The sequence below is a fragment of the Desulfosediminicola sp. genome (genome assembly GCF_048381775.1).
Classification (GTDB): domain Bacteria; phylum Desulfobacterota; class Desulfobulbia; order Desulfobulbales; family Desulfocapsaceae; genus Desulfopila; species Desulfopila ganghwensis.
In genome coordinates, this window is the sequence record NZ_JBLXGE010000017.1 from 1 (window position 1) to 56,692 (window position 56,692).

57 protein-coding genes (1 of these 57 cut by a window edge) are annotated in these 56,692 nt (G+C 49.0%); 36 read left to right on the forward strand and 21 right to left on the reverse strand.

Annotated elements, in window-relative coordinates; genetic code table 11:
• Positions 1-222: 222 nt before the first annotated feature.
• On the reverse strand, positions 223-1,710 hold the full coding sequence (locus ACN5NT_RS21430) for an SLC13 family permease (protein WP_136799934.1): 1,488 nt from the start codon (positions 1,708-1,710) through the stop codon (positions 223-225).
• A gap of 692 nt (positions 1,711-2,402) precedes the next feature.
• Between ACN5NT_RS21430 and ACN5NT_RS21435 the strand changes: the two genes are divergently transcribed.
• The 7 genes from ACN5NT_RS21435 (at position 2,403) to ACN5NT_RS21465 (ending at position 9,931) form a co-directional block, all read left to right on the forward strand.
• Positions 2,403-3,620: a response regulator gene (locus tag ACN5NT_RS21435; protein WP_419176843.1), complete on the forward strand. Its 1,218-nt coding sequence runs from the start codon at positions 2,403-2,405 to the stop codon at positions 3,618-3,620.
• Between the two features lie 70 nt (positions 3,621-3,690).
• Complete coding sequence (locus ACN5NT_RS21440) at positions 3,691-4,131, forward strand: response regulator (RefSeq protein ID WP_136799932.1); 441 nt, start codon at positions 3,691-3,693, stop codon at positions 4,129-4,131.
• A gap of 229 nt (positions 4,132-4,360) precedes the next feature.
• Positions 4,361-5,752 (forward strand): sigma-54 interaction domain-containing protein, encoded by a 1,392-nt coding sequence (locus ACN5NT_RS21445; RefSeq protein ID WP_419176844.1) that lies wholly within the window; start codon positions 4,361-4,363, stop codon positions 5,750-5,752.
• A 10-nt stretch (positions 5,753-5,762) separates the two neighbouring features.
• Positions 5,763-6,122: a hypothetical protein gene (locus ACN5NT_RS21450; protein WP_419176845.1), complete on the forward strand. Its 360-nt coding sequence runs from the start codon at positions 5,763-5,765 to the stop codon at positions 6,120-6,122.
• Entirely contained in the window at positions 6,119-7,849 is a 1,731-nt protein-coding gene (locus tag ACN5NT_RS21455; protein WP_136799929.1) for a sensor histidine kinase, read from the forward strand. Before ACN5NT_RS21450 ends, ACN5NT_RS21455 begins: the two co-directional genes overlap by 4 nt.
• Positions 7,830-8,216 (forward strand): response regulator transcription factor, encoded by a 387-nt coding sequence (locus ACN5NT_RS21460; protein ID WP_419176846.1) that lies wholly within the window; start codon positions 7,830-7,832, stop codon positions 8,214-8,216. Before ACN5NT_RS21455 ends, ACN5NT_RS21460 begins: the two co-directional genes overlap by 20 nt.
• 500 nt (positions 8,217-8,716) lie before the next feature.
• Positions 8,717-9,931, forward strand: coding sequence for an outer membrane protein transport protein (locus ACN5NT_RS21465; RefSeq protein ID WP_419176847.1), 1,215 nt, complete (start codon positions 8,717-8,719; stop codon positions 9,929-9,931).
• Positions 9,932-10,013: 82 nt separating this feature from the next.
• On the opposite strand, the gene ACN5NT_RS21470 is transcribed toward ACN5NT_RS21465, so the two are convergent.
• Entirely contained in the window at positions 10,014-10,625 is a 612-nt protein-coding gene (locus ACN5NT_RS21470; protein ID WP_419176848.1) for a DUF6515 family protein, read from the reverse strand.
• A 571-nt stretch (positions 10,626-11,196) separates the two neighbouring features.
• Between ACN5NT_RS21470 and ACN5NT_RS21475 the strand changes: the two genes are divergently transcribed.
• Positions 11,197-11,649, forward strand: coding sequence for a universal stress protein (locus ACN5NT_RS21475; RefSeq protein WP_419176849.1), 453 nt, complete (start codon positions 11,197-11,199; stop codon positions 11,647-11,649).
• Between the two features lie 268 nt (positions 11,650-11,917).
• On the opposite strand, the gene ACN5NT_RS21480 is transcribed toward ACN5NT_RS21475, so the two are convergent.
• From ACN5NT_RS21480 to ACN5NT_RS21495, 4 genes are all read right to left on the reverse strand, one after another.
• On the reverse strand, positions 11,918-13,333 hold the full coding sequence (locus ACN5NT_RS21480; protein WP_136798833.1) for a sigma-54-dependent transcriptional regulator: 1,416 nt from the start codon (positions 13,331-13,333) through the stop codon (positions 11,918-11,920).
• 9 nt (positions 13,334-13,342) lie between these two features.
• Complete coding sequence (locus tag ACN5NT_RS21485; protein WP_419176850.1) at positions 13,343-14,797, reverse strand: ATP-binding protein; 1,455 nt, start codon at positions 14,795-14,797, stop codon at positions 13,343-13,345.
• A gap of 554 nt (positions 14,798-15,351) precedes the next feature.
• Entirely contained in the window at positions 15,352-15,738 is a 387-nt protein-coding gene (locus ACN5NT_RS21490) for an Hsp20/alpha crystallin family protein (RefSeq protein WP_136798831.1), read from the reverse strand.
• 45 nt (positions 15,739-15,783) lie between these two features.
• A complete protein-coding gene (locus tag ACN5NT_RS21495; RefSeq protein WP_136798830.1) occupies positions 15,784-16,230 on the reverse strand; it encodes an Hsp20/alpha crystallin family protein in 447 nt (148 codons plus the stop codon).
• A 496-nt stretch (positions 16,231-16,726) separates the two neighbouring features.
• Between ACN5NT_RS21495 and ACN5NT_RS21500 the strand changes: the two genes are divergently transcribed.
• The 3 genes from ACN5NT_RS21500 to ACN5NT_RS21510 all read left to right on the forward strand — a co-directional run bounded on the left by ACN5NT_RS21500 (position 16,727) and on the right by ACN5NT_RS21510 (position 19,676).
• The gene (locus ACN5NT_RS21500; protein ID WP_419176851.1) at positions 16,727-17,419 is read left to right on the forward strand and encodes a DnaJ domain-containing protein; all 693 of its coding nucleotides are present in this window, start codon (positions 16,727-16,729) and stop codon (positions 17,417-17,419) included.
• Positions 17,420-17,702: 283 nt separating this feature from the next.
• Positions 17,703-18,473 (forward strand): acyl-CoA dehydratase activase, encoded by a 771-nt coding sequence (locus ACN5NT_RS21505; protein WP_419176852.1) that lies wholly within the window; start codon positions 17,703-17,705, stop codon positions 18,471-18,473.
• 42 nt (positions 18,474-18,515) lie between these two features.
• Entirely contained in the window at positions 18,516-19,676 is a 1,161-nt protein-coding gene (locus ACN5NT_RS21510) for a double-cubane-cluster-containing anaerobic reductase (protein WP_136798827.1), read from the forward strand.
• 81 nt (positions 19,677-19,757) lie between these two features.
• Here the strand turns inward: ACN5NT_RS21510 and ACN5NT_RS21515 are convergent, their stop codons facing one another.
• Positions 19,758-20,681, reverse strand: a complete 924-nt coding sequence (locus ACN5NT_RS21515; RefSeq protein ID WP_419176853.1) for a 4Fe-4S binding protein — start codon at positions 20,679-20,681, stop codon at positions 19,758-19,760.
• Between the two features lie 802 nt (positions 20,682-21,483).
• Between ACN5NT_RS21515 and ACN5NT_RS21520 the strand changes: the two genes are divergently transcribed.
• From ACN5NT_RS21520 to ACN5NT_RS21530, 3 genes are all read left to right on the forward strand, one after another.
• Entirely contained in the window at positions 21,484-21,810 is a 327-nt protein-coding gene (locus ACN5NT_RS21520; RefSeq protein ID WP_419176854.1) for a hypothetical protein, read from the forward strand.
• Between the two features lie 118 nt (positions 21,811-21,928).
• Complete coding sequence (locus ACN5NT_RS21525; RefSeq protein WP_136798823.1) at positions 21,929-22,159, forward strand: dissimilatory sulfite reductase D family protein; 231 nt, start codon at positions 21,929-21,931, stop codon at positions 22,157-22,159.
• Positions 22,160-22,340: 181 nt separating this feature from the next.
• A complete protein-coding gene (locus ACN5NT_RS21530; RefSeq protein ID WP_419176855.1) occupies positions 22,341-24,359 on the forward strand; it encodes a hypothetical protein in 2,019 nt (672 codons plus the stop codon).
• Positions 24,360-24,477: 118 nt separating this feature from the next.
• Here the strand turns inward: ACN5NT_RS21530 and ACN5NT_RS21535 are convergent, their stop codons facing one another.
• Together ACN5NT_RS21535 and ACN5NT_RS21540 are read right to left on the reverse strand one after the other, a co-directional pair.
• A complete protein-coding gene (locus ACN5NT_RS21535) occupies positions 24,478-25,512 on the reverse strand; it encodes a TOBE domain-containing protein (protein ID WP_136798821.1) in 1,035 nt (344 codons plus the stop codon).
• A gap of 56 nt (positions 25,513-25,568) precedes the next feature.
• Positions 25,569-26,489 (reverse strand): sulfite exporter TauE/SafE family protein, encoded by a 921-nt coding sequence (locus ACN5NT_RS21540; RefSeq protein ID WP_136798820.1) that lies wholly within the window; start codon positions 26,487-26,489, stop codon positions 25,569-25,571.
• 151 nt (positions 26,490-26,640) lie between these two features.
• Between ACN5NT_RS21540 and ACN5NT_RS21545 the strand changes: the two genes are divergently transcribed.
• Positions 26,641-27,993, forward strand: coding sequence for a radical SAM/SPASM family putative metalloenzyme maturase (locus ACN5NT_RS21545; protein ID WP_136798819.1), 1,353 nt, complete (start codon positions 26,641-26,643; stop codon positions 27,991-27,993).
• Between the two features lie 84 nt (positions 27,994-28,077).
• On the forward strand, positions 28,078-28,455 hold the full coding sequence (locus ACN5NT_RS21550) for a hypothetical protein (RefSeq protein WP_136798818.1): 378 nt from the start codon (positions 28,078-28,080) through the stop codon (positions 28,453-28,455).
• A gap of 45 nt (positions 28,456-28,500) precedes the next feature.
• Here the strand turns inward: ACN5NT_RS21550 and ACN5NT_RS21555 are convergent, their stop codons facing one another.
• Positions 28,501-28,965 (reverse strand): hypothetical protein, encoded by a 465-nt coding sequence (locus ACN5NT_RS21555; protein ID WP_136798817.1) that lies wholly within the window; start codon positions 28,963-28,965, stop codon positions 28,501-28,503.
• A 109-nt stretch (positions 28,966-29,074) separates the two neighbouring features.
• On the reverse strand, positions 29,075-29,893 hold the full coding sequence (locus ACN5NT_RS21560) for an SGNH/GDSL hydrolase family protein (protein WP_419176856.1): 819 nt from the start codon (positions 29,891-29,893) through the stop codon (positions 29,075-29,077).
• 594 nt (positions 29,894-30,487) lie between these two features.
• Here ACN5NT_RS21560 and ACN5NT_RS21565 point away from each other — a divergent pair.
• On the forward strand, positions 30,488-30,859 hold the full coding sequence (locus ACN5NT_RS21565; protein WP_136798815.1) for a DoxX family protein: 372 nt from the start codon (positions 30,488-30,490) through the stop codon (positions 30,857-30,859).
• 156 nt (positions 30,860-31,015) lie between these two features.
• On the opposite strand, the gene ACN5NT_RS21570 is transcribed toward ACN5NT_RS21565, so the two are convergent.
• Positions 31,016-31,201 carry a hypothetical protein gene (locus tag ACN5NT_RS21570; protein ID WP_136798814.1) on the reverse strand — a complete coding sequence of 62 codons (186 nt, stop codon included), beginning with the start codon at positions 31,199-31,201 and terminating at the stop codon, positions 31,016-31,018.
• A gap of 450 nt (positions 31,202-31,651) precedes the next feature.
• Between ACN5NT_RS21570 and ACN5NT_RS21575 the strand changes: the two genes are divergently transcribed.
• Complete coding sequence (locus ACN5NT_RS21575; RefSeq protein ID WP_419176897.1) at positions 31,652-31,825, forward strand: helix-turn-helix domain-containing protein; 174 nt, start codon at positions 31,652-31,654, stop codon at positions 31,823-31,825.
• A gap of 121 nt (positions 31,826-31,946) precedes the next feature.
• Here ACN5NT_RS21575 and ACN5NT_RS21580 read toward each other — a convergent pair whose 3' ends face one another.
• The 4 genes from ACN5NT_RS21580 to ACN5NT_RS21595 all read right to left on the reverse strand — a co-directional run bounded on the left by ACN5NT_RS21580 (position 31,947) and on the right by ACN5NT_RS21595 (position 35,943).
• A complete protein-coding gene (locus ACN5NT_RS21580; protein WP_419176857.1) occupies positions 31,947-33,413 on the reverse strand; it encodes a sulfotransferase in 1,467 nt (488 codons plus the stop codon).
• Positions 33,410-33,616: a hypothetical protein gene (locus ACN5NT_RS21585; protein ID WP_419176858.1), complete on the reverse strand. Its 207-nt coding sequence runs from the start codon at positions 33,614-33,616 to the stop codon at positions 33,410-33,412. Before ACN5NT_RS21585 ends, ACN5NT_RS21580 begins: the two co-directional genes overlap by 4 nt.
• Positions 33,607-34,896 carry an arylsulfotransferase family protein gene (locus tag ACN5NT_RS21590; protein ID WP_167495844.1) on the reverse strand — a complete coding sequence of 430 codons (1,290 nt, stop codon included), beginning with the start codon at positions 34,894-34,896 and terminating at the stop codon, positions 33,607-33,609. Before ACN5NT_RS21590 ends, ACN5NT_RS21585 begins: the two co-directional genes overlap by 10 nt.
• A gap of 477 nt (positions 34,897-35,373) precedes the next feature.
• On the reverse strand, positions 35,374-35,943 hold the full coding sequence (locus ACN5NT_RS21595; protein ID WP_136798809.1) for a YSC84-related protein: 570 nt from the start codon (positions 35,941-35,943) through the stop codon (positions 35,374-35,376).
• A gap of 502 nt (positions 35,944-36,445) precedes the next feature.
• Between ACN5NT_RS21595 and ACN5NT_RS21600 the strand changes: the two genes are divergently transcribed.
• The 10 genes from ACN5NT_RS21600 to ACN5NT_RS21645 all read left to right on the forward strand — a co-directional run bounded on the left by ACN5NT_RS21600 (position 36,446) and on the right by ACN5NT_RS21645 (position 46,095).
• A complete protein-coding gene (locus ACN5NT_RS21600) occupies positions 36,446-37,483 on the forward strand; it encodes a DctP family TRAP transporter solute-binding subunit (protein WP_419176859.1) in 1,038 nt (345 codons plus the stop codon).
• A gap of 110 nt (positions 37,484-37,593) precedes the next feature.
• Positions 37,594-38,100 (forward strand): TRAP transporter small permease, encoded by a 507-nt coding sequence (locus ACN5NT_RS21605; RefSeq protein WP_419176860.1) that lies wholly within the window; start codon positions 37,594-37,596, stop codon positions 38,098-38,100.
• Complete coding sequence (locus ACN5NT_RS21610) at positions 38,094-39,374, forward strand: TRAP transporter large permease (RefSeq protein ID WP_419176861.1); 1,281 nt, start codon at positions 38,094-38,096, stop codon at positions 39,372-39,374. The genes ACN5NT_RS21605 and ACN5NT_RS21610 overlap by 7 nt, the downstream gene beginning before the upstream one ends.
• Before the next feature lie 32 nt (positions 39,375-39,406).
• Positions 39,407-40,777: an FAD-binding oxidoreductase gene (locus ACN5NT_RS21615; protein WP_419176862.1), complete on the forward strand. Its 1,371-nt coding sequence runs from the start codon at positions 39,407-39,409 to the stop codon at positions 40,775-40,777.
• The gene (locus ACN5NT_RS21620) at positions 40,777-42,069 is read left to right on the forward strand and encodes a (Fe-S)-binding protein (RefSeq protein ID WP_419176863.1); all 1,293 of its coding nucleotides are present in this window, start codon (positions 40,777-40,779) and stop codon (positions 42,067-42,069) included. Before ACN5NT_RS21615 ends, ACN5NT_RS21620 begins: the two co-directional genes overlap by 1 nt.
• A 58-nt stretch (positions 42,070-42,127) precedes the next feature.
• On the forward strand, positions 42,128-42,700 hold the full coding sequence (locus tag ACN5NT_RS21625; protein ID WP_419176864.1) for a helix-turn-helix domain-containing protein: 573 nt from the start codon (positions 42,128-42,130) through the stop codon (positions 42,698-42,700).
• A 1,063-nt stretch (positions 42,701-43,763) separates the two neighbouring features.
• Positions 43,764-43,964 carry a cold-shock protein gene (locus ACN5NT_RS21630; RefSeq protein WP_136798804.1) on the forward strand — a complete coding sequence of 67 codons (201 nt, stop codon included), beginning with the start codon at positions 43,764-43,766 and terminating at the stop codon, positions 43,962-43,964.
• Between the two features lie 207 nt (positions 43,965-44,171).
• Entirely contained in the window at positions 44,172-44,945 is a 774-nt protein-coding gene (locus tag ACN5NT_RS21635) for a DUF1538 domain-containing protein (RefSeq protein WP_136798803.1), read from the forward strand.
• An 11-nt stretch (positions 44,946-44,956) separates the two neighbouring features.
• Positions 44,957-45,757, forward strand: coding sequence for a DUF1538 domain-containing protein (locus tag ACN5NT_RS21640; RefSeq protein ID WP_167495847.1), 801 nt, complete (start codon positions 44,957-44,959; stop codon positions 45,755-45,757).
• A complete protein-coding gene (locus tag ACN5NT_RS21645; RefSeq protein ID WP_136798801.1) occupies positions 45,754-46,095 on the forward strand; it encodes a P-II family nitrogen regulator in 342 nt (113 codons plus the stop codon). The genes ACN5NT_RS21640 and ACN5NT_RS21645 overlap by 4 nt, the downstream gene beginning before the upstream one ends.
• Positions 46,096-46,191: 96 nt before the next feature.
• On the opposite strand, the gene ACN5NT_RS21650 is transcribed toward ACN5NT_RS21645, so the two are convergent.
• On the reverse strand, positions 46,192-46,758 hold the full coding sequence (locus ACN5NT_RS21650; protein WP_136798800.1) for a flavodoxin family protein: 567 nt from the start codon (positions 46,756-46,758) through the stop codon (positions 46,192-46,194).
• A gap of 161 nt (positions 46,759-46,919) precedes the next feature.
• On the opposite strand from ACN5NT_RS21650, the gene ACN5NT_RS21655 reads away from it, so the two are divergent.
• Positions 46,920-47,048 (forward strand): hypothetical protein, encoded by a 129-nt coding sequence (locus tag ACN5NT_RS21655; protein WP_419176865.1) that lies wholly within the window; start codon positions 46,920-46,922, stop codon positions 47,046-47,048.
• 33 nt (positions 47,049-47,081) lie between these two features.
• Here the strand turns inward: ACN5NT_RS21655 and ACN5NT_RS21660 are convergent, their stop codons facing one another.
• From ACN5NT_RS21660 to ACN5NT_RS21675, 4 genes are read right to left on the reverse strand one after another with little or no spacing between them, the layout of a single operon-like run.
• A complete protein-coding gene (locus ACN5NT_RS21660; protein WP_419176866.1) occupies positions 47,082-48,056 on the reverse strand; it encodes a diguanylate cyclase domain-containing protein in 975 nt (324 codons plus the stop codon).
• A 4-nt stretch (positions 48,057-48,060) separates the two neighbouring features.
• Positions 48,061-49,410, reverse strand: coding sequence for a response regulator (locus ACN5NT_RS21665; protein ID WP_419176867.1), 1,350 nt, complete (start codon positions 49,408-49,410; stop codon positions 48,061-48,063).
• Positions 49,397-51,376 carry a sensor histidine kinase gene (locus ACN5NT_RS21670; RefSeq protein ID WP_419176868.1) on the reverse strand — a complete coding sequence of 660 codons (1,980 nt, stop codon included), beginning with the start codon at positions 51,374-51,376 and terminating at the stop codon, positions 49,397-49,399. Before ACN5NT_RS21670 ends, ACN5NT_RS21665 begins: the two co-directional genes overlap by 14 nt.
• A 5-nt stretch (positions 51,377-51,381) precedes the next feature.
• The gene (locus tag ACN5NT_RS21675) at positions 51,382-51,606 is read right to left on the reverse strand and encodes a hypothetical protein (protein ID WP_419176869.1); all 225 of its coding nucleotides are present in this window, start codon (positions 51,604-51,606) and stop codon (positions 51,382-51,384) included.
• Positions 51,607-52,099: 493 nt separating this feature from the next.
• Between ACN5NT_RS21675 and ACN5NT_RS21680 the strand changes: the two genes are divergently transcribed.
• The 7 genes from ACN5NT_RS21680 to ACN5NT_RS21710 all read left to right on the forward strand — a co-directional run.
• Positions 52,100-52,909: a methyltransferase domain-containing protein gene (locus ACN5NT_RS21680; protein WP_419176870.1), complete on the forward strand. Its 810-nt coding sequence runs from the start codon at positions 52,100-52,102 to the stop codon at positions 52,907-52,909.
• A gap of 183 nt (positions 52,910-53,092) precedes the next feature.
• A complete protein-coding gene (locus tag ACN5NT_RS21685; RefSeq protein ID WP_419176871.1) occupies positions 53,093-53,713 on the forward strand; it encodes an outer membrane protein in 621 nt (206 codons plus the stop codon).
• Positions 53,714-54,178: 465 nt separating this feature from the next.
• A complete protein-coding gene (locus ACN5NT_RS21690; RefSeq protein WP_419176872.1) occupies positions 54,179-54,802 on the forward strand; it encodes an outer membrane protein in 624 nt (207 codons plus the stop codon).
• A 408-nt stretch (positions 54,803-55,210) separates the two neighbouring features.
• Positions 55,211-55,699, forward strand: coding sequence for an HPP family protein (locus ACN5NT_RS21695; RefSeq protein WP_419176873.1), 489 nt, complete (start codon positions 55,211-55,213; stop codon positions 55,697-55,699).
• A gap of 40 nt (positions 55,700-55,739) precedes the next feature.
• Complete coding sequence (locus ACN5NT_RS21700; RefSeq protein WP_419176874.1) at positions 55,740-56,057, forward strand: hypothetical protein; 318 nt, start codon at positions 55,740-55,742, stop codon at positions 56,055-56,057.
• 144 nt (positions 56,058-56,201) lie between these two features.
• Positions 56,202-56,621 carry a hypothetical protein gene (locus ACN5NT_RS21705; RefSeq protein ID WP_136798790.1) on the forward strand — a complete coding sequence of 140 codons (420 nt, stop codon included), beginning with the start codon at positions 56,202-56,204 and terminating at the stop codon, positions 56,619-56,621.
• Between the two features lie 2 nt (positions 56,622-56,623).
• Positions 56,624-56,692 carry the beginning of a hypothetical protein gene (locus ACN5NT_RS21710; RefSeq protein ID WP_419176875.1) on the forward strand. The gene runs 456 nt beyond the window's last position, so 69 of the gene's 525 nt are visible here — the first part of the coding sequence; it begins with the start codon at positions 56,624-56,626; the stop codon falls past the right edge of the window.

The window sequence follows — 56,692 nt, forward strand, 5'->3', positions numbered from 1 at the left end:
GACAAAGGTTAAGATTCCGACATAGCCGACCCAGTGCATGGTCAGGTTGAGCTGGATACCTGTATCCCCGCCTGAAGCCGCCATGGCCATCGAGCTGAAACCCAGAACGGTGCCGAGGGTAACAAATAACTTAAAAAAACTCATTTTCTGCATTTAACCTCTCCTGTGGTGATGCTTTAAAACGTGTCCCGCAAGCAATCTCACCTGCGGGACGGATTTAATCTAACTAGTTGGAATTATTGTAGTCATTCCCATGAGTGGCCAGATTATGGTGACAGCCAGCCAGGTTACTGCCATGAGCAGAATTGACGCTGGTATGCCATATTTTACGAATTCTCCTGTGGTGAACTGCCTGGAGTTGTAGGCAATGGCGTTCGGTGCCGCCCCGACCAGGAGCAGAAACGGCATGCCGGCAACAACCAGGGAGGAGAAGAGTATGACTTCTCCGCTTACGCCGAGATATGGTGCAATAACAAGTGCAACAGGCAGGGAAATGGCGATTGCCGCGACGTTCATGATGAAGTTGGTCATCATCATGACGAAGAAGGCCATGCCCATAATGAATACGATTGCCGGAGCATTTTTGAACAGCTGCAACCAGTTGACGGCGAGCCATTTAGCGGCACCGGTCTCCCAGAGGCAGAAGCCGATGGACATTGCACCGGCAAAGAGCAGGATTATGTTCCAGGGCACCATTTCAAGATCATCGAGATCAAGAATATTCAGGGCAAAAAAGGCGATTGTGGATAAGAGCATAACCCCGGTTTTATCAAGCGACGCAAAGGCCGGGACAAAACTCTTGAGGGCAATAACAAGAATGGTCGCTACCACAATGAGTACGGTCGCTATTTCATTACGGCTCCAGGAGCCGAGTTCGACATACATCCGCGCCGCCCGCTCTTTGAGGCCGGGAATGCGATCTTTCTCCGGGCGGAAGAAGACCATGACAAATCCCCAGAGCAAAAACACCATCAACCAACCGATGGGGAACATGTACATGGACAGCTCGAAAAAGCTAATGTTCACACCCATGATGTCCCTGTAGAATCCTAGTGCTACAGCACCACGGGCAGCGCCGAGCAGGGTCACGATACTTCCCGCTCCGGCGACATACGCCATACCTATAAAGAGCCCCTTGCCGAATTTGGTCGGGTTGTCGTCGTCCGAGTAGAGCGCATGGATGGTCATCAGCAGCGGGAACATGGTGGCAGCCACCGCGGTGTGAGCCATCAGGTGGGTCAGTGCTGCGGTCATGACAAAACATCCCAGGTAAATCATGCTGGTTCGTTCACCAATGATGGACAACATCTTGTAAGCCAGTCTCTTGGTGAGGCCTGTCTTGGTGAAGACCATGCCAATGACTATGGAGCCAAAGATGAACAGTACTGATGGGTCCATGAAGTCGCGAAATGCCGTGGCCGGGTTACGGATCAGAAAAATAGCCTGCAGTGCGCCTATGGTAAGGCTGGTGATACCGATCGGAACAACTTCGAATACCCACCAGGTAGCAGCCAGGACAAAGATTGCCAATGCGCCTTTGGCCTCTTTACTGAGGACAAAGTGTTCTCCAAGTGGATCGATAGCATCCGGCCAGGGCGGACACCAGTAGACAAATGCAAAAAGACCAATGCCAAGCAGCATGAAGAAGAGCCGCTTAAGATCGAATGTGGAACCTCTGGCCTGCTGCTGTACCGCTGTTGCTTCACTCATAATCTTTTCCTTCAGTCCTTAAATATTGTGAGCGCCGAGGTTCGGGATGCGGGTTTCATTTACTGCACGTCTTTTAGCGAGGCGTATCCCGGCAGCGCTGTGTTTACTTTTCCCGGTTACTCATTGGTCTGTTGCAATGTGTAACGGAACACCTCAAAGCAACCGATGTGCCAGTATTGTGATAAATCGTATCGAAAGGAAATGGCGGTGGGGCTGGATCTGTTACTGACCTGTCTGGTGTGAACTCCCGGTATCGAACAGCAAGAGAGTGACAGTTGTTGTATTAAGTATCCGATTTTATGTGTATGTGATTGTGGCGTGGAGGGCTTTCAGAGCTTGTGAAAAGAGTGCCGGGAGCTGTACAAAAGAGGGTGAGGGAACCGGGAAAAATCACGTAATCGCGTGTACCGGTGACAAGCGTTCAGGGTTTGGTGAACCTGTCAGAAAGGTGTGCAGGCGTCAAATCTCTTTACAGTTTGCAAAGTAATCGGACAGGTAGTAACGCCTTTTTTGCTAAATCTCTGGAGTTGTGAGGTTGGGCTACCATGTTTATTCGGCTGATTTACGGCCGTTAGGAGGCCATAAAGGGGTCGGTGATACAAAATGGTATGAAACATGCACAAGAAACCACAGCGAGGCTTTGATTTGTGTAACGCAGGTAAAAAAACAACATTTTCATAACGAGGAACACCATGTCATCAATAGCGATCTTTCCATGCATATTTACACCGGCATCCGAGGTGGCTGAAGCCCTTGCCCGCACACATGACCTGAGAGTGTATCGTGATCAGCAATTACTCGAAGATACATCTAGATTATATGGAACAAGCCTTGATAGACTGAACGGGGCTCTTTATGGCAGAACCTCTGTTTTCAATAAATTTACTTTAGAGAGAGAAAAGCACCTCAATCAGCTCAAGAGCGTCCTGGTTGAAAAGATCGTCCAGCCCCAGGGGTATATGTTCTTTGGTTACATGACCTCCCTGATCTCTCCTCAAATCTCGCATATTTTTAAAGCGCTGATTGCAGATAACAGGCAATCACGCATCGAGGCAGCACTTGCTGCAGGGCTTTCTGAGCGCTCAGCGAAAAAACAGATCCATGACGAAGATCTGAAAGCTTTTAACTTAACCGACTTTTTGTATAAAAAAGAGGCGTTTGACAGCTCACTTTTCGATCTGGTTGTGCCGGTGGAAGGTCGCTCTGCCGATACTCTTACCGGGGTAATCTCAAGTTATTTTCAAAGAACATCCCTTCTCAGAACCGAGCAATCCGAGCAGGCTGCAGTTGATATGGCGGTGCAGGCTGAAGTAGAGCGAAAGCTTCTGGCGGCCGGCCATAAAATGAATGTCTCTGTCTCTGGTTCCAAGGCGACTCTGGGAGTGGAGAAAAGTGTTTTGAACTTTGACAGGCTGGTCAACGAATTGAACAACCTGGTTCTTGACGGGGTAGCAGCCATTACGGAAGTGCAGGTTGAAAAAAGCATTCACTACAATGATTCGATTTACCGGAGGCAGCGTTTCGATCTGCCATCAAAAGTTCTTTTCGTCGATGACGAGCGTGAGTTTGTTGAGACCATTTCTGAACGTCTGATAAGTAGGGATGTCGGCACTTACGGCGTGTTCAATGGTGACGAAGCTTTGAGTCTTCTCGAAGAGGATTGCCCGGATGTGATGGTGCTCGATTTGAAAATGCCGGGCATGAGCGGGGTTCAGGTACTTCGGGAAGCCAAGAAGGTGGCACCGGATGTCGAGGTTATCATTCTCACCGGTCATGGTTCCCAGCAGGATATGCTTGATTGCATGGAGCTTGGTGCTTTTTCGTATATGAATAAACCAGTTGATATCGCAGAGCTTTCAGCAACCATTAAGGAGGCTCACAAGAAGGCGGCATCCCATCAGCAGAGCTGATCTGCCGGCTGACAGATTCCTGGACAAGAGATATTCAGAAGAACAGAAAAATAAACAGAACGAGGTTCGCATGGTTGAGATTCAGAATACGAGAGTTTTGCTAGTCGATGACGAAGATGACTTCTTAACGACGTTGGCAAGCCGATTGGAATTACGGGATTTGAAGGTGAGTACCGCTACCAGAGGTGAAGACGCACTCGAGGTTATGAGTGGGTCAGATGTGGATGTGGTGGTGCTTGATCTATCGATGCCCGGCATGGATGGCCTGGAAACCTTGAAGCGTATCAAGAGCCAGGTTCCTGAGGCGGAGGTACTCATCCTCACCGGGCACGGTTCAATCCGTGCCGGAGTGGAGGCAATGAAGCTGGGAGCCGAGGACTTTATCGAAAAGCCTGTGGATATCAACGAACTATTGGAAAAAATAGAAGATGCAAAACAGAAGAGGGTACTGGTGCTGCAAAGCAAGTCCCGGGAGCAGATAGATAAAATCCTGAAGGCGAGACCCTGGTAGGCATGCCATGAACTGTGAACTCTTCATGGTTCATGGTCTGGACCCATTCTGGGTGCAGGTCGCAAGAAGGTCTCGATTATATGCAGTTTTGGCTGATCCGGATTTCTCATGAGCGTTGTGTTGCCGGGAAAGAACAACTGAAAATTTCAAAATGTTTGAAAATGCCAGGAAGTTGAATGGATTGGAAGGTGATTCATGGTAAATTCGGATTAAAGGAGCCACTGTAACCATGAAGGACGCATCGGTAAATTTTGAAATGCAGACAATCCTGGAGGGTATTCCGTATCCTGCCATGATTCTGGACAGGGCATTTCGCATCGTCGACATGAACCGGCGGCTCGAAGCCCTGACCGGCTATGAGGTCGACAGCGTGCAGGGTATTTTCGGTGAGTTGGTTGTGCGAAGCAACACCGGCAACTCCAGGGGGCAGCTTTACATCCGGGCTGTGGAGACCGGTAAATCGTTCGCAGTGGCAGGTGATGTCCTGAGCCGTTTCCGGACAAAAATCCCGGTTCTCTATAATATTGCACCTCTGAAAAAAGATCAGGAATGTCAGGGATTGCTGGTGATTGCCGAAGATATTTCAGCACGGAGCGGTGGGGGGGACAGCACTGCCGCAGCAATTGATACCAGTGACCTCATCGCACAAAGTTCGAAGATGCAGAAGGTGCTCGATATGATACCGCTTCTGGCTCATACTGACGCTTCTGTGTTGATTACCGGTGAGACCGGTACCGGCAAGGACAAGATTGCCGAGGTTATTCATCGTGAGTCCGAGCGGGCAGGCCAGCCTTTTATCAAGGTGAACTGTGGCGCACTGCCGACAGAATTGCTGGAGTCTGAACTGTTCGGACATGTCAAAGGTGCCTTTACCGGGGCTACAAGAAATAAGCAGGGCATGTTTAAGCTGGCAGACAGAGGAACTCTCTTTCTCACAGAGATCGGTGACATGCCTCTGTCGCTGCAGGTGAAATTATTGTCAGTACTTGATGACAGGAAGTTCATTCCGGTTGGGGGGGAGCAGAGTGTTGAGGTGAATGTCAGGATTATTGCCGCAACTCATCGCCCTTTACGGCAGCAGGTGGCCAGGGGCGAGTTTCGGGAAGATCTCTTCTACCGTCTTAATGTCCTCCATGTACACCTGCCTCCAGTAAGGGAGCGGCAACGGGATGTGGAGTTACTGCTCCATCATTTTCTGCATACGTACAACCAACGATTAAATAAGAGTATAACCGGCTTTTCCGCAGGGGTCAGCAAGCTGCTTCATAACTATAAATATCCCGGTAATATCAGGGAACTTCGCAATATTGTTGAATACTGCGTCAATGTTTGCCCGGAAGAGACGATCCGTCGGCAGCATATTCCTGTCTTTCTGTTCAATGCAGTTGAGGAGAAGCGTGAAGTTGTTACCGACGAAAATACTCTGTCCCGGGTAGAGACCTGTGCTCCGCAATCCCGGAATGACGAGATAAAGGCGGGGGAGAGTTGGGGAGCTATCGAGCGGCAGATGATTGTCGAAATGCTGACGAGGCATGGCGGCAGCAGAAAACTTGCGGCGGAGGAACTGGGGTGGGGACGCATGAAGCTCTGGCGACGGATGAAAAAGTACGAGCTGTTGTGAGAGGTGTTTGATGAAACGGAAACTTTTGATGACCATCCAGGGAAAATATGTTGCGCCGCGATTCGATCTCGCTACAGAACTGCTGGTCGCGAGCATCAGTGACGGCAAACTGGCTGGCGAGCCGAAGACCATCATCATGGATAAACCGTCCGATGAGAAGCTGTGTAAAATGATCCTCGAGGAAAAAATCACCGACGTGGTCTGCGGAGGCATCGATGAAATGCACTTTAACTTCCTGCGCTGGAAACAGATCAGTGTTGTGGATGGAGTCATCGCCGACTGGCGCAATGCCTTGAATATGCACCAGGCAGGCTTACTCAGGCAGGGGCAGATACTGTTTGATGGTACCGGTCAAGGTGACCAATCATGAGAGGAATCAATACATCGCTTGATTTTGAACGGGTGATTCCCGATTCTCTGAAACCCGGTCGATTTGTCGCTTCCAAGCGTAATTATCAAAAGCTGCGTTATGCACTTTTGGGCGCAATGGTCGTTATAGCCTTGGTGCCGGTGAGCATGGTATCGGGGCTGAGCTACTATTATTACCACAACCTGCTGGTCAAGGCAGAGTCTGAACAGTTGAACTGGCAGCTCGATGGTTCGGTCAGCGCTATGCAGCACATGGTCGACAGTCTCAGCTCAGTGGTTGAATTCGTAGCCAGGGAAGATCGCTACCAGGAACTGGTGAGCGGCCATAACCTGATGGAGGTACTCAAGAGAAAACGAGAACATTACGGATTCTTTGCCGACCTCGGGGTAATTGACAGCGTTGGCATCAAACAGGCCTATTATGGTCCCTATGACCTGGTGGGCAAGGATTATTCCAAGGAGAGCTGGTACCGGGAGGTCATGGCCAGCGGACTCCATATCAGTACTGTCTATATGGGATATCGCCAGACTCCCCATTTTGCCATCGCCGTCAGCAAGATCGACCCGAAGACGAGAAAACCATGGGTGCTCAGGGCAACCATTGATGCACTGACTCTGCAAAAGTTTGTCAATACCATCAAGACCAACGCCGCAGCAGACTTGTTCATTGTCGATGAGTCGGGGGTACTACAGACTCCATCGGTCTACTATGGTGATACCTTTCAGAGCTATCCAATGGCGATTGCGGCCGGTACCCATCATACCGTGGCGGAAAATGGCGAGGCGATTTTTGAGGCGATAGGCAAAATACCGAATACGCCCTGGTCGGTGGTTCTGGTGAAGAAGCATTTTATTCACCAGGCGGATTGGGTGGCTTTTAAAAAGCAGCTTCTGTACATCATACTCGGCAGTATCATTCTGGGTGTTTTTATTATTCAGTACCTGGTCAGCTATCTGATCAACCTTATTCGCAGCGCGGATGAAATGCAGATGTCGATGCTGAAGGAGGCGGAGCATAACGACAAGTTGGTTTCCATCGGCCGACTTGCTGCGGGCGTAGGTCATGAAATTAATAACCCACTGGCGATAATCAATGAGAAAACAGGGCTTATAGAGGATCTGCTCACCATAACGTCTGACTTCGAATATAAGGCTACCATCGAGAAAAACCTGAAAGGGATAAATACCAGTGTGAAGCGGTGTAAGGCTATCACCCACCGGCTTCTCGGTTTTGCCCGGCACGGCGAAGTGAGGGCTGAGAAATTTGAGATTAATGACCTTATTTGCGAAGTGCTCACTTTTCTGGAAAGCGCTATGCGATATAGCCGTATCAATACAAGTCTGCATTTTGGTGATGATTTACCGACGATTGAAAGCGACAGGATGCAGCTTCAACAGATATTTCTGAATATCATCAACAATGCCATAGACGCCATCGGCAAGGATGGTGGAATCACCATTACCACCAGTCAACTTGTGGGGGATATCCAAGTAACAGTGCAGGATAACGGGCCAGGCATGGAGCAGGAGGTGGTGTACCGGATTTTTGAACCCTTCTACACCACTAAGGAGCAGGGTAAGGGCACAGGGCTGGGGCTTTCCATAACCTATGGCCTGATCAAGAAACTGGGCGGTGATATTACAGTGCACTCAAATCCCGGCAAAGGTACCGCATTTACGATCACTATTCCGATAGAGGGGGAACAGCATGATAGCGAAGAACGGTAAGGTCTTGCGGATATTGATTGTAGATGATGAGGTGGAGTTTGCTCAAACCCTTGCCATGCGGCTGGAGTTGAGAAAATTTCAGATCGGGATCGCACACAGTGGGCGCGCCGCACTGGATATCATGGCTCAGGAATCATATGACCTGATGCTGCTCGATTTAAAGATACCGGATATTGGCGGGCTTGAAGTAGTAGGGATTTTAAGGGATAGAGGCACTTCCGCCAGGATTATTGTTGTTTCCGGTGACGGCCCGGCAGGAGAGGAACAGGTCAAGCTGGAGGCGCCTGTGGCCTCTTACATGGCCAAGCCGGTGGAGTTGAACGCGTTGCTGAAGAATATCAGCCTACTCTTTCCTGATGACGTATGAGTGGCGCTCTCCCCGCTTTTTGCAATGATTTTATGTCGTGATGTCAGGTGACCAGCTGGGTTGCCATGGCGACTCAACCCCGCGACACGGTTTCGATTCTGTCGATCGATTTCCGGCAACAGTTTTACTGATCTTTTCCCGCAAGCAACTCTGGTTGTGTGCCGGGCTGTCGTTGAATGATTTGAAGCATTTTACCCGATTTCGGTATTGACCGGCTAACTCCCCGTATACTTTCCTTTAGTCGTTTACTTCTCCTGCCTCCATGGTATAGTCCCTGACTTTTTGTTTTTTGGGCAAAACGATATACCCGAAACAGTCTTAATCTACTGTTTTTATTGCTACATTGTTGTTTGGCCCAAAAGGAGAGTAAGGGCGGGTTCGAAGCTCGCCAGTGGAGAGAGATATTAATTACTCGTTCTTGCGTCCAATAGTTCAGGTATGAAGCGGGACGCTCATGTCAGGGTTGATGAGAGAGCGGAAGTCGGTAAAGGGAGTTCCTAATGATAAAGAATACACATCTGTTGAAACAGTCAGTGCTCGTGGTGACAATAAGTCTGGCTTCGGGCCACGCCATGGCCGCAGGCTTTCAAATTAATGCTCAGTCAGCAACCGGCATTGGTCGCGCCTTCGCAGGTGATGCTGTAATCGCAGATAACGCCTCTGTAGTGGCCCGCAACTCTGCAGCCATGGCACTTTTTGATGAAACGTCAATGTCGCTTGGTTTTGAAACGATCACCTCCCTGATTGAAGTCAAAGATGCCAGCTATAATGGCGGTGCCATTGGAACTGTTGACGATGTCGGTGGCACCTCCATTGCCCCCAACTTTCATCTCATCGTGCCGATCGATGACAAATTTGCCGTGGGTGTCACCGCCTATTCAAATTTCGGCACCAAGACAGAATTTCCCGATTCATATGAGGCGACGGAATTCGGCGGCCTGACCGATGTGAAGAGCTATAACCTCGGTGTAGCCGGTTCCTACCGTATTAACGAGCAGTTGAGCGTAGGGGCTGGTCTTGACCTGATCTACGGTCAGGGTTCAATGAAGCGAATTTTCAGTGGAGACACACCATTCCCCGGACAAACTATTCTCGATGTGGATAAAGCGGATGGATGGGGAGTCGGTTTTAATCTTGGCACGACATATGAGCTGAATGAAAATAACCGATTTGGCCTGTCATATCGCTATAGCCCCACCATGGATACTGAAGATGACAAGGGCCAGAAAATCAGCTTGCCTCTGCCGGATATAGCGGAATTTTCCGGTTATCATAGAATCGAAGATACCAAGTTCGCGGTGCATTACAGTATCCAGTGGATTGGCTGGAGTGCATTCGATAAGATCACATTTAACGATTTGGAAGGTCCTTTTGCCCCTGCTGAGAAAGACTATGCCTGGCAGGACGGCTGGCATTTCGCCCTCGGCGGTACTTATTACCTGAACGATACCTGGACGCTTCGTGCCGGGTATATGTATGACACCGCCGCCCAGGATGAGGTTACCTCTATTTCCGTACCCGATTCAGATCGCCAATGGTTTTCCGCCGGCTTCACCTATGCCCTCAATGAAAAATCTGATATTGATTTTGGCTTTACCTACCTGTTGGGTAAGGATGTGGCCGTAACAGAAACGACAGAGCTGGGCACTTCTGTCAGCGCAACCACCCATGCGGATGCGATTTTAATGGGTTTGCAGTATAACCGTTCATTCTAAATACTTCGGTTTTACGGTTTTACGGTTAGGTGGCAAGGGGGGCATGCATTCCCTTGCCATTATTTTTGGGAGTGGTAACCCGCTAAGAAGTAAATCTGCTGTTTACCCAACCGAAAGAGCCGTTTGGCAGCCGTACATAATACCAGCCATTATTCTTGGCTCTCACTGTGAGCTTAGCCCCCCGATACCCCCTGTCCGTGACGGAAGAACCCATTGCCGGTGCTGTTCGCACGTTGAGAACAGGTGAATCGACTTTGACCATAAAGGTCTTTTTCAGGTTCTGTTTGGGAGAGGTGATCTTAATTCCCCTTGGTCTCTCAATGACCACATAGCCATTCCTGGATTTCTTATAATACACACCGTAGTAATTATAATAGACGTCCTTGCCTATTTTTACCGATTGAGCGCCGGACGGCAGTTTTTCGATAGTAATGCCAACGGGTGCGGTTACCACATTAAAACCGTTTCTGTTTTTCTGGTAGTAATAGCCATTGTGGAAATAGTAATTCTTGCCGCTATGCTTCACCACCATGTGACCTTTAGGCAGCATCTTTACATGATGCCCGGGAGCGTAACCGCTCTGGGAAGGGCCTGCTAATGCAGTTTGTGCTACGGCCACAGCGAAAACCATCAGCAATACAGCAAATGCCGCAAATTTTCTGTAATCTATATATGCTACGTGCTCTCTGTTCATCTCATATCTCTTGATGTTAACTTTTATCACTAATGTCCCGGAGTGTATCCGATAACGTATTCGGGCTGACTTGCAGAAAACACAAATCAATTCACGTGCCAGAATGGGCATTGATCTGGCTGAAACTGTTATCGTCCTGAACTATCGAATCGAACTGGCGGGGGAAAAATCTTGCAGTAAGGGCAGGCAAAAGAGTGGTGAACAGTTTTTACTCACTCATCTCTGCGATGGGTAATTTTTACACCTTATGGTGCGGCCCGACGTTTTTGAAAATTAACGATAGCGAGCCAGCAGAATTGCCCGAATGCCGATCGGTGTTTCTTCATCATCCCAATGCACCCGGTGCCCGGGAGTCCGGGCATCATCATTTGGGGAATGCCTGTATCAATGGGCTGTTCGACCATAATTCCCGGTCGACTACGTTCATTTGCTCAGCCATGATATAATTATTCTCAATAGATGGCAGGAAATATGAGAGGCATAGTTAAAGTATTGCTGTTTTTATATGCCTCTTGCGGTTTTCAGATTTTGTGGAAGCTCTAAGATTATTTCACTGTAAAGAGAGATGAATATGGAGATCCTGAAAAAGATTGTTGTACCCGTAGATTTCGAGGATAACACAGAGTATCTGGTTGATTATGCCTCTGAGTTGGCGAGAAAATTTGATGCGGAAATGTATCTTGTCCACGTCATTCCAATGGGGTACAGCCTTGGCGGGGAGATGGTCGTAAGGTACTCAGCCATTAAGGAGGATGAGTACAAAAGTTCTGTTGAAAAAATGATGGAACGGCTGGTTGCCGTAACAGGCAAGGATGGCATCCGGTGTAATGGGAAAGTGTTTGTCGGTGATCCTGCTGAAGAAATTGTGCAGTATGTCGATGATGTCGGGGCGGATATGGTGATAATCAGTACCCACGGTGCCAAAGGTCTCGAAAAGATTCTGCTGGGTAGTGTCACCTCCCGGGTGGTTAAACGTTCTAGCTGTCCGGTATTGAGCATGAATCCATATAAGATGAAGAAGTAAATACTGCTCGTATCGGTCCGATCCGGCTGGCTTGTACCGATAATGGAGTGACGAGGGTGCTGAACTGGTTTTGCCGGCAGTCCAGTCGATTCAACATGCGGTTGTCCTGCGGAGAGGTGTGTGGTGGTTGCCTTGGGAGTGTGCCAGTTCAACGAGGTGCTGGTTCAGGCTGGTTATCAGTTCATGGTCAGAACAGGCTATTACTTCTGATGTTGTGCGAAGGCGAAGCACCAGCCGTTACTCCTCTCTTCTAGTTTCTAACCCCTGACTAATTGTCTTCCTGACCACCCAACTGATACTTATCCATCTTCACATGGAGGGTTGGGCGGGATATTCCGAGCATTCTTGCGGCCTGGGAGCGGTTGCCGCCGGTGAGGTCGAGTGCTTCCCTGATGAGAGTGGAAGTGATGTGGTCGATGCAGAAGTCATGGGCCTTGGGGTGCTGACCGGAGATGAGGATCGAGCGTGCCCAGGTCTGGATGGATTCCTCATGACTCATTGCGAAGGTATCATGCTGGAGTTCGCCCTGAAAGTTGATTTCTTCAGGCTGAACCGCTGCTCCTCTATTGAAAATCAGGGTTTTCTTGAGGGTATTTGACAGCTCCCGGATATTGCCCGGCCAGTCATAATGGGTAAGCTTTTTCAGAGCATCCTGGGAGATACCGGGATTGGTAATATCCATGTTTTGGGAAAGCTTTGAGAGCAGATAATGCACCAGGGACGGGATATCATCTTTCCGCTTCCGGAGCGGCGGCAGGGTGATGGTCACCACTCCCAGACGATAATAGAGATCTTCGCGAAAGCTGCCATCACGCACAGCCTGTTCCAGGTCACGGTTGGTGGCGGCGATGATACGAACATCCACGGCAATCTGTTCTTTTCCGCCGATCCGCTCGATGCTGTTTTCCTGAAGCAGTCTCAGAAGCTTGGCCTGAATAGAGAGCGGCATATCGCCAACCTCATCAAGAAATACTGTGCCACCCTTCGCCTGCTCGATTTTACCGATCTTCCTCTGCATGGCTCCGGTGAAGGAACCCTTTTCATAGCCGAACAGTTCGGATTCGAGCAGTGTTTCTGGGATGGCCACGCAGTTGATCACGGTAAATGGTTTATCCACCCGGTGCGAATAGTTATAGATGGCACGGGAGGCGAGTTCTTTACCTGTGCCCGATTCACCACGAATAAGCACGGTGGCGCTGGTATGGGAGACTCTGCCGATGGATTTATAAACATCGAGCATCTCCTTGCCGCTGCCGATAATTGCTTCATGACCGGTATAGGTTTCCGACTCGGGGTTGACCGCAATTGGCGAAGACATGGCGCGGCCTGTATTGAGCCCTTTTTCAATCAGCTCAAGCATTTCCGGGATATCGAAAGGCTTGTAGATAAAATCGTAAGCGCCTTTCTGGATGGCACCGATGGCGGTTTCGGTGTTTTCGTGGGCGGTGATAATGATAATCGGGATTTTAGGGCGTTCGGCGTGGATTTGTTCGAATACCTCGATTCCACTCATATCGGGCAGCCGTACGTCGAGCACGATCAGCTCCGGATTGGTCGCCAGTGCCTGTTCTATACCTTCCTGACCATTGAAGGCAGAGTCGGTCTGATACCCTTCCTGCCTGAGGATTTTGGAGAAGCTGGCGTTGAGCTGGTGGTCGTCGTCGATGATAAGGATTTCTGACATGGGTCCATCCTACATGGGGAGTCTGATTCGTATCTTGGTGCCGGTATTTGTGGGAATAATTGACAACTTACCGCCATGTTCACGGGCGATGCGGTCGACAATACTCAAGCCAAGACCGGAACCTTCATCCTTGGTGGTGAAAAAAGGAGAGGTGACTTTGTCTCTAATAGATTCCGGGATGCCTGGGCCGTCGTCCCGCACTGTTATCTCAACAACGTTACCGTCGTTCGGATCATAGCCGCTTGCGGTCCGAATAACAATCCTGCCGCTGCCGACAAAGGCTTCGCAGCTGTTGGTCAAAAGTCCCAGCAGTGCTTCGCGCATTCGGTCATAATCTATCAGCACCTCGGGAAGGTCCGGCTGAAAGTCATAGGTCAGCTCGGCATTTTTGCCCTGGAGCTTAAACTCCATAAGCTTGCCAACAGATTGAATTACTTCTTTTAAATCATGCTTTTCCAATTTTATCTTCGGAGGGCGGGAAAACTCAAGAAAGCTGGTCACCACATTGTCTATCCTGTCGATTTCCTCAGAAATTACCTTCAGATCTTCTGTCTGGTCGTTGGACAGTTGTGATGAACGTGACAGTGTAAACATTCTCATTTTGATGGAGGTAAACGGGTTACGGATGGTATGGGCAACGCCTGCTGCCAGTTCTCCAACCATGGCCATTTTTTCCGCTTCGACAAGGTTTTTTCGGCTTCGGGTCAATTCATCATTGGCTTGGTCATACCCCTTTTTCATGTTGCCCAGTGATTGCTCCAACGAAGCTATTTCGTTTTGAGAGCTTGCCTGGAACGTGCTGCCGGTTTGAAGGGCCATATCGCGGATGGGGCCGAGAATTTTTTTGTAGAGCAGGAAGAAAAAGAGTGGGCAGAGAATCGTGAAAGAGATGATTGCCAGATATCCTGCTTGTTTAAACACTTCGGAACGTTCAATTTCACGAATCTCCTCTTCGATAATATCGTCCCATTGTTCGGTTCCCAGTTTGGCGCATAGGTAGAGCAGGTTAAAGTGGTGATCTCTTTGCCGCGCATGGGCTTCGGATATATTTATCGTGGCCGGATTTTCAAGATACTCTTCAACTGCGTGCAGGGTCTCTGTTTTGTAAACGATGTATTTTTCGGAAATCTCCTGCAGAATTTGTCGTTGCCAGCTACTCAGGTTCATGTTCAGAACCTGGTTGAGTTCCCGTTCAAAATCGGTCTGGAATGTTTCCAGCGAGTCGAGCCATTCCTGGTTGCCATCAACGAAGAAAAAGGTCAGGAGCCCTTTCTGGTTTGCCAGTGAAACTTCCAGTTTCTGAGAAATTTTATAAATAACCAGCTCTTTCTGGACCATTCTCTTAATGAGATTGTTGATCTCGGTGGCATGCCAGAGCATGGCGATACTGCAAATAAACATCAGCAGGCTCATGGTGCCGAATATGGTAAAGAGCCGGACCCGTAAACTGACGGAACTCAACATTGCTGTACTTCTCCTTTGTTAATCAGGTTATTGCTGACCAGGATCAGCGACCAGTGTTCACAAATACAGTGCTAAGCACAATTTGACAATAACAGAATGGCACATTGTGGCGGGTGTTTAGCGTGTGTTCCCCAAAAAGGATATTGTGCTGTTTACAGGCAGGTGGCGATAAGATGGCGAGGGAGAGCTCGGAGTGCTGACCTGAAGACTGTAAATGGCCCCGGATTAGTTATAATCTACCGGCAGGAGGGGAGAAACACCGGCCGGACAAGATTGCCTGAAAAATGTATATGGAAAGTGGTGAATAGCCGTCTGAAAAGAAAATATTCTGCAGAATTGCTTGGGGATTGAAAGCCCAGGCCAGGCAGCCCAGGTTCAACTATACGCTTGAGGGGGCTGGGAGGGAGTTTAGGTGAATCCCGTGTGGGTTGCAAAAAAAGAATGAGATCGCTCAGGGATTCGATGGCAAATACCTACAGAATGTCCTGTCAGGCATGGCAAGAAACAGCGCCCGAAAATGTGCCAAACATTCCGGGCGCCGGTATCCATAACTGTCAGGCGGAACGGATTTCTATAACCTTGGGCTTTGCTGCTTCAGCCTTAGGCAGGTAGAGTTTGAGTACACCATCCTTCAGCTCCGCATTGACTTTGGGTACGTCAATTGACTGCGGGACGGAAAATACCCTTTTGTACTCGACGCTATCGAACTCTTTCCAGATCTCTGATCCGGAGGTGTCCAGTTTCCGGACTCCACTGATCTCAAGCCTGCCATTATCAACATGCACGCTAATCTGTTCTTTGGCTACACCAGGCATATCGGCATGTAGTAGGATCTGATCGTCATTTTCAAAGATATCAACCAGCGGGGCTATTACCGGCAGCTCTTTGGTGCGTTCCGGCATGCTTTCCTCTTTCAGAATCATTTCTTTTCTATCGCTCATGACTGTCCCTCCATTGAAGTTGTAAACGCACTTATGGAAGATCTATCATTTAATGGTGATTTGCTTGAGTTTGGCAGCTTCAGCCTTTGGCAGACTCAGGGTCAGGATGCCTTCTTTCAGCACCGCTTCAACCCGCTCCGCATCAACCTCCATTGGGAGAGTGAAACTGCGGGTAAACGAGGATGTCCCACGCTCCAGTCGATGCGCTTTGTATCCTTTCGGTAATTCGGCCTTTTTTTCGCCACTGATCTCGACATAGTTTCCCTGGATGCGAAGGGTGATATCCTCCTTTAAAATGCCGGGAAGTTCAACAGCGAGCTTCAGGTGCCCTCCAGTGTCAGAGAGATTTGTGAGCGGACCGCCCTCAAACGGCCTCCAGTCAAAATCCTTGTCATACGATCTGTCAAAATCCGAAAAGAGCCGGTTCATACGATTGCGGAACAGATCCATGGCGCCAAGCATACGGTCAAAGTCACTCGCTCGAGTCCACATAACATTCCTCCTTTTCTGAAGTCAGAAATATGTCGTATGTGCACAAAAATGCGGAGAAAAGCGGTTGTTGTTTTATGTGCTCTCTCCTGTGTTTCTCAGAAATTATGAACGATTGTAATGTCTGTCAATATAGCTACCAGCGTCACGGATGTATTTTCAATTTTCATCCCGATCATTATAAATATTGGCAGAGTAATATTCGGCTCATACCGAGGCTTGGCAGAGTATTCTTGATGCATAAAATATTAAAAAGGCAGGAGAGGGACGAGTTGATATTCGTTGATTATGCCGGCATGCTCTCCGCTTGTTAAACATTCATGTTTTCAGAGGGGGGGATCGAGCTGCCGGGCTGAAGCAGAATATTTTGAAGATTACTGATACCATGAAAAAAGGAAATGTCGTGGAGGATTGGTAATCCTTCCCCAAGAGGCTCAGCAAGCCAGGAGGAAAACAGGCCGTAAACAGCTTATGAGAAGTAACAGCAGGAGGATCTGAAATGCCTAAAAATTATTATATTATTCTTGGCGTCCCAGAGGATTCAACTCAAGCAGATATCAAAAATGCCTATCGCAAACTCGCAAAAGAATTTCATCCTGATCACCACGGGAACAACCAGTCCCGATTCCAGATAATACATGAGGCGTACAGGGTCCTGAGTGACCCCACCTTGCGCCGTAATTATGATAAGATACTTAAGGGCAGGATTCAGGTTGAACAGCATCGGCGCGCTGGATTTTCGTCACTGGGCAAAGATGATATGGTTGAGCCCCTGATTCCGGAAGAGCGGACTGCCGAGAGTACGATAAGAGCCGTGGACAGATCTATACACCACTATGGCTTTCTCTTTGACAGCCTGTTTGACAGGATGCTGACAGATTTCACCGAATCGACCATGGCAGAGGGTGTTCGCCTGAAGAGTATGACCGTCGAAGTCCTTCTCACCAGAGAACAGGCTGCCAAAGGTGGTAATGTTCATATCAGGGTTCCTGTCCGTTTGCGCTGCCCAAGCTGCCGGAGTCAAACCGGGACCGGTTTTCACAACTGCTGGCGCTGCAGTGGAGCGGGATATCTGACGGGAGAGAAAACTGTTCTGGTCAATTACCCGGCAGGATTGCAGTCTCAGCATACCATGTACATCTCAATTGGCCCTGATGGGCGCAGGCTGGAGGTGATTTTTTCCATCCAGTAATATCCTGCTCTCAGGTAAACCGTGTACGTTTGATAGTTTTTGCAGTTTCTCCGGGCTCTGACAATTCCCAAACTGCATTTCCGGCTTACTCCGCTCTTTCGCTTCTTTTCAGAATAACTATCGAGAATTCAATTGATTGCATCGATATCTATTTGAATTTCCTATTTGACAAATCGCCCAGTCTAATGCAGTTTGCTGGCTGGCGAAGTTCTGTATGAATACTCCATCATTTTGGGGCAGACGGCGTTATCATGCCGGTAAGGCGAGAGGAGAGAAGCTGTAAATGGGTCAACATTTTGCAGGAATAGATATTGGTTCACGGACCATCGAACTGGTGATAGTCGATAAGGCCGGCACCATAATTGAGAACTTCCAGCGGGACACCGGTTACAACCCCATGAGTGAAGTGGATAGCCTGTTGTCGCAGGTGTCCTATGATGCGATCATGGCCACCGGGTATGGGCGAAATTTGTTTGAACTATCAATCGAAGCCCGGACGGTAACGGAAATCAAGGCGCATGCACGAGGCGCAATGGCCACTTTCCCTGGAGCCCGGACGGTGCTGGATATTGGCGGTCAGGACAGTAAAGTCATCTCTCTGTCTGAGACAGGACGAGTGAGCAGGTTTGAGATGAATGACAGATGTGCGGCGGGTACCGGGAAATTTTTGGAGATCATGGCCAAATCTCTGGGATACCGCATAGAGGATTTCGGAAACGAGGCCCTGGCTGCAAAAAAAGATATCACAATCTCTTCCATGTGTACGGTGTTTGCCGAAAGTGAAGTAACCAGCCTCATAGGCCGGGGCGAAGATTGCAGGGAGATAGCCTTGGGCTTGCACGATAGCGTGGTGCGGCGAGTCAGTGGCATGATTCGAAGAGTCTCGGCAACAGATGCGGGAGAGCTGGTCTTTACCGGCGGTGTGGCCAGGAACCCGTGCATCAGGATGTTGCTTGAGAGAACCCTTGACAGGGAAATACAGGTAGCTGAAGACCCGCAATTAATTGGCGCCTACGGCGCGGCTTTGCTGGCGCTGGAGAGTGCGCTCCAGTAACAGGTTCAGGGAATTGAATATATATTATTAAGGAGAACGTAGATGGAAGAGATGATTCCGCTGTTTGAGGATGAATATGCAGGTCAACCGGCTCCAAAGAGAGTGTTGGCATATATGCAGAAAAAGCAGGAGAACGACCAACCCATCGTCGGCACCTACTGTGCGTACGCTCCGATCGAGATAATGCAGGCCATGGGGCTTACGCCGGCTATTCTCTGCGCCTTTGCCAAAGCAACAATTGCCAGCGCAGAGACTGTTTTGCCGGCGAATCTCTGTCCTTTGATCAAGTCGAGCTATGGCTTCATTCAGGAAGGAAGTTGCCCATTTTTCTCTATGGCCGGTGCGGTTGTCGCTGAAACCACATGTGATGGCAAAAAGAAAATGTTTGAGCTGGCGGCAGAAGTTAAGCCGCTCCATGTGATGGATTTACCGCAGTTGCCGGACGAGGTTGAAGCCAAAGAGAATTGGACCAGAATGATTCGAAAACTGCAGGGTTTTCTGGAGGAGACGTTTAACCGCACGGCTACCGATCTGCAGATCGAAGAGAGCATTAAAAAGAGTAACAAACGAAATCAGCTGATGCGGAAAATCTTTGACTACGCAGCGATCCATCCGCCAGTTATCAATTGGCAGGAGATGTTTGATATCAGTTTTATGGCCCTGCCGTATGATGTTGATGATGCCGTTCCGGTACTGGAGGGGATTATCGAGCGGTTGGAACGGCGTGTAGCCGAAGGGGTTCACTACGGCAGCCAAAACTCACCAAGGGTACTGGTGACAGGCAGCCCGGTTGGTGGAGATGCTTTGAAAATCTACAAGATTATCGAGCAGTGTGGCGGCGTGGTTGTCACTCCGGATTGCTGTACCGGCCTCAAACTTTTTGCGAAGGACTTCGAAGAAGATATGGCGGACCCCGCCGAGGCGCTTGCGAAAAGGTATTTGCAGATTCCATGTTCCTGTATGACACCCAATGAGGGACGTCTGGAGGCGCTCAGTGAAATGATCGAACATTTCAAGCCTGACGCAGTGATCGACTTTGTGCTCACCGCCTGTCATTCTTACAACGTCGAGTCCTATAAGGTCGGCCAGTACATCAGCGAGAAGCACGACATGCCGTTTTTGAAAATTGAGACAGACTACTCCGATAATGATGAGGGCCAGATCCGTACCAAGGTCCAGGCTTTATTTGAGATAATCGACTGATCCCAATCGAGCTGAAAGGTGTTTTTTTGCCAGGAGCCTGTCGGACCCCAGCCCGCAATCGATGATTCGATTGCGGGCTTTTCAGTTTGTGAGCGCATCAAGATCAAGCGGGGTTCCCCGTGACGGATCCAGCTCCAGCCAACGGGCGTTTTCCTTACACTTGCTGACACAGACCCCGCATCCCAGACAGCGTTCTTCATCAATCACGATACGGCCATCTTCGAGTGAAAGTGCGCCGAACTGGCAAAATCTGACACAGACTCCACAACCGGTGCAGAGACTCTGGTCGGCCTTACAAACGTAACCGGAGGAGGCCAGCATGGGAGTACCTCTCTGCCAGGCTTGCAAGGCGCCGCAACAACAACCGCAGCAGTTACAGATTGCATAGAAACGGCCAAACAGGTCAGACTTGAAAAATGCATGGTGAACATGACCGCGCCTGTGTTCAGCCTCTAAAATTTCCACTGCTTCTTCAACACTGATTTTTCTGCTCTTGTCAGGATGGTGCTCAAGTACAAAGCTGGTGAAGACTTCTCCGGCAATGATACAGACATCAACAGGTTTACAGTGCTTTTGACGGACCAGGCGGCAAGGGCAGTCGAGCACTGCCAGGTGCAGCGGGTTTTCGAGAATTATTGAGCGGGCAAGTTTGTAGGGGATGACCTGTTCCAGATCCTGGATGTCGATTTTTTTGTTTAAAGTGACGATTTTTTTTGCCTCGTCAAGGCAGATGACTTTGCCGTGGTAGGTGTCGGCAAAAGTGACGGGTTCATTGTCTGCAGTGGATTTGTTGGAAGGGTTGAATATTTTGAAGAGAAAGCTGGTCAGCGTCGGAAACCTGCGGGTAAAGCTGTGTTCCCGGGTGCCGAAGCCTATGTAATGGTAGATCCAGCGCCCGTAAATATAACCATTTAACAGGTTCTTTAAGGAAAAATTCATGGTGCGACGTCCCACCCGGAAAAACCTTCTGGTGGAAGGTAAGAGAAAAAAAACGGATTTTTTCATGGTCAGCCCGCAGGTAATAGTGATCTTTTTTTTAGTATACCTTGGTAATTGCGCGATATCAAAATATCGGATGGCTGGTTAAGTGCCCGATAATCTCCTGGAGGTGAGCGAGAAAGAAACGTACTGCTATTGTTGATCATTGCTGTGTTTGCCGACCCCCGGGAAGTGTGTTGTGTGGCCATAATGACCAGGGCTGAGAATCTGATGCTGAATGTGGTGGTTTTTATCTGAAATAGCGGTAGAAAAAATTGTGCAATCAAGTGCGAATTCGTCTATCTTTGGTTTAATGCCTAACTATTATAGAGATCGTGTTTGTGGCCATCTCTTTGAATCTCACTGGAAGTCATAGTACAGTTGTGTAAGCGCAATATGCCCGTACTTTGGAGATGTGAGAATATCATCAGTCACCCTGATCGGAACCACCACCTTTGGTGCCCATTCAGCTAAGAAGAGCAGTAAGGCCCGGGATGATAACAAGGGTTGACTCCGGCAAATGATGCCAGTTGAAGATGTGCTGCCTTTTCGGTTTGATTTATACTCTGTACTTCGTTTTTTACAGTCGCTTTGACCAGGGCAAGATAGGTATTGTAAATAAAATTAGGACATGCTAACAGTGTTTGATATTCCATAGGTGAGGCTGGTCAGCCCCTGATGATCTCCGCTCTTTGAGGCCGATTTGAACGGTGGGGGCGGCGATGGTACAGAGTGATGCAATTATTGATAATGATTGAGTTGGTATAGAATTATGAGGCAACAACAGCAGCGAGGGGATTGGGGGCCGGAGACAGAGGCCGGAGGAACAATGAATATCCGTGTGCGGGGTAGATTCAGTTCAGTTATGGCGATGGACTTGAGCGCGTTTATGAAGAACACCTATCCGGGACAAGGCTATATCATCATCGATACCGAGGAGATCGAGGCTATTGAGATAAAGGCGGCCCAACTCTTTGTAAAATGCCAGGATGTGCTTGGGCTGCCTGTGGAGAAGATATTTTATACCGGGCGAAGCGCTTTGCAGATAAGCGGTCGTGAGGAAGCGGTAATGCATAAGCCACTTCCAGGAGGAGATGGAGAGATTATCTCCGGTAACTCTGAGAAATTCCTCGATGTCAGGGGCATGATTCACTGATGAGTGGGGCGGGGGTGTGATTTGATCTGCTGAACAGAGCGGAAACGAGAATCCGCTGGTAGCATTTAATTTCAATTGGTTATCAGCTTACTGGGAACCCTAAAAAATGGAGAAACAAATGGCACTATCCGTGGAAGAGTTGAAAGATGCGATTGAGAAAAAAGCAACGACTTCTCCCAAACCGCAACTGTACATCAAGGATTTTTATAAATGTGACCCGGACGCTAAGCCACGAGTCATAAAGAACGTGGCAAATGAAATGGTGCGTGAGGGTCGACTGGTGTTCTGGTCATCAGGCTCGACCACCATGTACGGTATCCCATCGAGAATCCAAAGAGAAGAGGGTTAGGCAGTGAGTGAGGCAACTAGCGCCGGAGCAGTTGAGAGGTTCGACGCTTGTTGCCGCGCATTTTTTGCCAACTGATAAAACCTGCGGGGTAAGGGCCAGGCAGCCTGATGTTCGCTCAATGTAGTCCGATAGATACTAAACAGGGTAGTAACAAGACCAACACATTCACGGAGGCGACTCTATGTTGACAAAAGAGGAATTGGAAGAGCGGGTAGACGATTGTCAGATGACGGAAGACTATGTCGCGGTCGTAGCCGATATTGTTGAGAATATCGGAGATAAAGAGTGGGCTCTGGAAGTGCTGGAAGATGGTGCGGATTGGGCAGGTTCGGCCATGGAGTTCCTGCAGTTTGCCGAAAGCGCCAGCAAGGTGTTGGAAAATAATGAAAAGGCAGGAGAATATATAGAAAAAGCCAAGGAGCTTTGTCGCTCTGCAGAGGAACTCATCAAACTGGCGGATGCCGTGCATGGGGCAGGTGATGCTGAGACGGCCAAGGCCACCTACACTGAAGCTGCCGGAAAGTGCAGCAAAGGCATAGAACTTCTGGAATTAAGTAAGCATGTCCTTGACACCACGGGAGAAAAGGAGCTGGCTGAAGAGATTTCCTCCCAGGCAACAGCAAAATGTACCAGCGCCTCAGATTTTGCGGCCCTGGCCCAGGGCATTGCTGATAAGATTGGCGACAAGGCATGGGCTCGTAAGGTGTTTGACGAAGGACGTGCACTGTGCAAGAGCAGTAAAGACTTTCAGGACATGGCGGTTGCAGCAAGTCAGAACCTTCAGGATGCGGGACTGGTGCAGGAGGTTGTCCGGGAAGCGGCTGAAAAGTTGGAAAAGGGTTCAGAATTGCAAGGGCTGGGACTGGTCTGCGCCAAGGAATTGAATGACAGGGATAACGCAGTCTCTCTGTTGAGGGCGGCCAGCGAAAAGTTTGAAGGAGGTGCCGAGCTGGTTAAGCTGGCAGAAAAGACCCTGGAGGAGCTTGAAGATCTGTCACTGGCTAAAGAGTTTTATAGAAAGGCGGGTGACATCTCCACCAAACATTCTGAACTGCTGCAGTTGGCGGAGTCGGTACGGGTCAAGGCCGATGATAGTGAGTTGGCTGCAGAGTTCTATGTTCGTGCTGGAGAAGCAGCCGACGACTCATCTCAGATGCTTGCCACGTCTAAGGCTCTTGCCGAAAATGCGGGCAATCTTGATGGTGCCTTACGACTGCTGCGCTCTGCAGAGAAAAAGGCTGCTACACCAGCAGCTTTCGAGCAGGTGGCGCAGGCTGTACTTGAATATGCCACAGACGATGAGTGGAAAAGTTCCATCAGTCAGCAGCTTGAAAAACGGCAGGCAAACCCTGATAAGTATAAGAACTTCATGCAGCAGGAGATGGAGTGCGTGACCAGCGGAGCCTTTCGTAACCTGGCGGTTGCCGTGAACAGTGAACTCGCAGATGAACCGTATTGCAGGAGGCTATTGGAAAAAGGCGAAAAAGTGAGCAGCACCTTCGACGAGTATCTGAGTCTGGCCGGTGAGATCGGCAATCAGTTGTGTGATGCGGAATGGGCAAGGAGGATATTCGATTACATGCTTTCCCGCTGGCAGGATCTGCCCAGCGTTAACAAGGTAGTGGCAAGCGGCATCAGGCAACTGTCTGATGGTGAGGCGTTTGCTCGCACGGTCTATAGTGAGCAGGAAGAGGGGTTGGTGAAAGGTGGTGACTTTGTGCGCCTTGGCAGATCGATTCTGGCAAATCTCAAGGATAAAGAGTGGGCCACAAAACTCTACCGTCAGGCCGAAGAGCATTATGAATTGCGTGATCAGTTTGCCATGTTGGCCGGCGCGGTTCAAAAGGATCTTGGAGATCAGGCCTGGGCCCAGCAACTCTATCGTAAAGCTTTTGAACTTTGCGGTAATTCAGCGGAATTCAGCCAACTCACTCAGCTCCTCAGTAAGGATGAAGGTGCGGGTAAAGCTGTAGTGAGGGACCTGCACGCAGAGGCTGAAAGCAAATTCACCAGTGCCGAGGATCTCTATCGGCTTGCCGAGTCCACCTATTGTTTCTTTCAGGACAAATCCTGGGCTACCCGTCTTTATACCGCGGCCACTGAAGCCGGCGATGCCCGGGAGTTGCGGTTCACTATCGCATCATCTATTGAGAGTGTGCTCGGAGACAGAGGGTGGGCCGGTCGGGTAAGAACGATGTGATGATGATGGATCGTAATTAACACGAACAGCTCATTTAACAGCGAACGGACCAGAGCATGGTCCGGTATGAAGACGCGATACCTTCGGATAAACCCCGCTTCAGCCCATGGAGCGGGGTTTATCCGTCCAGATGCAGGATGACACCATAGCAGTTGAACAGTGCCCACACCTCATCACCCGCTTTCAGGCGGAGAGCCCGGCCGCTCTCGCTTGAGATGACGGCGCAGAGTGTCGTGCCGTCGGCAAGTTTCACCACATATTCACTGCTCACTTTACCACTGTTGATGGTTTGAATTACGCCATTCAGCACATTGTCAGCGCTGCTGCCAGGCCGCTCGGATGAATTTTGCAGAATAACCCAGGGTGCCTTGACTTCCGCCGTTATGAGTTGCCCTTCGCTCAGACCAAGATTTTCCAGACTGTTAGTGGTGATCATGGTAGTGATGGTGTTGCCACTGAGGGTTGCAAGGGTAATGGTTGCCTGAATTTCACCTTTGCGGATGGCTTGTATTTTGCCGAAAAAGGAATTTCTGGCACTTGTCTTCCTGTTTGCTTCACGCTCAATGTATACCCGTGTTAACCGATCGATCTCGTCAGGTGTGAATGTGACATAGGCCGAGGTGAGATTTGGTGTTGACTGACCGAGCATCTCCTGTACTGCCGGCATTGGCAGGTTGCCGCGCATCAACTCTGCTGCACGGGCTCCACGTATCATCTCCGGTCCGGCAAGCTGCTTGTCGAAGCCGCATTCATGGGCCCGCTCGTAAAATTTTCTGCGGATAAAGGCGGGGTCTACATCCAGGGAATTCAGTAGAGGAGCAAACTCCGGGAGGTCGAGCACCTCCTGCAGCTCAATGGCAAATTGTTCAGAGATATGGACCTTTCTGCTGGAAAGCGAACCATCTGCCCTGTCTCCCTTGAAGCTGATCTGATGATTGGCAAAATCGATATCATTTGCCGGAGTGAGTGACAGTACCTCGCTCAGCTTTGCACCGGTATAACGGATAAGCAGGAAGATAATGAGAATGCGCTGGCGGGAGAGACGAACATCGTCTCGCTTTGGCGCTTTGGCCCACTCGCGAAAGCGTGTTTCCAGGGTGTGCAGCTGTTCTGCATCCAGATAACTGCGCTGATCTTTAATTGCAACTTTCACGTGAGAACTATTGATGATTTTTTATGAAAAATACCTTTCACATCTCTTTATGATTATCACGATAATATGAAGTCAGCGATATATTTTACGGCTGTAAATATGATTACCACAGCGAGCATAAGCTTGATGTGTGTGGCGGAGACATACTTCTGACAGCGGGCCCCGAAGTAAATGCCCAACATTCCGCCCAGGCCGAAGAGCAGCCCTAAGGCCCAATCCGGAGAAACAGCAGTTTCAGGGAAAAATGGAGCAATGGCCTGGTAAAAAATGACTCCGGCCACTGAGGTGACGAACGTTCCCATGAGAGCGGCACCTGCCACGGTATGGACCGGGAGCCCAAAGAACGTGACCAGAAATGGGGTAATAATTGAGCCGCCACCTATACCATAGATGCCGCCAACCACCCCGACCACGAGACTGAGCATGAAAAGTGATATGATTGAGACCTCAAACCCGGTCTCATTGAAGGAATAGCACATGCGAGTCCAGCTCAGGTGCGTAACCCGAACCTGGGAGCCGATGATCTCGGTATCTTTGGCAACATTCTCCCGGGCCGCAACTTTTGAGGCCCGTTCCCGTCGCATTTGCATCAGGCTTTTTACCATCCTGATACCTATGTAGATCAGCACGCAGGCGGCAAAAAGTTTGAAATATCTGGGGTCCGGCAGATAGAGAACCCTGACTACAGCGCCAATGAATACGCCAGGTAAGGTACCGAGGATGATGATCCAGGTCAGCGGCCAGACCATTCGGCCCTCCTTGCAATAACGGTAGACGCCGCTGGGGATGGCTACAATGTTAAACAATTGGTTGGTGGCGCTCACGGAAGGAGCTGTATATCCAAGAAATGTCATTTGGTATGGCAAGAGCAGAAACGCTCCGGAGATACCTCCCATCGAAGTGAAAAAGGAGATAACAAAGGCCACCAGTGGGGGAACCCATAAAGAAACCTCAACTCCGGAAATGGGGAAAAACATGGATAACCTCGCAAATGATAATTGGTAGTGACACGGTAGTTATAGTTTTCGTGTCATGGAAAATTATCATGCCTGAATGATGGAAGTCAAGGGAAGTTAGTGGTGGAATGCGTGGAATTGTGGAACTATAGAGTGCTGTTTGGTTGAGGCGGTGACAAAAACGGAAAAGGAAAAAGTGTTTGGTTTGATGGAAAATAGATTGAGTTGCAATCCAGAGAAGGTTTACGCAGAGCTTACCACGCGCTGCAATCTGCAATGTGAGATGTGTGTTAAATATATGGAGGGCAGCAGCATCGTTGAAGATGATATGTCTCTTGCTACCTTCAGCAGGCTGCTTCCGGCTCTCGCTCACGCAGACGCTCTTGTCCTGAATGGCATAGGGGAGCCGTTGTTGCATCCTGCCCTTCCTGAAATTGTTGAAATGGCGGCGAAAGCGATGAAAGCAGACTCTTCCATCGGCTTCCAGAGTAATGGTCTGCTTCTCGATGAGTCACGTGGCCGGGAACTTGTTTCGGCCGGGTTGGGAACTATATGTCTTTCTGTGGATAATTTTTCTGAACCTGGAGATGGTATCGGTAATGCGTGCGGGACCAACGGGGGTAAGGAACACTCGTTTATCTCTGTTCAGCGTGGCTTGAAAAATCTGGAGGCTGTACGAAAATACGCGAAAACAGGCTTTCGCATCGGGCTTGAAATCGTATTGACCAGGGGAAACTACCGGCAGCTGCCAAAGTTCATTCGTTGGGGGGCAGAGAACGGGGTGGATTATATTATTACCACCAACCTTATTCTCTACGATGGCCAAAGTGAGCAGGCAAGTCTGTTCAATCCCAGTTTCCAAGGGGCCATTGCGCTTTTTGAGCGTTATAAAACCAGGGCGAAAGAGCAGGGTGTAGAGTTGGAAAAGGCCTTTGCCAATTACCGCAGGTTCGCGGGAACACGGTCCACTGCAACAGAGATGAAAATCCTTACACAACTGCAAAAGGAAGCCAGGGAACACGATGTCCGGCTGAACCTGGAAGGATTGTTTCACTATTCCGGCATATCGCTCAAGGAGGTTGAGCAATACTGTAAAGAGGCTTTCAGTATCGCTCAACAACATGGGATAGAACTTGTGTTGCCTCCATTGCAGGCCCAGGATCAGCGCAGCTGTCCCTTTATTGAAGAGAAAACTGCCTGTATAAATGTCAGAGGCGATGTGATGCCTTGCCACTTTCTCTGGCATAATTATTCGTGCCGGGTTTCGCAGGAAGAGATTCAGGTCCGGGAGCGAATCATGGGCAACATAAACAACATGAATCTGACGGAGATCTGGCAGCGGGGTGAATTTCGGCAATTTCGGCAAGAGGCTGGAGAATATGAGTACACCCCGTGCTGGAGCTGTTCCATGGCACCATGTGTGAATCTCATAAACGAAAATGCCAGCGGGGCCAATGACTGTTTCGGTAGCCAGGTTCCCTGTGGTCATTGTCAATGGAGCCTGGGAGGGATACGTTGTCTGTAGCAAAGGATGTGAGAGTTACGCTTTTTCTATCGATGTTGAGCAATTGTTTGCCGGCCATTGGTATGCCCGGCAGGGGAGGAGGAGATGACAGCTTTTTTTGATCTTGCCAACATCGCGGCGGGAGTGATTCTGGCTATTGAGGTATTGAGGGATATTCAGGGCGTTGGTTGGCGATTACAAAAGCTCGAGTGCTGGCTGAGAGAGTATCAGCAGTATATTGGCTGGGCTTGTCTGGGCTTCGGGGCATTCTTTCTGCTGCTCAAGCCGGGGTATGTGGTCCACGACCTGGTTGGAGTCTGTGCCGGCTTATTATTGCTGAAAAGTAAGGTGCTGGTTATTCCGGGAATAGGCGGTTATCTGGAAAAAGCTGCCGAAAAACTGAATTCCCTGGAAGTAGCGGTAGGAATTGCAGCTATTGTGGTTGGATTGTTTGGACTACTGAAGATCCCGATATTTGCCTGATGATTTTGGCGGGCAGGGATCATGCAATTCGTTTTGAAGGTTCTCTCAGAAAAGTTTCTGCCATTGCTCACCTTCCATCTCGATAAAATCGTCGCCGAGTCGCCAGAAATGGACTTTGTTGAGATCGGAGATTGAGTAATACGCACCTGCAGGAATTCTTTTGTGGGATTTTTTCGAGAGGAAGAGCCCACCGAAAAGGAACCTGCGATCCGGTTCGTTGTCTTCTCTCAATGTTCTGTATTCGATATAGTCAGGCGCTGCGAAATAGAGATAATTTCCAGACTCTGCCTCAAGTTGATAAATTCCCTGGGGCAGAATAATGCCTGATTCCGCATCTCTGCTGTCAAGCCATATCATCGGTTCCATAAGAACTATTTTTTTGGTGCTGTAGTCAATGCTTTGCACTTTCTGCTCAAGATCTTCAATGGGGCTCAGTCTGGTGACGCCACATCCCCCCAATGTCAGCAGAGGGATGAGTATGGCCACAAGGCCCCAGATTTTTTTGAGCATGGTGTCTCCGCGATGAAAACGAGGATTCCGGTAAGAGAGGACACCTAAAGTATACCGATGGCAGAGCAACTGTACAACCTGCCATCGGCATGAGAGCATGAAGTTGAGTTCAACCGGCACTATTTTTCTTTCTGCGACCTGCAATGCCAGCGATTGCAAGGCCTGTGGAGAATAGCAGGCAAGTGGCAGGTTCCGGAACCGGGTTTAAAACCTGAAGGGCGCTCTTTGCGATAAGTTCATGTCCGGTTGCGGATGGGTGGAAGCCATCTATCCAGAAGAGTCCTGATCTCTGCTCTTCCGGTATAGCTGCGAAAATAGAAAATGCATCAAGGAAATAGAGTGTTGTGTCAGAATGAATGTTTACAAATTCCTGCAATTTCGTCTCGAGTTCGCTATTGAACCATAGAGTCCATGCTGTCGCATTGGCTGCTGTATCGGTACCTTGACTCATAAATGCTGGTGTTGCACCAATGTCGGGTAGATTCGGGACCAGGATTTCCCGGGCCCCTAATGTGTACAGCTTTTCTAGTGCACTGTAGATATTTACAGGGCCGTCATAACGGGGTCCAATGAGCAGGTCGTTGGCACCGGCCCAGAGTGTAACGAGGGTGTCAGTCGGGGCAACTCCGGAAAAGGTCCAGGCATCGATCTGTGCCTGCAGGCCGGAGTTTGGGATTCCAACATAATTGTCATAAGCTGTGGTGCCTCCTCCCACTGAATAATTGATGAGAGTTGCGCCATCAGAATGTGCCATTGTTTCAACCCAAACGAGTCCGTCGGTGAAACGTCCGGCGTTGCCGGTATCGGAGAGACTGTCACCGAATGAAAAGATTGTGGAGTAGGCATGTGAAGTTGTCGCTGTTGCGGCCGAGAGAATAAGAAAAACACCGAAAATAACGGACGGTACTGACGAATGTTTTCTTTTCATTGAGTCACCCTTGGGAAAAATGATGGTTAACGGTGAATGCAGATGTGAAAATAAAACCTATCAAACAAAAGGTGCATTGCGCAAGCGATATTATCAGTAGTTTTGAATTAAAAAAGCCATGATTTCAGCGGAGTCGTTTATAATCAATGCTGAGTGAGCGGAACCTGTCGATTGGCTTGAGGTGGAAAAGAAGGCTGGGTGTGCCAGCCTTCCTGAACAGAACCCCTGGGGGCGCTTGGAGGATTGTTTTCGCTTGATTTGTGCTGGACTGACGGTATTGTGTGGTACATAGCAGAATTTTCGTTATCCCAGCGAGCATGAGTTACTGATTCTGCAGATGTTAAACATCATATCCAGTCTCAATTTCAGGTGAAGCAATGCTTGAGAAGATGGCAACTGCTTCCGCTTTGAAACGGATCGGGCACCAATCTGCCAAAATGAAGGTGTCGTAGTTCATTGTCTGGTTTTTAATGACATTTAATCGAAAATTAGCCGCAATGGTCATGATTGGTGAGAAAAGACACTATGAAAAATGTGTAGCTGAAATTTTCTGAATGCTAAAGAGAATAGCACGAGATATGGACAAATAATATAATGGAAACATTGAAAATAATTATGTACGTGGCAAGGCAGCTTGTTATCCCCTTTTTGTTGGCAGCGTTCTTTATTGCAGCCGGTTATGTCAAGTTGGATGGGGACCCGGGGATGGTTGCGAATTTTGAGCGTTGGGGCTATCCGGCATGGTCGATGTATCTGGTCGGGCTCATCGAAATCCTTGGTGCGGCACTGCTTGTGTTTGCCAGGGCACGCTTTTATGGAGCGCTGGTTATTGTTGTTACTATGACTGGTGCGTTATTGACGCATTGGCAGGCAGGTGAAATGGAAACAGCCAGCCCGGCAATGATACTCTGGGGTCTGGCAGCGATAGAATTGTGGCGTAATCAGAAGAAACGATTGAAAAGATAAGTCATACAGGCAGGCAATAGCAGGTCTGAAAAAGAATTGAAGGCATGGCATTTCAATTCAGGTTTTCACCATTTACGATACAGGGCAAATCGCTTGGTATTGAGAACCCGCTTGTACCGCCCTTCTATAAAATGCTTATGAGAAGGGCGGTATTGATCAGCTCAACTGTTCATACTCGTCCTTAGAGAAAGCTTTGCGAAGTAGATGAGTTACTTTGGCAGCAATGACTTCATCATGCAGATGATGAAATTTGCGATTCTGAAGATCGAGCTCCTCCAACGTGATGACATTGTTTGTGGTCCGGATCTCAAGGTGGTCTGATGCAGGCTGTGGGTAGCTCATCCGAGTCTCCTTTTTACACTCCATTTTTATGGAATTGCACACGCACTGAGTGATGTGCAACAAAAAGATACAGGGTGCGGCTATACCTTGAATAAGATGCTCGAATAATTGATAGCAGAGATGATGTCGCCTGTCAAATTGACAGAGTCCTTATGTTGCAACAGAAGTGGTTGCCGGGATTGACCTCTTGATCAATTGCAACCACCCCTGTTTTTGGGCCGGCAAGGCGAAGGATTACACCGAAGTCTGCATGATTGCCGATTGTAATTGTGCCATGCAGCTCCGTGTGATTTTATGAAATTTTCAGGTTAAAGCGCTTTCCGCAGTATCTCACGGCAAGTATCCAGACTCAGGTCCTGGGTCTCAGAGAGTAGTGCTGTCATGCCATGCTTTTCAAGGGAAGTGACAATCCACTCTATTCCATCTTCTCCCGTTCAGTGAATCAAGAAAATTCGGTTAAATAATGCCCGGGATCTCCTTCTTGGCCAGAGCGGGACTCGGGTGAATGAGGTGGCCAGTGTGGTGGGCTATGAGAGTGCGGCGCAATTCAGCCGGGAGTTTAAACGTTTTTTTGGCAACAGCCCCGGAGAATTTGCCAGGAGGGAGCTTACCGGGATTGTTTAACCAGGGACTCTTATGAAATAGTTGGGTGTATAAGCGAAGTTGAGAGTGGTTTTCTCGCTGAGAATGGATAGTGACCAGCTTGTTTTGCTTTGCTATCACACAGCGTGCACGCAGGGGCTGGTTAAAGAGCAGCCTGGGTAAGTTTCAGGTACACCGCTTGGGCTTGAGATACATTCTCAGGCTCTATGTCATAATCATGAGCGTAGCTTCGGGCAGGGAGTATTGACTTGGCAAATCTACCGAGTTTATCCGGGTCCAGATCAAGGAGTGCTGCAAGCTTGGTAAGCTGAGTATCCGGGGAGTTGCAAAGCGTGTCGTAGTTGAAAAATACTAGCTGGTGGGAGTGATCATCAAGAAGTTTTCTGTATGAAACGGTCCAGTAATGAAGCCAGAATTCGATGGAGTGAGCAGGCCTCTGAGCAGCCGCCGGGAATGTGCTGTCGATTTCAAATAGTTTGATGTTCTCCCCAAACTCATGGTGGCCTAACCAGTTCATGTACTTACGTGCAAAAGGAGTCTCCTTATGAATTTGACAAAAGTGCTGATGTTGTTTGAGTAGGGAACTGGCGTGATCGATTGGCTTCCGAAACGGTACCAGAATAACGCCATCGGGAAATGCTGCTGTGATTAATTCGATTCTTAGTAAATTATTATTGTTTTTGGCGAGATACCTCGTCCCTGTTTTTGTGCTTGAGGACGCGGCGAGAATGTTGTTTACATATTTTCTATATTTTTCCTCAAGCTCTTTGTCTCGACTCTGAAATGCTAACGAGTTTTTCTGAACATACTGTTCTTTGCTGAACGTAAGCCAGAATATCTCTTCAAACGCTTCAGGGCTATCGAAGTTTACCTCTAATCGATCGCCGTGGGCACGTTCTTTTTTCTCTCCGGTTTGATAATAGTTCTGAGAGATTTTTGGCCAGAGATAAGGCGCTGTAACGAATGGCATATTACGGTATGTGAGGGTCGAAAAGACTCCTGTACTGTACAACGCCTCAAGCAATATGGTGGTGCCACCTCTGGCCAGTCCGGAGACAAATACAGGGGGAGGAGATGGCTGATCTCTCTTGGGAATTACGGCACAATCCAGATCGAATGCCAGTTCCCGGACCACCTTATAATTCAAGCTAAGATGATGCAGAAAAGATGATGATCTTGAGTAGGCATCAAGCTTACTGTGCTTGGAGTCGGTGAATTTCGTTCTCAATATGGCGTAGAGGGTGCCTACCAGTAACGCCGAAATTTGAGTGTCGACTCTGAGGAACGAGTTGAAGGATTGTGTGAGATCGGTTTTCAGAAGATATCCTGTGGCAAGATATGTGAGAGTAAAGACTGAGCAGCAGAGTAGCAGGAAAAAGCCAAGCAAGCAGGTTGATTGAAGTATCAGCCTGGCATAATGGGGAATGACCATCCCTTTCCAGTGATCACTTATTCTGCTGGAACGGATAACGGAAACAGATTTCGTAGAATGCTTACGCAGCTTGATCAGTTCAGCATTAAAGGGTAATGCCCTGAACGATTCGATGAAAACAATGCAGGGGGCGATTACGACTGCCAGTAGTGTCGGCAGAGTCTCAAACGATATCATGATGCCGGTTTATCATTGGTCCGGATTTTTTTGTAGACCCTCTTGAGCGGGTACCAGAAGATGCCGAATATCGCCAGAACGATAGAGAAGATGACTCCTAAAATGACTCCGACTACACCCATGCCAAGCCCCGGGCCAATATAGGCGTGGGCGGTTTGGGGTAACATGACGAGAAGTAATGATAAAAGTAGAATTATCTGCATACGGGGAGCTCCTCGAAAAAGTTGGTGGGGAGAAACCTGGCTTCGGATACTTTAATAAACTGCTTTTTGCCTCCGTAATAATTCAGGAATTCAAAGACAATTTCTCCGTGCTCATCTACTTCAAACACCCAGCCCTGCTGTGGAGAGGTGACAAGGATGCCATTATTTTCCAGAAACTGGTGTTTGCCCTGGTGCCAGGTGTAAAAATTATATTTTTCACCGTCAACCAGGGTTTTATGTTTGTAGCTGACCGGGTCGATCTCCATGATGCTCGAAAAACCACGGTGCATATTGTTGTTGAAAATGGAGATAGTGCCTTTACTGTTCCAGTCGGGATCATGTTGTCGGCGTGCCAACCCCTGTCGCCACCATTTCACCTCAAGTGTGTCAGGGTTTATGATGAAGATGAGGTCCGGAGAGCGCAAACTGACCAACAGGTCACCTGGTTCGAACCCTGGGTATTGTTCTATCCATTTTTCAGGCAGGGGTTCGATATCATTGGGATGCCAGCGATCAGGCACCCACTTGGAACCATCTCTACTGTCTTGCTGTAAGATACTAAAAATATCGATGCTTGGATTGGCCTCCATTATTTCCTGTAAAGGAAAGGTTCTGATAACTTCGCCAGAATCGTAATCGACCTTAGTCAGGTTCATCCCATAACCTTTATCTATTCCAGGGATTCCCCACGCCCAGACGGAGTTATCGTTATCCAGGGCGACGGAGTGGTGAAAGTTTCCTTTCAACCGCCAGACTTCGTTGCTGCAGTAGTCATAACGGGTAAGCGAAGTTCCAGAGTCGTATGCAACCACGATGGAGCCGTCGCGGCCAATCTCTATGCCGTGCGGGAACACGTTATTATCGGGTCTGTGCTTCCAGGAGACATTTTCCTGACTGATATTCCACATATGGCTGACTTTACCTTGATTGTTCAGCAATATGGCACCATGAAATGATTTTTCCATGTCAAAAGCACCATATATCAGGCGGTATCCTTCGGGTGCCTGTGGGGAGAGGTATATGAGGGGTTTTGATCTACGGGATTTTGTCGGAATATCAGTCAGCGAAGTGTATTTTCCTGAAAATAGATCACCCCTGTCTGAGTTTATGATGTGGCGTTCCGGTTTGAAGTTCAGGTCGTTTTTCACCTTTTCCACCAAGGTTTTTGTTTCCTCCTTGTCGCCGGTGATGAACTTTTCAATCTCTGCTATGAGTGGATAAGGCCATTTTTTTGTCGCGTAAACATAAACACCAATGGAGAAGGCTGATAGTATAGCCAACCAACTGCAAGAAATGATGAAGATCAATTTACTTGGACCGGATTTGGATTTCATGGCTGTATGTGACTAGGGTTATGAGAAATGCTTGTACTCGACTTGGCAAAAAAATGATTTCAGGGTGGTGCAATTGGATTAAATCCTAACTCATAAAAAGATCTAAAACAAGAAGTTCCGAATATGGGTGTTGAATAGTTAATAGCTATGTGACCAATTCGAATTATTTAAAATATCTGTATTAGAGGGGCTTTTGTAGAATTGGCAGGAAATTTTCAAAAACTCAGACGAAGTCAGATACGAAATTTTGACTGCAATATATAGTTAGCGATTTTTACAGACAAAACACTTGAGAAGATTCCACTGCATTGAAGAGGCTTGGGATGCGAACTTGAGGAGGTTGGGTTTTGAGAGTTGAACGATTTGCCGGAAAAAGCGAACCGGAGCAGCCATATGGCTGCTCCGGTTTGTAAGACTGATTTTTTAACGGCGGATTTTGCTGAACTTGGAGCCTTCCACAGTAAGGTTGTACATCAATCCCTTGTTGTTGAATACAAAACCTATGATCGGGTCCTGAACTTTGGTAGTGCTGAGGTTCTTTGCCGCACCCCATTCCACCAGGGCGACAGAACCATCAACTCCCGCTTCCCAACCGTCGCTGGCACGAAACTTATGTAGTGCGTAATCATCCATAAACACCATAATGATGGTTTTAGCCTGGGCACCAAGCTGGAAGCCTATCGAGGCGCTGGCTGTGTTGTAATAATCGACGGTTTTGCCACCAACAAGCAGTGCTCCTTCACCATACTCGCCACCAACGACAAAGCCGCCCTTGAGCACGCTCGGGAACACGAGTACTCCCCTGGCGCTGTTCAGGAATTGCTGTCCTCCGCTGACGTTCAGGGTGAAACTTTTGAGAGCCGCATCAACCTCAATATCGATTTGACGGGCCGATTTAGCCTGGGCAAAAGTTGAAAACGAAAGAAATGTCAGCGCGATGAGAGCCAGGAGCGCAAAACGTGATTTGGGTTCGACTGCTTTTATACTCTTCATGTTCAAATCTCTATTGAGTTGGTCCATTACGACATCTCATATGATCACGGAGATGGTATGTAATATACGAAAATCTAAAACATTTCAAACTGCATTAATATAGTAGGCAAGGCCGCTATGGCAATGTTTTAGGCTAAAAAAAATCAAATTCTCGTGATAACAAATTGTTAGAAGTCGGTTGCGGGGAGGGGTATCTGCAATTTGCCACTGGGGATAAACGTGTCAAAATGTTTCCAGCTTGGCAACACCTCGTTGGTGGGAAAATCCGAAAGTGAATAACTGGCAATTTGACTGCAGGTAAAGCTTATAAAATTAGTTTATCAGGTGCTGATGGTGAATTAATTTCTGATTGTTGCTTGAAATCAAGTTGACAAAGAGAGAACTCAAGGTAAGATCGGCCTGAAAGAGATGTGGCTGGAGTGGAATTTTCCCTGACAGGAAGATGCTCTTCAGACTGAATTATGGCAACAAGTCGGAAACGCAAATTATCAGGGGATCTGCAATGAAGAATAGAGTGATGACAAACGTCAGAAAACTGGCGTGTGGAGTAATTGGCCTGGCACTGGTGTCCGGTGTTGCGGTATCTGCCCAGGCGAGTGTGAAGTTTGGACATGTGGCACCACCATTCCATGGTATGTCCAAAGGTATCGATGATTTTGCTGCCTATGTGAAGGAAAAAACTGAAGGCCGTATCGATATTCAGACATTTCCGGCCGGACAGCTTGGTGGCGAGCGATCAATGGCTGAACAGGTGCAGAGCGGTACATTGCAGATCGCCTCAATAACCACCGCAGTTCTTCAGAATTTTGTGCCCCAGGCTGCTATCATGGACATGCCGTTTATCTTCCCGAACAGGGCAACGGCTTATGCCACCCTGGATGACCAGGAAGTGCAGGAAAAAATCTTTTCCTATTTCCCCAAGAAAGGTTTTGTCGGCATCGGTTGGACCGAAAACGAGATTCGTGATTTTGGCAACAGCAAGCGACCTGTCCGAACCCCGGAAGATGTAAAAGGTCTGAAAGTCAGGGTGATGAATTCACCTGTTTTCCTCGACACCTTCAAGGCACTCGGTGCTTCCCCGGTGGGAATTCCTTTTCCTGAGACCTATAACGCTCTTCAGGCAGGTGTGATCGATGCCCAGGAAAACCCCGTTCTGACAATGGTCCTGGTTAAATTCACTGAGGTTACCAAATATGTGACCATGACCCAGCACAGTGTTACCGAGTGTGCCATCATTGTTGGTATCGACTACTGGGAATCTTTAAGTGATGCTGACAGACAGATCTTCAGGGAAGCTGCGAAAATTGCCACCGATACCAATCGCAAGGTCAATGCCGAGTTGCATAACAAACTGCCGAAGTCCGAGATTTCCATTGAGGAATATGCCAAAGCCAACGGGGTTGAGGTTATTCACCTGACCGATGCCGAACGCGAAAGTTTCAGGGAGGCTGTTCAGCCTGTGTGGGATAAATACCGCAAAAAATTTGGTGATGATCTGTTCGATTTCATGCTCGACAAAATCAATGAGCATAAGCAGTAATTACGAAACCGCAGTAAGTGTGAAAGATATCCAAAGCTGGCCGGTTGCTGTGAAAGTGACCGGCCAGCTTTATCTGTTTTCAGCATGAATCAAATCAGGTGGTATGTGTGATGATTGAGCGAGCAGTGCAATTGGTGGACAGGGTGGAGAAATTCACCCTGGTCTGGACCATTCTTGGCCTTGCCTTGATCGGCTTTGTTGAAGTTTTTACTCGATACCTGTTGAACTATTCCTTCACCTGGTATGAAGAGGTCGGCCGTTATCTCGGCGTGTTTATAGCTTTTCTGGGTGGCTCAATTGGAGTGAAGAGCGGCAGTCATTTTGTGATGGATCTTTTTGTGACCAGAATCGCCTCTCCCTGGCAGCAATTTTTGCGAACCATTACCTCGTTGTTGTCCGGAACGTTTTTCTTTCTGGTGGCGTGGTACGCATGGAAGATGGTGACCAGACTGTACGGATTTGAGACCACTTCTCCAACCTTGGAAATGCCGATGTATATAGCGTATCTGCCAATCCCTTTTTTCTCTGTGGTAATGGGGTTGCGTTTCTGCGGCCAGGGGTTTGGGCATCTGCGTAATGGCCTGAGAGTTGTGAGGGACGGAGGGGTGAAATGCTGATTGCTGCGGTTTGTATTATCTTTTTTGTATTGCTCTTCATGGGGGTTCCCATTGCGGTTATCCTCGGCGTCAGCACAGCCGTATGTCTGATGCTTTTTACCAGCACGCCTCTGCACATTGTTGCCCAGCAGCTTTTTAATGCGCTTGATAACTTTGTATTGCTGGCCATTCCGTTCTTTATCCTGGCGGGCTCGATAATGACTCGCGGCGGAATTGCCCGTCGACTGATTGAATTTGTCAATGCGCTGGTGGGCTGGTTTCCGGGTGGGCTTGGTATGGCAGGTATTCTGGCCTGTATCTTCTTTGCGGCCATCTCCGGTTCATCACCAGCCACAGTTGTTGCCATTGGCTCCATCATGATTCCGGCCCTCATTAAAGCTGGCTATGGTGAAAAATTCTCGCTTGGTCTGATTACCGTCTCCGGTTCGCTTGGTATCGTCATTCCGCCATCCATCCCGATGATCCTCTACTGCCTGGTGATGAACGTTTCCGTGGCAGAGATGTTTATGGCTGGCATTTTGCCCGGCCTTATGATCGGTGCGGCGCTCATGGCATACACCTATGTTGTGGCCCGCCGCAATAACTGGCGTATTGAGAAAAAATGTTCTGTTGAAGAAATCATAACTACTGCCCGCCGGGGGGCCTGGGCCTTGATTCTGCCGGTGCTGGTGCTTGGTGGTATCTATTCAGGGCTTTTCACCCCCACCGAAGCTGCGGCGGTGAGCGTGGTTTATGCGCTCTTTGTCGAGATCTTTATCTATAAAGAGTTCAAAATCAGGGATATTACCAATGTCTGCCAGGAGGCTGCTGTGCTTTCGGCCTGTCTGCTGTTTATTCTTGCCTGCGCCATGACCTTTCTCTGGTTACTGACCGCAGAGCAGATACCCCAGCAGCTGGCTGATATTATCGTGCAGCATATCAACAGTCCCTGGATGTTCCTGCTCTGTGTGAACCTGCTTTTCCTTATTCTCGGCTGCTTCATGGATGATGTCAGCGCCATGCTCATCCTGGCACCGCTCTTTTATGAGACGCTGAACCGCTATGGCATCGATCTGGTGCATTTTGGTGTGGTGATGGTACTCAATATCCAGATGGGCATGTTGACGCCTCCGTTCGGGCTCAATCTTTTTGTTGCCTCAGGAATAACGGAACGACCGCTGATGACTGTTGCCAGAGGGGTCATGCCGTTTCTGGGCATTATGTTGTTTTGCCTGCTGCTGGTCACCTATATTCCATCGATCTCACTGCTGCTGCCGGAACTCCTTCTGCGCTGATGCTTTTTATCTGTTAACAGGACGAAGTTGTTATGCTTGAACAAACCGTTAAATCAGAACTCATTGCTCTTTTAGGAGACAGGTTCAGCGATGAGCCTGAGATACTCACCTGCTATGCGTACGATTCCTTTTTAGAAGAGTCGATGCCGGATGCGGTGATTTTTCCAAAAACCACCGACGAAGTTGCAAAAATCATGGCGCTGGCGAACCGGGCCAAAGTGCCGGTTACCGCAAGAGGGGCCGGGACCAGCGTTTGCGGGGCACCCATTGCCGCTGACCATGGCATTGTGCTCTGTTTTTCCAAGATGGATAAAATTATGGAGGTGAACACCGCTGACCGTTATGTGGTGGTTCAGCCGGGTGTGATTAATGGTGACCTGCAGAAGGTGCTGGCTCCTTCCGGTTTTTTCTTTCCACCCGATCCCGGCAGTATGAACTTCTCGACCATCGGCGGCAATGTGGCCTTGAATGCCGGTGGCCCACGCTGTCTGAAATACGGGGTTACCAAGGATTATGTGCTGGGCATGCAGGTGGTGCTCGCTTCCGGCAAAGTGGTACGTTTCGGCTCAAAGAATATCAAGGATGTAACCGGTTATAACTTCACTTCACTGTTTTGTGGCTCTGAAGGCACCCTGGGGATGGTGACCGAGGTGACCTTGAAAGTCATCGCCAGGCCTGAGACAACCCAGACCCTGCTGGTTACGTTCGCAGATCTCGACTCAACCGCGAGAGCGGTGTCAGACATCATCGGTTCCGGTATCCTACCGGTATCCATGGAGTTACTGGACAAGATGACCATTAATGCCATTGAGGATGCGGTTCACATGGGGCTGCCGAGAGAAGCTGGCGGAACGCTCCTGATTGAAGTCGATGGTAGTCGTGAAGCATGTGATCGCGAGCGGAGCCAGATCGTCCACAAAGTGAAAGAACACAATGTCATGGCGGTGGAGGAGGCTAAGGATGAAGCGGATCGCAACAGGCTGTGGGCAGCCAGAAGAGCTGCCTATGGGGTATTTGCCAAGATCGCTCCTGATATTCTCTCAGAAGATGTTACCGTGCCGGTGAGCAAGGTCCCGGAGATGATTCGCCGCATTTATCAGATAACTGAAAAGTATAACCTCAAAGCGGGCGTTTTGGCCCATGCCGGTGACGGCAACATGCATCCGCTTATTTGCGCCGATCGTAAGAACCAGGAGGAGTGGAAGTTGGTGAAAAAGGCTTTTCGAGAGATCTTTGTGGCCGGAGCTGAGCTCGAGGGCACTCTCTCAGGTGAGCATGGTATCGGTCTTGCCAAGGCGGAGTTCCTGCCCCTGGTGATGGACCAGGAGTCCAGGGACTTCATGGCATGTATCAAAAAGGCCGTAGATCCCAATAATATATTGAATCCCGGGAAGTTTGTCTAATGCGTGAGTCGTCTGGAAATTGTGGTAAATGCGGTATCTGTCTTTCTGTATGTCCTGTTTACAAGGTCCTCAAGGAGGAGCAGGCCTCACCCCGAGCCAGGGTTCAGCTGATCAGGGCTTATGGGGAAAAACGACTGGCTTCAACACCTCTATTGAAGGAGTTGATAGCAAAATGTCTGATGTGCGGCAGCTGTGCTGCCAACTGTCCTTCAGGGGTTGATCATTACAACTCATTCATGGAGATGCGGTCTCGCCTGATTGACGATCATGGAGATCGGCTGGAGATCCGCGGTTTGGTCTACCTGCTCGCCAGGGAGCGCCGCCTGCGAATGGCAATGGGGATGGCGCGAATGGGGCAGGGAGTGCTGCCTGATCGGGTTGCAGCCCGATTCAAGTTGGGCAATATTGCAGTTGACCGTTTTCCCAGGCTGAACAGCAGACAATTCAGGAAGACTGTTCCAGAAGAAATCGCGCCGGCGAAGGAGGCGGGACAGGAACGGGGTACAGTACTCTACTTTACAGGCTGCGCCTCCAATTACATTTATGGCGAGACCGGTGAGGCTGTAGTTGGGCTTCTTACCCGTTTGGGGTACAGGGTAATTATTCCCAGGGAGCAGAGCTGCTGTTCGGTACCTATGCTCTATCACGGGGGTGTTGATGAGGCGCTGACCAATATTGAACAGAATATTAAGTCGTTTCATCGACCCGATATTAAGGCGATAATTGTGGATTGCCCCACCTGTGGCTCGGCGTTAAAGCATGAATTTGCAGCGATGATGGAGCGTTTTGACCGGGGAGAGTTGATGCGGCAAAAGGCATTGGACATAGCCGAAAAAACGGTCGATATCATGTCGTTTGTGTACAGCCATCTGTCAGAGATGCGATTCTCCCGTGATTCATCCACTCCTATTCCTGAAGGTCCGGTGAGTTATCATCTCCCCTGTCACCTGAAAAATTCCTTTGTCTCAGCTGAGCGGGTGTTAAACAATATTGCCGAGGTGGATTATGTGGCTGCAGAAGATACGAGCGAGTGTTGCGGTGGAGGTGGTACCTTCTTCTATGAGTACCCTGAAGTCGCGGGAAAAATAGCCGGCAGCAAGATCGACAACATCCGCCGGACAGGGGCGAAAACCTGGCTCACGGATTGTCCGGTATGTCGTATCAATCTCTCGGCGAGGCTCGATTCGGCAGATGATATCACTATGATGCATCCTGCTAAATATCTGCAGCAAAAGCTGGTGGATGTAATCCGTGAAGAAGATGGGGACTGTGACAGCTGCAACGGGCTTTAACCTGATTTTGTTAAATGCAAAAATATAGGGGAAACCGGGATCCGGGGCTTTAGAAATCATGGATGAACGAATAATAGCGACCAATATAAAAAGGATCAGGACAGCCAGGAATATAACCCTGCAGGAGCTTGCAGACCGGACCGGTCTCACCAAAGGCTACCTGTCCAAGGTTGAACGATCGGAGAAGGCACCCCCCTACTCGACACTCAGCAAGATTGCCGGCGCGCTTGGCTTTGAGACCACCGATATCTTAAAAGAAGAGATTGGATTACCGCAGGATCAACCTCTTTTCTTTGCGAAGAAAGCTGACGGTAAAATTATCCGGGAGAGTCGTCATTACGTAGGCTACGATTATGAAATTCTTGCTTCGGGAAAGCCGGGTAAGAATATGGAACCATTTATAATATATGCGCCTGATGAGTTCACCTCGATGTTTCAGCACGAGGGGGAGGAATTCATTTATGTGCTGGAGGGGCGTATGGAGTTCCGGTATGGTGAGGAGACCATTTTTATGGAAGCCGGAGATCATGCCTATTTTGATTCCTGTACCCCCCATGCCGGTCGAAGTATCGGTGAGCAGAGGGCAAAACTTATGGTAGTTATTTACTTTTATAAGCGCAACAGGCAGTAGGATTTCATGCACTGGCTCTATTGGCGGGAGCAATCACAGTAGGGCCCAAGACCATCAGCAGCAATGTCCGGAAAAAATATCAGCAGGTAACTGTTGGATAATTTTTCTTAAATGGTATAAAGGTTGAATGGCTGACCAGATGTGATGTTTTTCTCTTGTACAAAAGCAGACAATTGCCTATATTCAGTCATTGCAGAAAAAAGTAGTACCATTTTCTACGTTGCAGTATAAACTTACACCTTTTCATAAGGTGTGTTGCTGAGAATTGTAACAAGGAAAAGCTTTACCAAAAAACTTTACAGGGTATCAGGATATTGCACCATTTCCCGGTTGTACAGATTTTCCCAAGCCGACTTGAACAGAAATTTTACGCTCATTTCAGTCGTGTTCTCATCTTGTGGCAGGCGATACCAGCCGGCCAATCTCTTAATGCAGTCATAGCGGATAGTCTCTAATCTGACCGGTGTGATCGTATGTTGACCTTTCCCAACGAGATAAAGCAATTAATAATAGTTGTACAGTTAACCGGAGGGAGTTTTTTCGGTTTTTTGGTACGACAATTCTTTATTGCCTCTAATGTTGTCAGCCACACATGCCGGCAGGCGGAAGAAGCGACTGCCACGAGATCCTGGAACTATACCAACCAATCGCTTAATTGTTGTTTTTCCTCGAAGTTATCAGTAAACACTTTTACAGGAAAGACTACAGAGCACCCAGGTACACGCAGCCGCTGCTTACCGAAAGGAAATACAGGGAAAAGAATAGAAACTTTCAGAAGATTATTTTTACTATCTTCAGAAAGAATAAAATATTTTCGGCAAGACGGAGGAATCACTCAACCTTGCTGAACAGAGACGGCAAAGGCAGAAATGCTCTGCAAAGAGTTCGTTTTTGCCACGCAGGATCAGTGTCGCCCGGTTATCCTGGTAGCCTTTTCCTGTACCGTATACCGTTCATTTCAGTCGATTGATATCGGCGGTAAAAGACGGTGTAGTATAATGGTTCTGAGGAGGAACCGAAGAAGAACAGTGCACTTTGAGCACGATCAACTAGGAGTAGTAAAATGGCAGAAGGTACAGTTAAGTGGTTTAACGATTCTAAAGGTTTTGGTTTTATCGAGCAGGATGGTGGTGCGGATGTTTTCGTACATCACTCCTCTATTCAGTCTGATGGCTTCAGATCTCTCCAGGAAGGCGAGAGAGTGAGCTTCGAGATTGTTGATGGAGCTAAAGGACCGGCTGCGTCCAACGTCGTTAAGCTCTAATGAGCCGATAGCTTATTGCTTATCGAACCCCGCCCTTGTGGCGGGGTTTTTTTTTGTCCAAAATTGGCGGGATGAGTTTGCCGGTTTTACGGACACTCCTCTGGTTCGGTAGCAAAACAGATTTGCATATTGGAAGGTGTCGGCTATAATCACCCGAAATTATATTTTAAATTCGAAGTATTTACCCGTGAGTTGAGTGAGCCAGTAATGAGTAAGCAGAGGTTGAAGATATTCTATCGTTCAAAGACCCTCATCTACATTTTAGAGCGGTTGCGACAGGCTGTGATAGACCTGCTGCCGATCATAATGGTGATAGCATTTTTCCAGATAGTGGTCATCCGCCAGCCATTACCACAACTTGGCGAGATGCTGGTTGGGCTGGTAATGGTTATTCTTGGTCTCAGCATGTTTATCCAGGGGCTTGAGATCGCATTATTCCCAATTGGCGAGTCTATGGCCCAGGCGCTCACCAGGAAGGGAAGTCTGACCTGGCTGCTTTTATTCGCGTTTGCCCTGGGGTTTTCCACCACGGTCGCGGAACCCGCACTGATCGCCATATCCAAAGAAGCTGCAAAGATTGCGGTGGAGGGTGGTCTGCTTGAAAATTCGCCTGAAATTATGGCTCGCTATAGTATTGGGCTCAGGCTTACTGTGGCGTTTTCCGTCGGGTTCGCAATTCTTATCGGTGTACTGAGAATCCTGCTCAACTGGCCGATTCACCTCATGATTATCGGCGGTTACGTGCTGATTATGCTGATCACTATTGTCGCTCCGGAAGAGATAATCGGCATCGCTTATGATGCAGGAGGCGTGACCACCTCGACCATCACTGTACCCCTGGTAACAGCCCTCGGCGTTGGTCTGGCAACGGTTATCCGTGGCAGAAGCCCACTGCTGGACGGTTTTGGGCTGATAGCCTTTGCCTCCCTTTTACCTATGATGTTTGTCATGATCTACGGTGTAATCGTCTTTGGTGTCTGAGGTTAATTATGATTGAACTTATCACTGATTTCAGTAAAGTCCTCCTCCTCACCTGTCGGGATTTGCTACCAATCGTCCTGCTCTTTGCCTTTTTCCAGCTGGTGGTCATCAAACAGAGTATCCCTAACCTGACCCGAATTCTGGTTGGCAGTCTCTATGTGCTGTTCGGTCTGACCTTTTTTTTGACCGGTCTGGAGGATGCCCTGTTTCCGCTCGGCAAGATCATGGCAGCCCAGCTCACCGACCCGGAATTTTTAAAAAATGGCGCGGATGCTGTTGATTTGACTGATTGGAAAGTATATGGCTGGATCTATCTTTTTGCCGCTGCCATCGGTTTCGCTACGACAGTGGCAGAACCTTCTCTGATTGCGGTTGCCTACAAGGCGAAGGAGGTGTCGGGTGGTGCCGTCAGCGAGTGGGGGCTGAGAATCACCGTGGCAATCGGGGTGGCATTCGGTATCAGCCTGGGGACCTTTCGTATCATCACCGGCACTCCGCTTTATCTTTACATAATGGCTGGCTACCTGGTGGTAATCGTACAAACCTTTTTTGCACCGAAGACTTTGATTCCGCTCGCCTATGATTCCGGCGGCGTGACCACTTCCACAGTGACTGTTCCCATAGTGGCCGCACTTGGGCTCGGTCTTGCAGCCTCTGTTCCCGGCAGGTCACCGGCAGTTGATGGCTTCGGCCTTATTGCTTTTGCCAGCCTTTTCCCAATAATAACAGTGCTTGCTTATGGCCAAATAGCTCAATATAAACAGGGGCGCAACCTAAGAGTTACCGATACCAAAATGAAGGAGAACACATGAAATTCAAGATAATTCTGGCATCGGTCAAGACCACATTGACCGATAATATTGTTGATGCGGCTAAAGCCTCAGGGGCAACGGGGGCGACAATCATCCCGGCCAGGGGCACAGGCATCCGTGAGGCGAAAACCTTTTTCGGCTTAAGCCTGGAAGCGCAGACTGATATTATTATGTTTCTGTTGGAAGAGCACCTTGTTGAGAAAATTCTCGAGACCATAGGCAGGGTTGGTGAGTTTGAAAAACCGGGCACCGGAATCGCATTTGTCATGCCTGTGGACAATGTGATTGGCCTCAATTCCCAGATGGAGAGTTTTAAGAAATACGCCGGCGAGAAATAAAAAACCGGTGTTATCCGATATCAGCTGGATAATCACCGGTTCCAATCCGTATTTCTGCTACACAATGCGGGTAATGTGAAAGAGCTGTTTTGAGCCTTACTTCGTGTAAAGGGCTACTCCCAGCTCAAATGCACTATCCAGGCTCTGCTGGTCGCGATTGATGGCGGCGTGATCGGCAATTCCCATTACGCTCAGGCTGCCGACTACCTGCACATCAAGGTAGGAGAGGATCTGACGGAGGTCGTCACACACTTTTTCGGCCAGGTTCACCTGGGGATTACCACACACGGCTGCCACCACTGCACGCTTTCCGGAAATTCTGGAGCTGTAATCGGGGCGGAGAAAGCTTCCCCAGTGGTCGATGAATATTTTCATGCAGCTTGACATTCCCAGCCACCAGACCGGCGTGGCGATAACCAGACCATCCGCTTCTTCAATTCTTTGCAGTTGTCTGGAAACTTCCGGGAATTGCAGGCACTGGCCGGCCGTTCTGCAACGGCCGCAGGCACAGCAGACATATTTCTGCATTTCCACCAGATCGATCTGCTCGATTATATCATCTTCCGCGCCCACAGAACGAATACCCTCAACGATTTTTTGTGCGAGAATATCCGTGTTGCTCTGCAATCTCGGGCTTCCCATCAGAATGATGGTTCTTTTCATTGGTTCCTCCTTGCTTTTATCCAGTAACTCCCCTTCTTCAGTCAATCTATTTATACTGTACTTCGCCTAATTCTGCAAAATCATAGAAGTTACCAAGGCATGGAACGAAGGTGATTTTTAATAAACTGCTGTCAGGCTAACGGGTTCAGCCCGGATTTTTCATGAACATTAAGACAAAGAACAATTCGATTGCCAAGAAAGCCCAACACGGACCGGTCAGGAGTGAAGTGTGGTGGATGTCGCCCCTCACGCCGTATTTTTCCACAGTGTTCACCTGGGCTGAGCAGTAACCCTTGTTTGGGTGCCACAGGAGAAAAATGATATTAGTCCGCCATGATTATTCTGTCGCCGCCTTCCTGTTGCGCCTTTTCAAGTTGGTTGTTGACGATGGTGAGGATATCACGGCCGGAGGTCGCTTTACAGGTAGAGTATGAGGTGAGGCCTATACTGACAGTGACATGCTGGTGGGCGTCAGTACTTATAACGGGCGCTTCCCTGCAGATCTGCAGAATACGGGCGGCTACGATCTGGGCGCCGCTGATACTTGTCTGCCGCAGCACAGCGAGAAATGTGTCGGCGCTGACCCTGAAGGCGAGATCAACCATCCTCAGGGTATTTTTCAGGTGTCTGGCGAACTGATGAACAGCTGCATCCATGAATTCGCCACCATGGTTGCTATAAGCAGCGTTGTAATCATCCAGGGCGAACATTAAAACTGAGAAGTCGGTGCCATAACGCCTGGCCTGGAAATATTCGTTATCCAGATTTGACTGTATATTTTTGTGGTTATAGAGGCCGGTAAGGTCATCAACCACGGAGAGTAGTTGTATCTTGTGTTCATTGTCCTTGTTACGCTGCTGCATGAAATACAGCTCTTCGCGGGTTTCCTTTAACGATTGTGTGAGTTCCAATTTTTCTTTTAACAGATCGCTCAGCTGCATGGCATCAGAGAGGGTTCGAAAAAGTTCCTCCTTGCTTACCGGAATCCGAATAAATCGAAAGATGTCTCCGCTGTTAATCGCCTGTAGAAGACGTAAAGGGTTTGCACCCTTTATCAGGCAGACCCGCACCATTTTAGGGTAGAGAATACGGGCCAGTTTATGCAGTTCCAGTCCCTCGGCATCTGTCATGTGCAGGCCGCTGACCAGGATTGCGATAGGATGCTGTTGGATAATCTGCAGGGCTATATCGGCATTTGCTGCAAAGTGGCAGGTGAAATGCTCTTTGCGCAACATCCGTTTGATTGCGTAAAGCGTCGGTTGGTCACTGTGGACGAAGAGGAAATGAGGATCACGCATTATATTACCCGCTGGTAGCACCTTGCAGGCCGCTTTCGGCCGTGTATTTATATGAGGTTGCTTGCTCTGGAACCCTCAGGGCGAGGCAGGTCAGGTTAGAGTCCTGCTCACCACCTTCCGGGTTATTCAGCAGCCGCGGTCCAAGCTCATAAAGTGGCGGCCTGACTTCGAGCTCAGCGAATTCCTGAACCGTTTCAGCAATTTTACCGTCGCTTATCTGCCACTCGAGCTGTACACCGTCTAGTGGGGTAGTGTGCAGAAAAAAGAGCAGAATGTCTCCCGGTGCCAGGGCAAGTGACCTTGTGTTGTATCCTGTGCCTTCGAGCAGGCCGAGAGGCGGATTGCCGCCTTTATGGACTGCGTAGCTACCGGTGGCACCTTGATAATGAAAGATGTTGATCTTGCCGCAGTCGATATAATGTAAGTTGTTTTTGTTGTATCTGCTGTAGAGCATGTTCATGGAGAGGCCAAGAGCGCGCAGTTTCGGCAGCGTTTCCCGGTCAATGTCACCAACCAGGTCAGCCAGGTCAGCCGCCTCAGCCCCTCTCCTCGTGTTATCGCTGTAACTCTGGATCACCGCTTTCAAGATGATATTTTTAAAACCCAAACCGAGCAGGGGAGACCTGTTGGAGTCGGTAATGATGTTACCGAGCAGAATATCGGTGCAGTCAGAAGCGGTGACAAGACAATCGGAGAATACGGTATTGATTGCCTGACTCGATTCCGTCACAGTTACAACTTCTATATGGGTCTCCTGCTGGGGTTGCCCAGTTCTCAAAAGTTCAAGGCGTACCTGCTTTTCATATTCATTTTCAATAAGATGGCTTACCTGCTGCCCCTGATCTGTGGGCACGGTACCGGTTGCTGTTTCAGGCTTTACAGGCCGATCCCCACAGCTTGACTCCAGTTCCGGCAGGGTAGTGGTGAGTTCTGGTGTTCCCTCGGCGGTAACCGTTTCCCAAAGCTGGGCCATGCGGTAATACTCAACCGCGTCGTGCAAGATTGAACGGAACAGTTTCGGGTTGAGCGGTTTTATGATGTAGCGAAAGATTTCTCCGCTGTTGATACTGGCCATGGTCTGTTCAAAATTGGTATTTGCACTCAGCACCATGCGTACGATAGAGGGATAATGTTCTTTGGCATACTGCACTAGCTGCGTACCGTCCATACCCGGCATCTGCATGTCAGTGACCAGGATGTTGATATCTCCTCTTTTCAGTCGCTCCACCGCCTCGAGACCGCCACTGACGAACTCCGCGACATATTCTTCCCTTTTAAGAAACCTCTTGAGCGCGTTCAGGATATCCGGCTCGTCATCGACAAAGAGTATGGTAATCTGTTCAATGGGAATCATGGGTTACTTCCTCCTTCTGGTCCACAGGCAGGGAGATGGTAAAAATTGAGCCACCTTCGTCCGGGCAGTGCAGGGAAAGCTCGCCACGGTGTTTATTGACGATGATGTCATAAGAGATCGACAACCCGAGTCCTGTTCCTTTACCGGGGGCTTTGGTTGTGTAAAACGGCTCGAAAATCTGGTGGCGCTGCTCAATCGGAACACCGGGGCCGTCATCACGAAATTCACAGAGTATGGTATTTCCTTCCTGCCAGGTCCGTATGGAAATCAGGCCCTTGTCTGTTCGATCCTGAGAGGCGATGGCATGGGCGCTATTGACAATCAAGTTGAGAAACACCTGGCTTAATTGCTCCAGAGAGCAATGGATGTCGGCAACATCTCCAAGCTCTGTGTGTACATCAGCATGATATTTATATTCGTTTCTGGCGATAATCAGAGTGTCCTCAATGCCGCTATTGATATTGGCCCAGGAGAATTCGCCGCTGAAATCGATTCGGGAGAAATCACGCATTGATTGAATGATCTGGGCAATGCGGACAAAACCACGTTCAGACTCGTCAAAGAGTTGGGGAATATCTTCAAGAAGGTGTTCGATACCGAGTTTTTTGTGCAGCATCTGCACTTCGGCCGCGGGTTCGGCCAGGAGCGGATTTTCGGCGGCTTTCTGGGTGAGGATCTCATATTTGCTGTGGATGAGCAGCAGGTCATCGAAATCTTCGACCAGGGTGGCGAAATTGGTTCGTACGAAATTTATCGGATTGTTGAGCTCGTGGGAAAGGCCCGCCGCCAGCTGCCCGACTGAGGCCATTTTCTCCTGCATGACCAGGCGGTCCTGGGCTGTTTCCAGTTCAATGGTTCTGTCAGAGATCTGTTCCTCCAGACCCTCATTGAGTATGCGAAGCTGCTCCTGGCTTTCCTGTAGTTCCCGGGTGCGTGCCTCTACTGTGACTTCAAGATTCTCTTTAGCATCCAGAAGTGCTTTCTCCCGGGACTGGATCTGACGTGTCAGCCAGTTATATTCCTCAGCGAGTGCGGATATTTCCAGAAGGCGCTGATCCGTTGGCAACACATTATCGGTTGGATCGTTGTACATCTTCAACACCATCTGTCGCAGGTTTTTCAACGGATTGGCATACAATCGGTTTGCGAAATAGAGCGAGATACATAGAAAAACGAAGGCCGTGGCCATCAGTGCCAGGCTGACCTTGACAACTATACTCATTCTGGTCCGGTTAAGAGCAGTGTCATCCATGCGGCACAAGATGAGCAGGTGCGGATCAGCCATAACATGCGTGTAGGCTGGGGTGTCGATTCGCGGTCCGAAGGTGGCAACGCTCTCTCCGTGCTGGATGATCTCAATTTCTATATTTTCGGCAGTGGGAAGGTGGGAGTGAAATGTATTGAGTCCGGTAAGATCAATTTCCGCAACCAGAATTCCTTCCGGTTGTCCGCCGAACAAGACAGGTATGGCGATACGCCAATAGCGTCTTGGGAGTATGGTGGTAGTGGAGCTGATCTCCCAGTGATACGCGATTTTTCCACCAATCAGCTTTTGTACCCAGTGCTCACCGGTGTAGTCAAAAACCGGTAATGGCCGGGATGAGTTGATGCTTCGCCCCTCGAAATCAAGGAGGTTGAGCTGGCATTCTGTGCCGATGAGGGTCATGCCTTGCATCGCATCTATCAGTTGCGGGCGCATCTCTCCGGGTTGCATAACACTTTGGGTAATGAGCGGACGCTGGGCGAACTCCTTGAGAGCCTCCTTTTTATAGGAGAGAAAAGTCTTTATGGCTTTACTGACGTCTTCGGCATCCTCCCGGGTAGTTCGTTCCTGGAGATCTTTGATGGCAGAACCGACCTGAAAGTTGATACTTCCGGCGATGACCACAACCAGGATCATGGCTATCACAATTGAATAGGTGATCAATGCTCTGCTGATCGGGAATTGGGAGGGGAAAAGTTTCATTCAGCCTATTCCCCCATGAGTATAACGTCACGGTTTTTCGTAAATTTGTCCATTGTAAAATCTTCTTTGCCGAGTGCTTCATTGGCGTCCGGGTCGTCGGGGGAGTATGGACGGAAAGGTTGTTCATAGGTTTTGGCTGACCGGCCAAGGCTGTCGATTGAGTAAGGAACCATGACAGAGAAAAGAGAGATGAGAATGTTCCATCCCCAATGAAGATATGCTTTTCCCATAAACGTCCTCTGGTTGAAATATAGTACGGATGATGGTTGCTCCGGGTAACTTTGTCACGGTTTCTGAGGTAAAGTAATACCGTGGTTGGCCTCGTGAAGGGCGTGGAGCCGAGTGCCTGTCTGTCAACTGCTGCTTCTTCTATTATATGGTGCTGCTAAGCGAAGTCCAGTAAGTGAATTTAGGCCATATAGCGAGTTATTATGCATTCCCTATGCGGAAAATCCACAACCCGTAACCCTTGGCCATAACAGTTCGCCTGCAAATCATTGTTCAGGCCCTGATGAAATTGGTCGATTACCAATTGACGAGGCGTTACTACAGAGTCATAGTATTTCCAGGATGATTTGATCTTGCTGGGGGAACCGCAAGAATGTTCACTGAGGTTCTGGTAGACCTTCAGTTATGACAGAGTGAAATAAAAGAATTATTGAGGATGATATGGGTGATTTTCCTAAGTGCGACCTGAAAACCGGAGTGTGAGCTCCACCTGATTTGGCCGGCGGTCTGCCGGTACAGAATACGTCACAGCCTGTAAAGCATGTTGATCAGGTTGCTGGCGAGGCCTTTGGTGTAGGTGAGTTAAAAAACATCGCCTCTGCGGTGCACAGCAAGTACGCATCCGTAGCGAATTCTGCTGAAGGGATGTTTCGATATCCTACCGGGCGTGAAGGTGCGGTGAAGTTGGGATATGATGAGGCGATTCTTGCAGAGATGCCCGAAGAGTCACTGAACAGTTTTTGTGGCGTTGGTAATCCCCATGCCATTGCACCTGTTATGGAAGGTGCTAATGTGCTGGATATTGGTTGTGGCGCTGGTTTCGACCTGATTGTTGCCAGAAAAACCGTGGGTGGTTCAGGGCGGGTTTGCGGTATTGACATGACCCCGGAAATGCTGGAGCGTGCCAGGAAAAACTTTTCCGAACTAGGTGTTGACGATATCGAGCTGGAGCTGGTCGATTCAGAAAAAATACCCTATCCGGATGAAACCTTCGATGTGGTGATCTCCAATGGAGTAATCAATCTCTCTCCAGCCAAGCTCGCGCTCTTCAGGGAGATTCGCAGGGTACTGAAGCCGGGAGGCAGGCTGCAGTTTGCTGATATCGTGTTGGCTCAACCGTTGCCTGCTGCCATGAAAGGTAATCTCGACGCCTGGGCCCAATGAGTGGGTGGCGCGGTCTCCGTGAGAGACCAGATTGCACTGATGGAAAAAGCTGGTTTCAGCAATGTGGAGTGTGTCGGTAACACAGGTATCAGTACTTCTCAATTTACTGAAGGAGCATTGTTTATTGCAGTAGCCCGATAGAGCTATCTCATTTCTTATTGTTTTTGGACCATCTCTTTCACCGTACGGCCTGCTACATTTTTGTAGTGGGCCGTATCTTTTTCTGCTGCCAGGAATAAACATGATGACTGTTTGCGATATTGCCGTTATATCAATTGTTTATGATTTTTTCTGCGTATTTTTATTGGTGCCTGTATAGGTGGCTTGCTGATCAATTTTGCAGTGAGCGATGCAGAGGCGGCAAAACTGTATGTCAGCGGCCATCTTGGGGCGGCGTTTGCCGATGATTCAGACTGGGGAATTCCTTCTGAACTTGACAAAGGTATGTCGATTGCCTTTGAGTATGATGCCGGCTGGAGCGGTCTGGCGGCGGTTGGCTATGAATTTGAAAAATTCAGGTTTGAAGCGGAATTTGGCTATCAGGGTAATGGGCTTGATGCTATATCCTTGACTCACAATGGAGAATCACGGTCCCAATCGATGTCTGGAGATCTGAACCTGTTGACTCTGATGGTTAACGGCTACTATAGCTTTATCAACTCATCAAAGTTCACGCCCTACGTAACGATGGGTCTTGGTGCTGCTTATGTCGAAATGAAGGATTTGGTTCCTAGTAGCTCAGAAGACAAGATGAACTTTTACGATACAGTTTTCGCCTATCAATTCGGTGCCGGAGTAGAATATGGTGTTTCTGAGCAGCTTTTTCTGGATCTAAGATACCGCTATTTAGCGACTTCGGACGTTGCCCTTGGTGATATTGAAGAAGAAATAGATATGGAGTTTGCCAGCCACAACATCTATGCCGGTTTGCGTTATCAGTTTTAGGCCGAATTTCTGCTGAAGTGTGACGGGGATTGCCAACCCGGGTGTTCCCCGTTTCTTTATTTGTTACGCTCCTGCTTTGTTCAATCCCTTTATAAAAAATCTCCCTTGCCGAGTGCTTGTTTTACGGTGCTTTTCTGTCTCTGTTTTCTCTGCCGAATCCTTTTTACTTGAAAAGAATTAGCCCCTTATTTATCTATACGCCCGTTCGCAGTTGCGGGCAGGCAGTACCTTGGTTCTTACACGTTGCAGTTGTTCCGGTTGTTTCTCTTGCTCCCGTCACAGGGCAGCAACTTTCCACATTTTTCGTCACCTGCAGAGGGACGAACACTCGGTAGTTTCAACTGATATATTTCAACAATTCCAGGTTCTTTGGGCTATAATGCCCGACATGTCTTTGCCGTGCGGCTGCCTGACTACCCCAGGTCATAAATTCGTAAATTATATAATGATGTTTTGGAGATATACGTGAAAAGAACAATGATTACGGCTGCTGCCGGTACCCTGTTGCTTATCTCATCCTCTATGGTAAGTGCCCAGAGCGGTCCTTACACCAGCATACATTTCGGCATGGCAATTCCGGACGATACCGATACCAGCTGGTCCGGAGTACCATTGGCAACAGTGTCAGCAGATAGCGGTTATGCCATGACGGGTGCCCTTGGTTATGACTTCGGTGGATTTCGCCTTGAAAGTGAACTCGGCTACCAGGGCAACTCGATCGACACGGCTCGAGTAGGCGGTCTTTCTCTGCCGGCCAGTGGAGATATGACTATCTATTCCGGGCTGTTGAACCTCTATGTTGATTTTCGCAATGAGAGCAATATAACCCCATATATCACCGCTGGTATGGGTCTGGCACATGTGGCTATGGACAGTTTTGATGTTGCCGGAATTGTCTCATCAACCTCAAAGTACACAGATACTGTGATGATCGGCCAGGTTGGTGGGGGGCTTGAGATGGCAGTGAACGAGAACTTGGCACTGGATGTGCGCTATCGTTACATGATGACGGAAGAGGCTCACCTCGGTTACCTCAACTCCGAACTCTCCAGCCATAATGTGTATGCCGGCCTGCGCTTTAAATTTTAGCTGTAAATCCTGAAAGGGCAGTACAGTAACCCTTGAAGCAACACTGTGGGCATGTGAAACATTACCACAGTGTTGCGACGCAATAATCTCAAATATCTGCTGTTTCGCGCGGCAGCCATCACTTTACAGCCATCAGCGTTCTCCGTGACATCACCCTGTCAAAAATCCAGCTCCATGTACTTTGCCTGACGAGTTTGCCAGCTCTGGCTGTGCAAAAAAAGATATTGAACTCCACTGTCAGTTGCGAGGGTTTCCGACGTTTCTCTGTTGCCGGGGCATGTCCCTGTTTCCACCAGGGTAATTGATCCAGGTCAAGGCGGGAGGCTTTTCTTTGTGTTACTCAGGCGAGCATTGTTACATTTTAAAGGTGTGTGGTACACGAAAAGAAAAGAATCACGGGAAGAAAAAATGAAAAAAAATGTCCAGGTTTTCTGGTCCTGGCTTGGTGCATTTATCGGCATAGGTCTGGTCTCCGCTGTAACCAGGTTCGTGCTTGATGGAACCGGGCTTACCCTTGTCATCGGCTCCTTCGGGGCGTCTGCTGTGCTCATTTATTGCGCCATAGAGAGCCCTCTGGCCCAGCCTAGAAATGTTATGGGCGGGCATATTCTCTCGGCTCTGGTCGGTGTTGCCGCCTGCCAGCTTTTTGCAGATCAACTCTGGCTGGCGGCCCCTTTTGCTGTCGCCACGGCCATTGCCGTGATGCAATTGACGGCGACAGTCCATCCGCCAGGGGGCGCGACTGCGCTTATTGCAGTGATCGGTGGGGAGAATATCCATCAACTCGGTTATTCGTATGCGCTGTTTCCAGTTGCAACCGGGGCATTGATTCTGTTGGCGGTGGCACTTGTAATCAACCGGATCGCCCCGGGCCGCAGTTACCCCCAAAAGTGGTGAGCGTGCTCGAATTATGGAATATGCCATTGGAGTCTGTGTTATGAAAATAATTCGAATGATACCTGCTGTTCTAAGTTTTTTACTCATCGCCGCCCATTTGTACCGGGCAGGCTTGCCAATCTTTGCCGTCGCCGCTGTGGCTGCTCCTGCGATCCTCATCATTCCCCAATTCTGGAGCGCTCGAATCGTCCAGTTACTGCTGGTTCTTTCAGCGCTTGAATGGGGCCGGACGTTGTTAAACCTTGTGCAGCTTCGCATGGAAATGGGCATGGACTGGATGCGGCTGGCGGTGATCCTGGCGGCGGTGATCCTCTTTACTCTGATCTCTGCGATGGTTGTGCAGTCGGTAAGGAAATAGTTTTGAAGAGAGAGGTTAGAGGTGAGGGGTTAGAGGTGAGGGGTGAGAAATATAATGGATTCTCGCGTGTCTCTGTGGTAGTGAGGGTATGGGTGATTGAGAGTTGAAACAGATAATTACGACTGAGTCATTTAGAGGGACGGGATGAACGAGCCGGCAGAAAAAAACGCTGAAAAGAAGGCGAAACGCAGCAAAGTGCCACAGGGAAGAATTGGCAACAGACCGTACTGGGTATTGCTCCTTTCGATCCTGGTTCGTACGGTTCATCAACTGGGAGCAGCTGTTTTTCTGGTGTTCTGTCTTTTTGGTGATGTGGTGTCGGTCCCGGGCATGTATCTCTGGCTGGCGGTGGTGAGTGGTGTCATCCTGGTTTTTACCGAGTGGCTGAGACACCGCGAGCTTTATCGTGAGTTTGCCGGAATGGCCACTCTCATCAAATGTCTGCTGCTAGGTGCCGCTATCCACGCCTATCTGCCCACTGGTCCTGCGGTGCTGGCGGCCTTTGTATTAGCCTCTATCGGTGCCCATGCTCCCAAGGAAATCCGTCACAGGTTATTGTGGTGAGTGTGAAAGTACGAGCATCTTCAGCTCAGGCCGATATCCCCTGGCAGGGAGAGAGTAGTTGGCAGGAATTG

Bases quoted from the DNA above. Each gene is read 5' to 3' on its own strand.
- ACN5NT_RS21430 (WP_136799934.1), bottom strand. From the start codon at position 1,710: ATGAGTGAAGCAACAGCGGTACAGCAGCAGGCCAGAGGTTCCACATTC.
- ACN5NT_RS21605 (WP_419176860.1), top strand. From the start codon at position 37,594: ATGATTGAGCGAGCAGTGCAATTGGTGGACAGGGTGGAGAAATTCACC.
- ACN5NT_RS21610 (WP_419176861.1), top strand. From the start codon at position 38,094: ATGCTGATTGCTGCGGTTTGTATTATCTTTTTTGTATTGCTCTTCATG.
- ACN5NT_RS21560 (WP_419176856.1), bottom strand. From the start codon at position 29,893: ATGAAAAGAAAACATTCGTCAGTACCGTCCGTTATTTTCGGTGTTTTT.
- ACN5NT_RS21700 (WP_419176874.1), top strand. From the start codon at position 55,740: ATGAAAATAATTCGAATGATACCTGCTGTTCTAAGTTTTTTACTCATC.
- ACN5NT_RS21595 (WP_136798809.1), bottom strand. From the start codon at position 35,943: ATGAAGAGTATAAAAGCAGTCGAACCCAAATCACGTTTTGCGCTCCTG.
- ACN5NT_RS21565 (WP_136798815.1), top strand. From the start codon at position 30,488: ATGGAAACATTGAAAATAATTATGTACGTGGCAAGGCAGCTTGTTATC.
- ACN5NT_RS21460 (WP_419176846.1), top strand. From the start codon at position 7,830: ATGATAGCGAAGAACGGTAAGGTCTTGCGGATATTGATTGTAGATGAT.
- ACN5NT_RS21630 (WP_136798804.1), top strand. From the start codon at position 43,764: ATGGCAGAAGGTACAGTTAAGTGGTTTAACGATTCTAAAGGTTTTGGT.
- ACN5NT_RS21485 (WP_419176850.1), bottom strand. From the start codon at position 14,797: ATGTTGAGTTCCGTCAGTTTACGGGTCCGGCTCTTTACCATATTCGGC.
- ACN5NT_RS21455 (WP_136799929.1), top strand. From the start codon at position 6,119: ATGAGAGGAATCAATACATCGCTTGATTTTGAACGGGTGATTCCCGAT.
- ACN5NT_RS21655 (WP_419176865.1), top strand. From the start codon at position 46,920: ATGAACATTAAGACAAAGAACAATTCGATTGCCAAGAAAGCCCAACAC.
- ACN5NT_RS21645 (WP_136798801.1), top strand. From the start codon at position 45,754: ATGAAATTCAAGATAATTCTGGCATCGGTCAAGACCACATTGACCGAT.
- ACN5NT_RS21450 (WP_419176845.1), top strand. From the start codon at position 5,763: ATGAAACGGAAACTTTTGATGACCATCCAGGGAAAATATGTTGCGCCG.
- ACN5NT_RS21445 (WP_419176844.1), top strand. From the start codon at position 4,361: ATGAAGGACGCATCGGTAAATTTTGAAATGCAGACAATCCTGGAGGGT.
- ACN5NT_RS21675 (WP_419176869.1), bottom strand. From the start codon at position 51,606: ATGGGAAAAGCATATCTTCATTGGGGATGGAACATTCTCATCTCTCTT.
- ACN5NT_RS21650 (WP_136798800.1), bottom strand. From the start codon at position 46,758: ATGAAAAGAACCATCATTCTGATGGGAAGCCCGAGATTGCAGAGCAAC.
- ACN5NT_RS21660 (WP_419176866.1), bottom strand. From the start codon at position 48,056: ATGCGTGATCCTCATTTCCTCTTCGTCCACAGTGACCAACCGACGCTT.
- ACN5NT_RS21670 (WP_419176868.1), bottom strand. From the start codon at position 51,376: ATGAAACTTTTCCCCTCCCAATTCCCGATCAGCAGAGCATTGATCACC.
- ACN5NT_RS21615 (WP_419176862.1), top strand. From the start codon at position 39,407: ATGCTTGAACAAACCGTTAAATCAGAACTCATTGCTCTTTTAGGAGAC.
- ACN5NT_RS21555 (WP_136798817.1), bottom strand. From the start codon at position 28,965: ATGCTCAAAAAAATCTGGGGCCTTGTGGCCATACTCATCCCTCTGCTG.
- ACN5NT_RS21510 (WP_136798827.1), top strand. From the start codon at position 18,516: ATGGAAGAGATGATTCCGCTGTTTGAGGATGAATATGCAGGTCAACCG.
- ACN5NT_RS21530 (WP_419176855.1), top strand. From the start codon at position 22,341: ATGTTGACAAAAGAGGAATTGGAAGAGCGGGTAGACGATTGTCAGATG.
- ACN5NT_RS21490 (WP_136798831.1), bottom strand. From the start codon at position 15,738: ATGAGCGATAGAAAAGAAATGATTCTGAAAGAGGAAAGCATGCCGGAA.
- ACN5NT_RS21580 (WP_419176857.1), bottom strand. From the start codon at position 33,413: ATGATATCGTTTGAGACTCTGCCGACACTACTGGCAGTCGTAATCGCC.
- ACN5NT_RS21435 (WP_419176843.1), top strand. From the start codon at position 2,403: ATGTCATCAATAGCGATCTTTCCATGCATATTTACACCGGCATCCGAG.
- ACN5NT_RS21495 (WP_136798830.1), bottom strand. From the start codon at position 16,230: ATGTGGACTCGAGCGAGTGACTTTGACCGTATGCTTGGCGCCATGGAT.
- ACN5NT_RS21540 (WP_136798820.1), bottom strand. From the start codon at position 26,489: ATGTTTTTCCCCATTTCCGGAGTTGAGGTTTCTTTATGGGTTCCCCCA.
- ACN5NT_RS21520 (WP_419176854.1), top strand. From the start codon at position 21,484: ATGAATATCCGTGTGCGGGGTAGATTCAGTTCAGTTATGGCGATGGAC.
- ACN5NT_RS21440 (WP_136799932.1), top strand. From the start codon at position 3,691: ATGGTTGAGATTCAGAATACGAGAGTTTTGCTAGTCGATGACGAAGAT.
- ACN5NT_RS21585 (WP_419176858.1), bottom strand. From the start codon at position 33,616: ATGCAGATAATTCTACTTTTATCATTACTTCTCGTCATGTTACCCCAA.
- ACN5NT_RS21705 (WP_136798790.1), top strand. From the start codon at position 56,202: ATGAACGAGCCGGCAGAAAAAAACGCTGAAAAGAAGGCGAAACGCAGC.
- ACN5NT_RS21470 (WP_419176848.1), bottom strand. From the start codon at position 10,625: ATGAACAGAGAGCACGTAGCATATATAGATTACAGAAAATTTGCGGCA.
- ACN5NT_RS21505 (WP_419176852.1), top strand. From the start codon at position 17,703: ATGGGTCAACATTTTGCAGGAATAGATATTGGTTCACGGACCATCGAA.
- ACN5NT_RS21480 (WP_136798833.1), bottom strand. From the start codon at position 13,333: ATGTCAGAAATCCTTATCATCGACGACGACCACCAGCTCAACGCCAGC.
- ACN5NT_RS21465 (WP_419176847.1), top strand. From the start codon at position 8,717: ATGATAAAGAATACACATCTGTTGAAACAGTCAGTGCTCGTGGTGACA.
- ACN5NT_RS21475 (WP_419176849.1), top strand. From the start codon at position 11,197: ATGGAGATCCTGAAAAAGATTGTTGTACCCGTAGATTTCGAGGATAAC.
- ACN5NT_RS21500 (WP_419176851.1), top strand. From the start codon at position 16,727: ATGCCTAAAAATTATTATATTATTCTTGGCGTCCCAGAGGATTCAACT.
- ACN5NT_RS21600 (WP_419176859.1), top strand. From the start codon at position 36,446: ATGAAGAATAGAGTGATGACAAACGTCAGAAAACTGGCGTGTGGAGTA.
- ACN5NT_RS21550 (WP_136798818.1), top strand. From the start codon at position 28,078: ATGACAGCTTTTTTTGATCTTGCCAACATCGCGGCGGGAGTGATTCTG.
- ACN5NT_RS21515 (WP_419176853.1), bottom strand. From the start codon at position 20,681: ATGAAAAAATCCGTTTTTTTTCTCTTACCTTCCACCAGAAGGTTTTTC.
- ACN5NT_RS21635 (WP_136798803.1), top strand. From the start codon at position 44,172: ATGAGTAAGCAGAGGTTGAAGATATTCTATCGTTCAAAGACCCTCATC.
- ACN5NT_RS21620 (WP_419176863.1), top strand. From the start codon at position 40,777: ATGCGTGAGTCGTCTGGAAATTGTGGTAAATGCGGTATCTGTCTTTCT.
- ACN5NT_RS21695 (WP_419176873.1), top strand. From the start codon at position 55,211: ATGAAAAAAAATGTCCAGGTTTTCTGGTCCTGGCTTGGTGCATTTATC.
- ACN5NT_RS21625 (WP_419176864.1), top strand. From the start codon at position 42,128: ATGGATGAACGAATAATAGCGACCAATATAAAAAGGATCAGGACAGCC.
- ACN5NT_RS21525 (WP_136798823.1), top strand. From the start codon at position 21,929: ATGGCACTATCCGTGGAAGAGTTGAAAGATGCGATTGAGAAAAAAGCA.
- ACN5NT_RS21665 (WP_419176867.1), bottom strand. From the start codon at position 49,410: ATGATTCCCATTGAACAGATTACCATACTCTTTGTCGATGACGAGCCG.
- ACN5NT_RS21570 (WP_136798814.1), bottom strand. From the start codon at position 31,201: ATGAGCTACCCACAGCCTGCATCAGACCACCTTGAGATCCGGACCACA.